The following is a 57,671-nucleotide window of genomic DNA, read 5'->3' as shown; positions in this document are numbered from 1 at the left end:
CGGCATTGAAGCCGAGTGCGGTGTCATCACCCTTGATCTTGACGTTGTTGGAGCCGGTCCCGGCGATTGGCAGGTTGATATCGGACTCAAGCGTACCGGCGATACGGTTGATGGTCGGACCAAAACCAATCGACACCCGGTCGTTGAAGGCATAGCTGACGGTTGGCTGGAAGGTAATGACCTTCACTTCGCTCTTACTGCCGAATGCTTTGCCCTGGAAGCCGCTTTCGTAGTCAGTCACCAGGCCAAAGGGTGCATAGACGCCGAAACCGACAGCCCATTGCTCATTGAGTTTATTGGTGTAGAAACCGAAAGGAACGGCAGTGAAAGGGACCATGTCGCCTTTATTGCTACCGCTGGAGCGACCACTGACATCTTTGATGTTGGTGGAAGCATCAATCGCTGCAACACCACCTGTAACTTGCTGGCCTTCAAGGCGAGCCATACCGGCAGGGTTGCCATAAACAGTGCTTGCGTTTTCGGCAGATGAAGAACGTCCCGCAAAACCGGTACCCATCCCGGCAACGTCTTGTTCGTTGAGGGCGAAGCCGCTCGCGAACACGTGGGAGGATGCCATTGCAACGGCGAGGCTAAGTGTCGTCTTGAGCATTACTTTTTTCATTATTAGAACTCCGTGGTGATCACCGCTGCGGAAAGTAACAATAAATTTATGTTTGCGCTATAGGCTCAAACACAGGAGATAGAGCGGTTTTGTAGGACAATCCGACCAAAATCAACGTTTTTAGCCGAATCTTGCAAATCGCCCGGTCAACAGGCGACGTGATTCATGGGTGAAACACAGGTTTGCCAGGCCTGGGTGAAATCCCGGAGCCGGCCTTGAGGGTGAAATATTTCTTTCCAGATACGCGCCATCGCCAATACGTCGTCGGCCGGTGGCAGGTGTGGGCGGTGTTGTTCCACCAGCAGCCAGGCGATGGCGGTGGCGTAACGCAGGTTGACCGTCAGCTCAAGCTGCGGCCCGCTGAGGAAGGCATGCTGGCTGGCGAGTCCGCGTACCAGGCTGGCGCGCTCGGGGTCCAGCGCCAGATAGTTATCCCACAGCGCGCGATGGCGCGGCTCGGTGATGCTGTAGAGGCCATGGCCGCGGCGGTCGTGCAGGGCTGAGCCGAGCGCCGACTGGCTGGCGGCGATGCCCAGCAGCAGGGATTCAGCCGTCTGGTTATGGCGACCCAGGTAAAGCAGGGTGGGCCGGATCACATAACGACACAATTCGCTGGCGGCGATGCCCATAAATGCCTCAATCCATGAAATTAATCGGCGATACCTGAGCAAGGGCTTGGCAGCGGTGAATCGGATCTCAGGTCCGCCGGAAGCGGATCATGCCGCTTGAGTTGAAGTGTAGTGTCATATTTACGATGTAAAGGACTGTTTTTAAAATATTTTCATCATTTAGTTATATCGTTTATATCAATTTAAACTTAGCGCGCCTGAATTTCAGGCAATAAAAAACCCCGGGTTTTAACCGGGGTTTTTGTGTTTCAGCGATTCGGGTCGATCAGGCAACCAGTGCCTGGCGAGTACGATCGATCACGGCCTGCAGCGGTTCTGCGCTGGAGTATTGATCGGGGTACAGGCGTTCGCTGTGACGAGCGATGCCGTGTTCGTTGACCAGGGTAAAGCTGAAGCAGCCTTTGCGAGCGGCCATGATCAGGCAGTTCATTGGTGCAAAAGCGTTGGTGAGGGTGCGAATGGCATCCTGAGTGTGGATTTGAGTGGACATATTATTGGTGTTCCTACAAATGACACGGTTAAGAACCGTGCAACGTTAAAACGTTCCAGTGACGTTGATCACCATTGATCGAACGAAGAACCCGACTGGAACAAAGCAGCCAGTTTGAAGCGCTATTAAGTTGGCGCGCTTGGGCTGGCAGGTAGGTACTTAGGAGGGCAGGCAACACAACAGGGGCAAAGGTTCTGGGCCCGGGGTGAAGATCCTGATCAATTTGCAGGTTGGTTCTTTCAGAGTATGGAAACTTCGCGACACCCTTTGCATTGTTCAAAGGCCGTGTCGTCGCAAGTGATACCTGGAAACCATCGAGGTGGTCGATCCCTTTTTGTCGGCGGTGCCGTGAGGGAGTTGTTCGACCAGAATTGACTTTCAGCTTGGTACTAACGCCGCGGATAGTAACGGATTGAAACGATGAAAGGAAGTGTGATAGGCAAAAAACTTTTCGGGTCCTGGGCCTGCGGTAACATTCCTTAGCCGCTGCCTGAGCAAAAAACGCGGTTGATATAACCGGCGAGTGGGTAGTTGTGCACATTGGTGGCGCCCTGTGTAACTGAACTGACATACGCCCCGCAAAGCGCCCGGGTGCCTGCAACTAAAATTTAAGTCAATGAAAAATCGAGCTTTTTTTTATTGGTGAAAAAATCGTCAGTTTGACTGCGGCCCCCGTTCCATGGGCCTTTGCGGGACTTACAGAACGGTTGTCCACTGAGTTATCCACAGCTTCTGTGGATTGTCCCAAGCGCTTGCTCTAGAACGGGCGTGCAGGCTTTTTTCAGCTTTACCTGTACGAAAAAAAGAGTAGAGTGGCGCGCCTTCCGTTCTGTCCCACAGTGCTTTATGAAGTTTCGCTCAGTATCACCTTCTGTTACCGACAGCCCTCAGGTTGTTACCGCACCCAAGCGTTTTTCCCTGAAAGTTGCCTTGTGGTTGCTCGACAGCCCGCGCCTGGGCCACAGCCCCAACGTCAAACATTTTGCAGGGCATTTGCTCAAGCAACCGGCTCGTGCTGGCGTGGTGGTGGCGCAAAGCCGTCTGGGCCAGTTGATGTGCCGCGAGTGCGGCAATGCCCGCGACCGCCGTATCGGCCACGAACTGCTGCGCCAGGCCGCCCGCGCCGGCGACCGCATCGCCCAGCGTGAACTGGGCCAGATCGAAGACTGAGCTGTCCTCAATGCGCTGGCTTGGTTAACCTTCTTCTTTTCGGGTGACGGCAGGAATCGCTATGGCTTTTGACTGGACCAGTGTTGTGCTGGGTCTCGCCGCTGCTGGATTGCCGCTGTTGGGCCTGTGCTGGCAGATTCAGCGCCGACTGAGCGCGCGAATGGCCGGCTGGGAATTGCTCGAAGAGCGCCTGGCCACCGCGCAACTGGCCCAGGAAGGGCTCGCCGCGCAGTTGGACGCCAGCCGTGACGAAATCAGCGACCTGAGCCAGGCCAACGCTGCCAAACAGGCTGATCTGGCCGCCGTGCGCCGGGAAGTCGAACTGCTGCAGATCGACCGTGACAACGCCCGCGACGCCGCCCACGCCTGGAACCTCGACCGTTCCGCCAAGGAAACCGAACTACGCCGCCTGGATGCCTTGTCCGCGTCCCTGCGCGCCGAATTGCGCGAGCAACAGGAAAGCCATCAGCAACGCCTCAGTGACCTGCAAGGTTCCCGTGATGAGCTGCGCGCGCAGTTCGCTGAACTCGCCGGGAAGATCTTCGACGAGCGCGAGCAACGCTTCGCCGAAACCAGCCAGCAGCGCCTCGGCCAATTGCTCGACCCGCTCAAGGAGCGCATCCAGTCGTTCGAAAAGCGCGTCGAAGAAAGCTACCAGAGCGAAGCCCGCGAGCGGTTCTCCCTGGCCAAGGAGCTGGAGCGCCTGCAACAGCTGAACCTGCGCCTGTCCGATGAAGCCACCAACCTGACCCGCGCCCTCAAGGGCCAGAAAACCCAGGGCAACTGGGGCGAGTTGATCCTGGAGCGGGTGCTGGAACATGCCGGTCTGGAAAAGGGCCGCGAGTACCAGACCCAGGTCAACCTCAAGGGCCCGGACGGCGAACGCTTCCAGCCCGACGTGTTGATCATGCTGCCGGGGGACAAGCAGGTAGTGGTGGACTCCAAGGTCAGCCTGACCGCCTATCAACAGTACGTCGCCGAGGACGACCAGGCGATCGGCCAGGCAGCCCTGAAGGCGCATGTGCTGTCATTGCGCAACCACGTCAAAGGCCTGGCCGGCAAGGACTACAAACGTCTGGAAGGCCTGCACAGCCTGGATTTCGTGCTGTTGTTCGTGCCCATCGAAGCCGCATTTTCGGCTGCACTCCAAGCCGAGCCGAACCTGTTCCAGGAAGCCTTCGACCGCAACATCGTGATCGTCAGCCCGACCACGCTGTTGGCCACCTTGCGGGTGATCGACAGCCTGTGGAAACAGGAACGGCAAAGCCAGAACGCCCGGGAAATTGCCGAGCGCGCCGGTTGGCTGTACGACAAGTTCGTGCTGTTTATCCAGGACCTGGACGAGGTAGGCAACCGCCTGCAGCAGTTGGACAAAGCCTACAGCGCAGCGCGCAACAAGCTGACCGACGGACGCGGAAACCTGGTGAGCCGTACCGAGCAACTGAAGCTGCTCGGCGCCCGCGCCAGCAAAAGCCTGCCGGCCGACCTGCTGGAACGGGCGATGACCGATGAAGACGGCGTGGCGCAGTTGCCAGAATAGTCACCGGTCTCTGTGGGAGCTGGCTTGCCTGCGATGCAGACACCTCGTTCCTCCCCATACACCGAGGCAACGCCATCGCAGGCAAGCCAGCTCCCACATGGGCTAAAGCGGCAGGTGCCGGCTCAACAATGCCCGCAACGCCGCCGGCTTCACCGGTTTGGCCAGGTAATCCAACCCTGCCGCATGCACCTGGGCCACCATCTCCGGCCGCCCGTCGGCACTGATCACCACACCCGGAATCGGCTCTGCCAATTGCGCCCGCAGCCAACCCATCAACTCGGTGCCCGTTTCCCCGTGGTCGAGGTGGTAATCCACCAGGGCCAGTTGCGGCCGCACACCCTCGGCCAGCAACGCGGCACATTGCGCCTGGTCGCGGGCGGTCCAGACTTCACAGCCCCAGCGCGTGAGCAAACTGCGCATGCCGATCAGGATGCTTTCTTCGTTATCCACACACAGCACCTGTGCACCGCTCAACGGCTGGCCGCTTTCCTGCGCCGGCTTGGCAGGCGCGCTGACCTGAGTGCGCGCCAACGGCACACGCACGCTGAACACGCTGCCTTTGCCCGGCCATGAACGCACGCTCAGGCGGTGCCCGAGCACGCGGCACAGGCCATCGGCAATCGCCAGGCCCAGTCCCAGGCCTTTCTCGGCACGGGTCTGGTGACTGTCCAGGCGTTTGAATTCCTCGAAGATGACTTTTTGCTTGTCCTGGGGAATCCCGGGACCACGGTCCCATACTTCCAGGCACAACTCGCCGCGACGGCGCCGCACACCCAATAGCACCGGCCCGTCGGCGTACCGGAATGCGTTGGTGAGGAAATTCTGCAACACCCGCCGCAGCAACTTGATGTCGCTGTCGACCCGCAAACGGCTGCCCCGCAGGCGGAAGCGCAAACCCTGCTCCTGAGCCAGAGCCTTGAACTCGGCGCCCAGCGTATCGAACAGTTCATTGAGCACGAAGGGCTGGCGCTGCGGATTGATCTTGCCGTTTTCCAGGCGCGAAATATCCAGCAGGTCGCTGATCAGGTCTTCCGCCGAACGCAACGAGCTGTCCAGATGCTGCACCAACTGCCGGGCATCCGGCGACATGCCGTCGTTCTGGTGGGAGAGGGCGGCAGAGAACAGCCTTGCGGCGTTCAACGGTTGCATCAAGTCGTGACTGACCGCTGCGAGGAACCGGGTTTTCGACTGGCTGGCGGTCTCGGCCACGCCCTTGGCATCGGTCAGCGCGACGTTGAGTTGCGACAGTTCGTGGGTTCGCTCGGTCACCCGCTGTTCCAGGCCTTCATTGGCCTCGGTCAACGCCTGCTCGGCTTCGCGGAACGCGGTGATGTCGGTGAAGCTCATCACAAACCCGCCACCCGGCATCGGGTTGCCGATCAGTTCGATCACCCGGCCATTGGGAAACAGCCGCTCGGAGGTATGCGCACGGCCCTGGCGCATCCAGTGCAGGCGGCGCGCCACGTGCACTTCGGCCTCGCCCGGGCCGCACAGCCCGCGCTCGGCGTTGTAGCGAATGATGTCGGCTATCGGCCGGCCCACACTGATCAGGCCTTCGGGGTAATTGAACAGCTCCAGGTACCGCCGGTTCCACGCCACCAGCCGCAGGGACTGGTCGACCACGCTGATGCCCTGGGTGATGTTTTCGATGGCGCCTTGCAGCAGTGCCCGGTTGAACTGCAGTACTTCCGACGCTTCGTCGGCGATGCGAACTACGTCCTCCAACTGCATTTCCCGGCCTTCAATGGCGGCTTTCACCACCGCCCGGGTCGACGACGCACCGAGCACGCCGGCCAACAGGCGTTCGGTGTGGGCAATCCAGTCATTGTCGGCGTTCTGGTTGGGGTTAAACCCTTTGCCTTGGCGATAGGCGAAGCGCACAAAACTCTGGTGAGCCCGTTCTTCACCGACAAACCGCGCTGCCAGACTGAGCAAGTCGTTGATCTGCACCGAAAGCATCGAGCGAGCGCTGGCCCGCTGGCTGATTTCCTGGCCGATAAAACGCCCGGCCTGCCAATGTTCCGACACGCGTGTGCGGGACAGCATTGAGACCCACACAAACAGTGTGAAGTTACCCGCCAGGGAAAATACGGTGCCCAGCGTCAGAGAAGTTACAGACAAGCCCAGCGGATGCGAATGCAGCCACGTCATGCCCGGGAAAAGGCTGAACGACCAGCCCAGGCTTTTCGCGGTGACCGGCAGGACCAAGGTGTAGAACCACAGGAACGTACCCGCCGCCAATCCGGCAAACACGCCGCGCCGGTTGGCCTGTTTCCAGTACAGCGCACCCAGCATCGCCGGTGCCAGTTGGGTCACGGCAGCGAACGCAATCTGGCCAATGGTTGCAAGGCTGGCGGAGGACCCCAGCAGCCGGTAACTGACGTAAGCCAGCAGCAGGATGATGACAATACTCACCCGGCGTACCGACAGCATCCAGTGACGGAACACTTCGAACGGCCGCTCGGCGCTGGAGCGGCGCAGCAGCCAGGGCAGCAGCATGTCGTTGGAGACCATGGTCGACAGGGCGATGCTCGCGACGATCACCATGCCCGTGGCCGCCGAGGCGCCGCCGATAAACGCCAGCACCGCGAGCGCCGGGTGGGCTTCGGCCAACGGCAGGCTGATCACGTAGGAATCCGGCAATACCGAGCCCGGCAGCAGCATCTTTCCGCCGAGGGCAATCGGGATCACAAACAGGGCGGCCAGGATCAGGTAGGCCGGGAATACCCACTTGGCCAGGCGCAGGTCCTGGGGGTCGATATTTTCCACCACGGTGACATGGAATTGCCGGGGCAGGCAGATGATCGCCATCATCGCGACGCCGGTCTGCACCACCATCGAGGGCCAGTTGACGGTCTCTTTCCAGTATTCCTCCAACCGTGGCGCGAGCATCGCCTGGCTGAACAAATCGTCGAAACCGTCGTACAGGCCGTAGGTCACAAACGCACCGACGGCGAGAAACGCGAACAGCTTGACCAAGGATTCAAAGGCAATCGCCAGCACCATGCCGCGGTGGTGTTCCGTGGCGTCCAGGTTGCGGGTACCGAACACAATGGTGAACAACGCCAATACCAGCGACACGATCAGCGCCGTGTCCTGGGAGCGGGTGCCCGTGGTGTCGGCGCTGGCGCCGATCAGCAGGTTCACCCCCAGCACGATGCCTTTGAGTTGCAAGGCTATATAAGGCAGGACGCCCACCAGGCAGATCAGCGCCACCACCACCGCGAGGGATTGGGATTTGCCGTAACGGGCGGCGATAAAGTCGGCGATGGAGGTGATGTTTTCCTGCTTGCTGATCAGCACCATCTTCTGCAGGACCCACGGCGCGAGCACCAGCAGCAGCACCGGTCCCAGGTAGATCGGTAAAAACGCCCACAACTGTTCGGCTGCCTGGCCTACAGCACCAAAGAATGTCCAACTGGTGCAATACACCGCCAGCGACAGGCTGTACACCCAGGCACGCATCCGCGGCGGCAGCGGCGCATGGCGACGGTCACCGTAAAAGGCGATGGCAAACATAATGGCCATATAGGCCAGGGCAACGGCGGCGATCAGCCCGCTGGACAGCGTCATGAGAACTCCAGACATAAGAACGCCCGGGCATTCCCGGCCCGGGCGAACAGTCTCGCATGATGCTTGGCGTTAGTCAGTGTCGACCAAGGTCGGAGCGTGGTGTGATGTCGCAGCGTTGGTTCAGGCGCCGAAACCGCCGTCGATGGTCAGGCTGGCGCCGGTGATGTAGCCGGCCTCAGGGCCTGCCAGATAGGCGACGAAACTGGCGATCTCTTCTACTTGGCCATAACGGCCCACGGCCATGAAGCCGATCAGGCTTTCGGCGAAATCACCGCTTGCCGGGTTCATGTCGGTGTCCACCGGGCCTGGCTGCACGTTATTGATGGTGATGCCCCGTGGGCCCAGGTCGCGGGCCAGGCCTTTGGTCAGGCCGACCAGCGCCGATTTGCTCATGGCGTACGGGCCGCCACCGGCAAACGGCATGCGATCGGCATTGGTGCTGCCGATGTTGATGATGCGGCCACCTTCGCCCATGTGCCGCGCGGCTTCCTGGGTGGCGACAAATACGCTGCGTACGTTGATGGCGAGGGTGCGGTCGAAGTCTTCCAGCTTGAAATCTTCCAGCGGGCCGACGGCCAGCACGCCTGCGTTGTTGACCAGGATATCCAGGCGCCCGAAGGCTTCGACGGTGGCGTTGACGGCGCTGCGGATGGCGGCTGCGTCGGCGCTGTCAGCGTGGATCGCCAGGGCTTTGCCGCCTTCGCTGATCACGCTGTTCTGCAATGCTTCGGCCTTGGCGGCCGAGCTGACATAGGTGAACGCGACGGCTGCGCCTTGGGCGGCCAGGCGCTTGACGATGGCGGCGCCGATACCGCGAGAACCGCCCTGGATCAAGGCGACTTTGCCGCTGAGGTTCTGTGTGGTCATGTCGATCTCCAAAAGGTGTGTTGAGGTTGGAGTCGAGTATCGACCTCACCCGGCGCGCCCGGTAGACCGTGATTGCTATAGTCTGTGTAAACCAAAAGTTTAGAGTGGGGCGATATGGAAAGCTTTGGCAGTATCGAATGCTTCGTGCGCAGCGCCGAAGGCGGCAGTTTTGCCGAAGCTGCCCGGCACCTGAGCCTGACCCCGGCGGCCGTGGGCAAAAGTGTGGCCAAGCTGGAGGCGCGCCTGGGTGTAAGGCTGTTCCAGCGCAGTACCCGGCGCCTGACGCTGACTGAGGCCGGCAAGCTCTTCCTCGAAGAAGTCAGCGGCAGCCTCACCACCATTCAAAACGCCGTGGCTAACCTGGCCAGTGCCGAAGGGCGGCCAGTGGGCACGCTGAAAGTGAGCATGGGCACGGTGTTCGGCAACCGTTATGTGGTGCCATTGCTGGGGGAGTTTCTAAAGCGCTTTCCTGATATCAACCCCGACTGGCATTTTGATAACCGCCAGGTGGACCTGATCGGCCAGGGCTTCGATGCCGCGATCGGCGGTGGTTTTGAGCTGCCCCAGGGCGTGGTCGCGCGCAAGCTGGCGCCGGCGCACCGGATCCTGCTGGCCTCACCGGAATACCTCGCCAAACGCAAGCCGGTGGTCGTGCCCGAGGACTTGTCTGTGTGCAACGGCATCCTGATCCGCTCACCGCAAACCGGCCGCGTGCGTTCGTGGCAACTCACCCACCGCACGCGCGAACAACGCCCGCTGGTGCTCAAGCCGCGCATGACCATGAGCGACTCGGGCGCTGCCTGCTGCGCCAGTGCCCAGGGCCTGGGGATTGCGCTGGTCAGCATGCCGATGGCGGTGCCGTATCTGGACAGCGGCCAACTGGTGCGAGTGCTGCCCGACTGGTACGTCGACGACGGCAACATCTCGCTGTACTACGCCGAACACAAGCTGCTGCCCGGCAAGACCCGGGCGTTTGTGGATTTCATCCTGGAGCAGTTTGTCGAACGCGAGTTGGGGCGGCGGTTCAGCGCCATTTGATCCTTGTGGGGATCAAAGTGTGGGAGCGGGCTTGCTCGCGAAGGCGGTGTGACAGTCACCACATGCATCGACTGATCCACCGCTTTCGCGAGCAAGCCCGCTCCCACATTTTGGATCTTCAATGTCCGAACTTTCCGGGCCAGCCGATCACTTTCTTCGGCCTCGGCGTCGCATACGTGCGTATCTTCGAGGTCGACAGCCCCAACCGCACCAAGCCTTCGGCAATCGTGACAGCCGAGGTCACACCGTCCACCACCGGCACACCCGTGCGGTAGCGAATCTGCTCATCCAGCCCGGCCATGCCGCCGCAGCCCAGGCAGATCACTTCGGCCTTGTCTTCGCTGATCGCCAATTCAGCCTGGCGCACGATGGCCTCCATGGCCCGCAGCGGGTCTTCCTCCAGTTCCAATACCGCCATGCCGCTGGCCCGTACCGACGCGCACCGCTGATATAAGCCGGCCAGTTTCAGCCGGTCCTCGATCAGCGGCACGGTGCGGTCCAGGGTGGTCACCACCGAATAGGCATGCCCGAGGAACATCGCGGTGCTGGCGGCGGCTTCGGTGATGTCCACTACCGGTACGTTGAGCAACTCCTGCAAGCCTTCGCGGCCATGTTCGCCGTAACCCGCCTGAATCACCGCATCGAACGGCTGGTCGTAGGCCATCACCCGGTCCATCACCGCGATGGCCGCCAGGTAGCTTTCGAAATTGCCTTCCACCGATTCGGCACCGAAAAACGGAGTCAGGCCGACGATCTCGGTGCCGGGGGACGCCACCGCCCGTGCCTGTTTGGCGATGGCCTCGGTGATGGACTCGGTGGTGTTGACGTTGACCACAAGGATGCGCATGGAATGTCCTTACTTAATGACTGATGTTATCGACTGCAATGCTTTCGCCGCTCACATCGGCGTAGTACGGCTGGCGCTTGGCGAACAGCAGGTACAGCAGCCCTGCAATACCGGCGCCAATCAGCCAGGAGAAGGGCGAGACGAGGGCGAACCCAGGCAGCAGGGCGAGGAGAATGGCGATCACCGCCGCAGGAATAAACGCCGCCACCGCCCGCAGATTGACTCCGCGGCTGTAGTAATAAGCGCCATTCGGGTCTTCGCTATACAGCTGCGGCACGTCCACCTGGCTTTTGCGGATCAACCAGTAGTCGACCATGATCACCCCGTACAACGGCCCCAGCAGAGCGCCCAGCCCCGAGAGGAAATACACGATCACCAGCGGGCTGTTGTAGAGGTTCCACGGCAGGATCAACACCGCCACGGTGGCGCTGATCAGCCCGGCGCGGCGGAAGTTCAGGTACTTGGGCGCCAGGTTGCTCAGCACAAAGGCCGGCGCGACGAAGTTGGCCATGATGTTCACCGCCACGGTCACAATCAGGAACGCCAGGCAGCCCAGCACCAGGAAGAATGTGTTGGGTATCGCCGCAATGATTTCCGTAGGGCTCTCAATCACCCGGCCATTGAGGTGGAACTGCCCGCCGCACAGCAGCACGGTGATGGCCGCGAACACCAGGATATTCACCGGCAGGCCCCAGAAATTGCCGACCTTGATGGTCTTGCGGCACGGCGAGGAGCGGGCGAAGTCGCAGAAATTCAGGATCAGCGTGCCGTAGATCGCCAGCCACAGCGCGCCGCCGGCAAAGATATTGCGCCACATCTCACCACCGGTCAGCGGCTCGCGGATCGACCAGGCGATCTGGCCGCCGGCCTGGAAATACATCCAGCCGGCCAGGGACGCTACTGTCAGCAGAATCACCGGCCCGGCGAAGGCTTCATAGCGGCGCACCATCTCCATCCCATAGGCGAGGATGGCGAGCTGCACAAACCAGATCGCCACAAAACACGCCCAGCCCAGGGTGGACAGGCCGAGGATCGAGTTGTGGTCGTAGTCGGCAAAACCTGGATGAACCGCCGTCAACAGCACGCGGAAAACCACCGAGGCCAGGTAGGTCTGTATCCCGAACCAGGCAATCGCGATCACCGCACGAATCAGTGCCGGGATCTGCGCACCATGGATGCCAAAACTGATGCGGCTGATCACTGGAAACGGTACGCCGGTCTTCTGCCCCATATAGCCCGACAGGTTCATGAAGAAGTACACCAGCGCCGCGCCGATCCCCAGGGACAGCAGAATCTGCCAGCCACCCAGGCCCAGCGCATACAGGCCGATGGCGAAGGAGTAGTTGGCGATGTTGTGCACATCGTTGGTCCACAAGGCAAAGATGCTGTAGCGGCCCCAGCGCCGGCCTTCGGCCTTGGTAGGCGCCAGGTCCTTGTTGTGCAGGCGCGGGCTGAGGACCAACGGGCCGGGGCTCGTGGCCTCGGGGGTCAGGGTGGAGGAGGGCAGATCCAGTGCGATGTTATTGGAGAGACTTGTACGCATTCCGGCAGGCTCCTGGACATCAGCAGGAGAGCGGCTGATGTCAAAGTGTATGTATCTTTTTTATTAATTGTATACAAAGTGTGTTTTGCCTTAAGCCACATGCGTGCCAGATTTTCGCCGGGTGAAATACACGGCGATTTGGTTTTTAGCGTGATTGGAAATAACAGACTGAATTTAAAGCGATATAAATTGACCGTTTGAACAGCTATTTATTTTGTGGTGCAGAGAGGGGCGGGGATTTAAGAAGAGGTGTGACGAGGGAGGATGTAACTTTTCGGTGCAGGATTTTATAAGTGCACACAAAAATGGCACCGATGGTGACATTTCTGTGTACAGGATTCTGGCTAAGGCGTTACGCCTTGCTGATGATGTTCCCGGCGTGCAACCCGCATTCTTTTTGGGTTGCTTCTTCCCACCACCAACGGCCTTCGCGTTCGTGCTGGTTCGGCAGTACCGGACGGGTGCACGGCTCACAGCCGATGCTGATAAAACCGCGCTCGTGCAGGCTGTTGTACGGCAACTCCAGCATGCGGATGTAACCCCATACTTCCTCACTGGTCATCTGCGCCAGCGGGTTGAACTTGTACAGGGTGCGTTCCGGGGTGGAAAAAGCCGTATCGATTTCCAGCGCGGCCACCTGGCTGCGGGTGCCGGGGCTCTGGTCGCGGCGCTGGCCGGTGGCCCAGGCGCTCACACCGGACAGCTTGCGGCGCAGCGGTTCGATCTTGCGCACGCCACAGCACTCGCCATGGCCGTCCTTGTAGAAACTGAACAGGCCCTTTTCCTTGACGAAGGGTTCCAGCTTGCTCTGGTCCGGCGAGATCAGTTCGATGTCGATCTTGTAGAACTCACGCACCTGCTCGATAAACCGGTAGGTCTCCGGGTGCAGGCGACCGGTGTCGAGGCTGAACACCTTGACGTTCTTGTTCAGCTTCCAGGCCATGTCTACCAGCACCACGTCCTCGGCACCGCTGAAAGAGATCCACAGGTCGTCGCCAAACTGGCTGAAGGCCAGCTTGAGAATGTCCTGGGCGGATTTGTTGGCGTAAGTCGCGGCGAGTTCAGCGACGTCGAAGGCTTGGTTCATCAGGACGGTTCCTACAGGTCAGTGGCGCTGAGCGCTCTATAGGGGGGCGATGGTAACAAAATCCCGCCTGCGTTGCGGCGGCCAGCGTGAATCGCTAGAGTTCGGCAGTCCTTTTGCTCGCTCAACTCAATAACTTTAAATGGGAGTGTCTTGTGGAAATTGCCTGTCTCGACCTGGAAGGGGTGCTGGTTCCGGAAATCTGGATCGCCTTCGCCGAAAAAACCGGTATTGAATCCTTGCGGGCCACCACCCGGGACATCCCCGACTACGACGTGCTGATGAAACAGCGCCTGCGCATTCTTGATGAGCATGGGCTGAAGCTCTCGGACATCCAGGAAGTGATCGCCACCCTCAAGCCGCTGGACGGCGCCATCGAGTTCGTCAATTGGCTGCGCGAGCGCTTCCAGGTGGTGATCCTGTCTGACACCTTCTATGAGTTCTCCCAGCCGCTGATGCGCCAACTGGGTTTTCCGACCTTGCTGTGCCACCGGTTGATCACCGACGAAAATGACCGGGTGGTGAGCTACCAGCTGCGTCAGAAAGATCCCAAGCGTCAGTCGGTGCTGGCCTTCAAGACCCTGTACTACCGCGTGATTGCCGCCGGTGATTCCTACAACGACACCACCATGCTGGGTGAGGCCGACCGTGGGATTCTGTTCCACGCGCCGGAGAACGTGATTCGCGAGTTCCCGCAGTTCCCGGCGGTGCATACGTTTGAGGATTTGAAGAAAGAGTTCATCAAGGCGTCGAATCGGCAGTTGAGCCTGTAAGTTATTTGGCGTGGCTGACGCCTCATCGCAGGCAAGCCAGCTCCCACATGTTGACCGCGCTCCCATGTGGGAGCCGGGCTTGCCCGCGATGGGGCCGGTATGGCCACTGCACAGCCTAGACCCCTGCCAGCAAACTCTCATAAGGAATGCGCAAGCCTTCATGCAGGCGTTTGATCATCGACAAGCTCAGCTTGCGCTTATGATTCAACACTTCGGAAACCCGCCCGCTCGGACCTATGAAAGGCTCCAGGTCACGGGCGGTCAGGCCTAGTTGCTCCATTCGAAATTTAATCGCTTCTACGGGATCCGAAGGCGGCATTGGGAAATGCTCCGCTTCGTACTTTTCGATAAGTATCGCGAGAATTTCCAGCTCGTCACCCTCGGGCGAGCCGATTTCCGCTTCCCATAGCTGTTCGACGCGCGCGAGCGCAGCGGTCAGGTCTTCCTGGGAATGAATGGGTTTGATGTTCATCACACGGTCTCCGCATTGATCTGATCGTATTGCGCGTGGGTCCCCACGAAGCGAATGAACGCAAGCTGTCGCTGATAATTGATCGCCATGATCACTCGATACTTGTTGCCGCCTATGTTGAACACAACCCTGCCCCCTTTGAGAATGCTCGCTGTCCTTAGCTCTGCCTTGAGGGCCTGAGGGGTTGGGTAAACAGCTTTTTCCATATGGCGATACAGCTCGACCAGCGGCGTTTTGGCATCCATGCAACCAGGGTGGTTTTCCCAGAATATTCGTAGGGCAGACAGAGCGATTATCCGCATCGCTGCAACCTCCCAATTTGGGAGATGATAGGTGCGGTTGAGGGCAGATGCAATCTCGGAAATCTTTCCTGACAAGTAGGCAGTCGTTTCATGTGATCCTTCACAGACGGCTGGTGGACGGTTGAAACCGGACGCTATCCTCCGGCTTCGACCCCGTCTACTTCGGTACTGATTCAGGTCTTTTCTGCTGCCTGGCTCCGCGTCGCAGAGCCAGGGAGGGCTGCGTGCTACAGGCTTTCCAAGGTTTGTAACAACACCCGCACCTTGGTCATCGACTCCTGATACTCCGCCTGCCACTCCGAGTCCGCGACAATCCCGCCGCCGCCCCAGCAGCACACCTGACCATCCTTGACCAACAGGCTGCGAATGGCGATGGAGCTGTCCATCTCGCCGCGCACGTCCAGATACACCAGCGAACCGCAATACAACCCGCGCCGGGTCGGCTCCAGCTCGTCGATGATCTGCATCGCGCGAATCTTCGGTGCGCCAGTGATGGAGCCGCCGGGGAAGCTGCCGGCGATCAGGTCGAGGGCGTCTTTATCGTCCGCCAGCTCACCGGTGACGCTGCTCACCAGATGATGCACGTTGGGATAGCTTTCCAGGCTGAACAACTCCGGCACTTTCACCGAGCCGGTACGGCAGGTGCGGCCCAGGTCGTTGCGCAGCAGGTCGACGATCATCAGGTTTTCGGCACGATCCTTGGGGCTGGCCAGCAATTCAGCGGCGTTGGCTGCATCTTCCTCAGGCGTCGCACCCCTTGGCCGGGTGCCCTTGATCGGGCGGGTTTCCACCTGGCGCTGGCTGATTTTGACGAAGCGCTCCGGCGATAAACTCAATACCGCGCCATCATCCGGCAAGCTTTGGAACCCGGAAAACGGTGTTGGGCAGGCTTCGCGCAAGGCGCAGTAGGCCACCCACGGATCGCCACTGCACGGAGCACGGAAACGTTGGGCAAAGTTGACCTGGTAGCAGTCACCGGCCTGGATGTAGTCCTGGATACGGGCGAGGGCGTGCTGGTAGGTGTCGGCTGTCACGTCCGGGGCCATTGGGCCTTGCAGCTTGAAGGTGGCCGATGCGCTGATGGTCGGCTGACCGAACAAGGTAATCAGGCGTTGCCGTTCGCTTTCCGCCAGTTTGGGGTGGAACACCAGTTGGCTGGTCTGCGCCTGGTGATCGCTGATCAAGGCCCAGGCGTACAGGCCAAAGCGTGCATCCGGCAGGTGCAGGTCGTCCACCGCCAGGTGCGGCAGGTGCTCAAGATGACGACCGAAGTCGTAGCTCAGGTAGCCGATGAGGCCGCCGGCAAACGGCAGTTCGTAGGGCGCGGGGATCGTGGCTTCACCCAGCAACGTCAGGTTTTCCCGCAGGCGCTGCAGGAAATCACTGCCGCTTTCGTCGGGCAGTACCGCCAGGGTCGTCTCGGGCCAGGCGCTCAGCAGGTCATAACGGCCGCGCTCGGCCGCCGGTCGGCCACTGTCCAGCAGCACCGCGCCGGGCGCATGGCGGATTGCTGCAAAGTATTCGGCAGGGTTGGCCCGGTAGGGCAGCGGGTGTACGGAGCAGGTCACTGGGTTTATCCCTCGACCGCCGGAATATGCCCAAACATTTCCTGCACAAACTTAACCCGTTCCTCCGGTGTTTCCGTTACGCCCGCCGCCTTCAGCTCTTCCAGTCGAGCCTCCACGGCATGGGTGCGCAAGGTCAGGCCGCAGTCGTTGGCAATCTGGATGTTCAGCCCCGGGCGAGCGTTAAGCTCCAGGATCAACGGACCCTTTTCCTGGTCCAGCACCATGTCCACGCCGATATAGCCCAGGCCGCACAGCTCGTAGCAGCCGGCGGCGAGCTTCATGAAACCGTCCCAGTTGGGCAGTTGCACGCCGTCCACCGCATTGGTGGTGTCGGGGTGCTTGGTGATGATGTTGTTCAGCCAGGTGCCGCGCAGGGTCAGGCCGGTGGCGAGGTCGACACCCACGCCAATCGCGCCCTGGTGCAGGTTGGCCTTGCCGCCGGACTGGCGGGTGGGCAAGCGCAGCATGGCCATCACCGGGTAGCCCATCAGCACAATGATGCGGATGTCCGGTACGCCTTCGTAGCTGATGCTTTTGAAGATCTGGTCAGGCACCACCCGGTATTCGATCAGCGCGCGGTCACGGTGGCCGCCGAGGGAATACAGGCCGGTGAGGATGCTGGAAATCTGATGCTCGATTTCTTCATGGCTGATGATCTTGCCGGAGACGGTCCGGTAGCGCCCTTCAAAACGGTCGGCGATCACCAGGATACCGTCACCACCGGCGCCCTGGGCCGGCTTGATCACGAAGTCGCTGCGCCCGCCGATGATCTCGTCGAGCTTGTCGATTTCCTTCTCGGTGGAAATGACCCCGTACATTTCCGGCACGTGGATGCCGGCGGCCATGGCCCGTTCCTTGGTGATGATCTTGTCATCGACGATCGGATACAGGCTGCGCTTGTTGTACTTGAGCACGTAGTCGGCATTTCGCCGGTTGATGCCCATGATCCCCCGCGCTTCCAGGGCCTTCCAGGTCTTCCAGAAGCCGAACATTACGAGTCAGCCTTGAGGAAGGCCTTGAAACGCACCAGTTCGGTCAGGCGGTAGCCGCGATAACGACCCATGGCCAGCATGAAGCCCACCAGGATCAACAGGATCGCCGGGAAGGTGAACACGAAGTAGATCAGTTCCGGCACGCTCATGATGATGTGCGCCAGGGAAGCGGCGAACAGCGTGCCGATCGCGACTTTCATCGCATGGCCGCCACCGCGTTCTTCCCAGGTGATCGACAGGCGTTCGATGGTCATGGTCAGGATCACCATCGGGAACAGTGCCACCGACAACCCGCGCTCCAGGCCGAGCTTGTGGCTGAACAGACTGATGGCGGCGATCAGCACCACCACGAAGGTCAGCACCACCGAGAGCCTCGGCAGCATCTGCAGCTTCAAGTGTTCCAGGTAAGACCGAAGCGACAGCCCCAGCGCCGTAATAATGGTGAACAGCACAATCCCGAAGCCCAGCTGTGTCTCTCGGAACGCCAGGGCAATCAGCACCGGGGTAAACGTGCCAAGGGTCTGCAGGCCGATCAGGTTGCGCAGGATCAGGATCACCAGCACGCCAATCGGGATCATCACCATGATCATGAAGGTCTGCTGGGTTTGCAGCGGCAGGCCGTACAGCGAGTACTCGAGGAAGTTGGCGTCGGTGTTTTCGTCCGTCAGCTTGGCCAGGCGAATCGCGTTCATTTCGCTGTTGTTGAGGCTGAAGGTCACCATGGCCTTCTTGCCGCCGTCGACGGTGATCAGGTTTTCATCACCGGTCCACCACAGCAGGCGGTCGGCCGGCAGGCCTTGCTCGCCGGTGTCGGGGTTGAAGTACAGCCAGTCGTTGCCATTGAAACTGCGCAGCCAGAGTTCCGGGGTTTGCGGCTGGTCGGCCACCAGGCGGATGGTGTGGACCTTTTCCACCGGCACATGGGCGATGGACAGCAGCAACTCGACGATCTTGGCCTTGTGCGGCGTCGACGGGTCGCCCGCCAGCAGCAGCTTCACGTTGTCGTCGTTGAGGTTGTTGGTGCGCTTGATGGCTTCGCTGATAAAGGTCTCGACGTCGGCCGAGTGCTGGCGGATCGGCGCCAGCAGGGCTTCGGCGGCGATTTTTTCCGGGCCTTCGACGGCGATGCTGTCGCGGAAGGTCGGGCCCTTGACCTTGATCTTTTCACCGCTGTAACGCTTGGTCAGCACCAGGCGGTAGTAGAGGGTCTGGTTGCCCTTGGCCCGGCGTGCCGACCAGGTGACCTTGCGGTTGCCGTCGAGGCGATTGACGCTGACGCCGTAGTTATTCGAGATAAAGCTTTCATTCAGGCTGACGAAGTCGCGGCTCAGGGGCGGCACGAACATCTGGATTTTCACCGGGTCCTTGGCGCTGGCGACGAACTCGACCTTGGCGTCGATGTTCCACAGGTCGTCGGTGGCGTCCTCGGTGACGGGAATCCCCAGCACGAAAATCTGATAGGCGGTGACCGAAATGCCCAAGACCACCAAAACGGCGATCAGGATTTTCAGGTGCAGATTAAGAGAGCGCATTCAAATTACTCAGCGGTATGAGCGTCGGAGGCGCAGGCAGGTTTGCCCGCCGCGTATTTAAGACTGGGGTCGACCAGCGCATCAAAGCGTTTCAGCGCTTCGGAGCCGATCAGCAGCGGGTATTGGAAGGCGCTGCGGTCAGTCAAGTTCACTTCGATACTGCGTAAAGCGGTGCCCATGCAGATGTCCAGGGCGATGACTGGACGGGCGGTGTAGTTCTTGTCTTCATCGGGGTCGTAGTCACCGGCGCGGCGCTTGATCTTGCTCACGCGGGCCAGGGGACGCTCGATGGGGTGGGAGTGTGCGGTGTCGATGGCCAGGTAGAAGCGCACCCAGGACTCGCCGTTGCGCTTGAAGCGCTTGATGTCGCGGGCGCTCAAGGACGCGGTCTTGGCGCCGGTGTCGAGCTTGGCGGCCACTTCCAGGTCAATGCCGGCCAACTTGGCGTATTCATTGAGTCCATAAACGGTCTTCTCGGCAGCAACGCCAAGGCCCGGGATAAACAGTAGAAGCAAAAGGGGGAAGGGCTTGAGTCTCATAAATCCTGACGCGGTGCAGTGCGATGTTCAATTCAAGGCGACTGGCATTGCTGCGCAAGCTCCCTCGTGCGCCTTTTCATCCAGGGATGTGAGGCAAAAGTGGCCGGCATTCTAACATGAAGGTTTTCTGGCGCCAGCGCTGGCAGCCGGCCATGCCCCGATAGAGTGCAAGGCGGGTTATTAGACGATTGTCGACAATGTGTATTTATTCTTTGACTATCCGGGGCTGATTGGCTAGTTTTTGCGGCATTGCTTTTAAAGGTGTCGACAATATGCTGGATCAACTGGAAACCCCAGTGATGGCCCAAGACGATTCCCAGACCATGTCCGAGAACGTCTTCCGGCGTATCCAGGCCGCCATCGTCAAGGGCGAAATCGCCCCCGGCAGCAAGATCTCCGAGCCGGAACTGGCGCGCACCTATGGCATCAGCCGTGGCCCGCTGCGCGAGGCGATTCATCGCCTGGAAGGCCAGCGCCTGCTGGTGCGCATCCCCCATGTGGGCGCGCGAGTGGTCTCGTTGAGCCATGAAGAACTGATCGAACTCTACGAAATCCGCGAATCCCTGGAAGGCATGGCCTGCCGCCTGGCCGCCGAGCGCATGACCGACGCCGAGATCGAAGAGCTGCGCCAGGTGTTGCACACCCACGAGCGCGATGCGGCCTTCCAGGCCGGTGTCGGCTACTACCAGCAGGAAGGCGACTTCGATTTTCATTACCGGATAATTCAAGGCGCCGGTAACCGCACCCTGACCCAAATGTTGTGCGGCGAGCTGTATCAGTTGGTGCGCATGTACCGCATCCAGTTCTCCGCCACCCCCAATCGTCCACGCCAGGCCTTTGCCGAGCATCACCGCATCCTTGACGCGATTGCCGATCGCGACGGTGAACTGGCCGAGTTGTTGATGCGCCGGCATATCGGCGCCTCCAAACGCAACATTGCCCGTCACTTCCCGGACGGCGCTCCCCAATCACGAGGTGAGTCATGAGTTCCAATAACAACACCACTCCAGGCCAGCGTTTCCGTGACGCGGTTGCCAGCGAGCACCCGTTGCAGGTAGTCGGCGCGATCAACGCCAACCATGCGCTGCTGGCCAAGCGCGCCGGCTTCAAGGCGATCTACCTGTCGGGTGGCGGGGTGGCTGCCGGCTCCCTCGGTGTGCCGGACCTGGGCATCACCGGCCTGGATGACGTGCTGACGGACGTGCGCCGCATCACCGACGTGTGCGACCTGCCGCTGCTGGTGGACGTGGACACCGGTTTCGGCTCCTCCGCGTTCAACGTGGCGCGCACCGTCAAGTCGATGATCAAGTTCGGCGCGGCGGCGATCCATATCGAAGACCAGGTGGGCGCCAAGCGTTGTGGCCATCGCCCGAACAAAGAAATCGTGTCCCAGCAGGAAATGGTCGACCGCATCAAGGCTGCGGTGGATGCGCGTACCGATGACAGTTTCGTGATCATGGCCCGCACCGACGCACTGGCCGTGGAAGGTCTGGAATCCGCCCTGGAACGTGCGGCCGCCTGCATTGAGGCCGGTGCCGACATGGTGTTCCCGGAAGCCATCACTGAGCTTGAGATGTACAAGCTGTTCGCCTCTCGCGTGAAAGCGCCGATCCTGGCCAACATCACCGAATTCGGTGCGACACCTCTCTATACCGTCGATCAACTGAAATCTGCGGATGTTTCCATCGTCCTGTACCCGCTCTCGGCCTTCCGCGCCATGAACAAGGCGGCCGAGAACGTCTACACCGCGATCCGTCGCGACGGCACCCAGCAGAACGTGATCGACACCATGCAAACCCGCATGGAGCTTTATGATCGCATCGACTACCACACCTTCGAGCAGAAGCTCGACGCGCTGTTCGCCGCCAAGAAGTAACGCGAGCGCCTCACTAATAACTACAAGATTGGAGATAACCATGGCCGAAGCAAAAGTACTCAGTGGAGCTGGCCTGCGTGGCCAGGTTGCCGGGCAAACCGCACTGTCCACCGTGGGCCAGGCCGGTGCCGGCTTGACCTATCGCGGCTACGACGTGCGCGAACTCGCCGCCGATGCCCAGTTTGAAGAAGTCGCTTACCTGCTGCTCTACGGCGAACTGCCGACCAAAGCCGAACTGGCCGCCTACACCGCCAAGCTCGGCAAACTGCGCGACCTGCCCCAGGCGCTGAAAGAAGTGCTGGAACGCATCCCCGCCGACGCGCACCCGATGGACGTGATGCGCACCGGTTGCTCGTTCCTGGGCAATATCGAGCCGGAGAAAGACTTCTCCGTGCAGCGCGATGTGACCGACCGCCTGCTGGCCGCGTTCCCGGCGATCATGTGCTACTGGTACCGCTTCAGCCACGACGGCCAGCGCATCAACTGCGTGACCGACGAGCCGAGCATCGGCGGGCACTTCCTGCACCTGCTGCACGACAAGAAGCCCAGCGACTTGCACGTCAAGGTGATGAACGTGTCGCTGATTCTCTACGCCGAGCACGAATTCAACGCCTCGACCTTCACCGCCCGCGTGTGTGCGTCGACCCTGTCGGACCTGTATTCCTGCGTCACCGCCGCGATCGGCTCCCTGCGCGGCCCGCTGCACGGCGGCGCCAATGAAGCGGCGATGGAGATGATCGAGCGTTTCTCTTCCGCCCAGGAAGCGGTGGAAGGCACCCTCGGCATGCTGGCGCGCAAGGACAAGATCATGGGCTTTGGCCACGCGATCTATAAAGACAGCGACCCGCGTAACGAGGTGATCAAGGGTTGGTCGAAAAAACTCGCGGACGAAGTGGGCGACACCGTGTTGTTCCCGGTTTCCGAAGCCATCGACAAGACCATGTGGGAGCAGAAGAAACTGTTCCCCAACGCCGACTTCTACCATGCCTCGGCGTACCACTTCATGGGCATCCCGACCAAGCTGTTCACCCCGATTTTCGTCTGCTCGCGGCTTACAGGGTGGGCCGCGCATGTATTTGAACAGCGTGCCAACAACCGCATCATCCGTCCGAGCGCCGAGTACATCGGCGTTGAGCAGCGCAAGTTCGTGCCAATCGAACGTCGCTGAGTGGAGAAACCGCTGATCTTGGGGTGAAACCGGATCAAAAATGTGGGAGCGGGCTTGCTCGCGAAGGCGGTGTGACAGTCGCCATGTGTGTTGCATGACACACCGCTTTCGCGAGCAAGCCCGCTCCCACATTTTGATCGCATTCCACCTTGGATCAGCACCGGTTCTTCCTTTTGCAACTACCGTGACCGAGTCCTGACGATGAACACTGAACACCGCAAAGCGCTCCCCGGCAGCCGCCTCGATTTCTTTGACGCCCGCGCGGCAGTCGATGCAATCACCCCCGGCGCCTACGCCACACTGCCGTACACCTCCCGCGTGCTCGCGGAAAACCTGGTGCGTCGCTGTGACCCCGCAACCCTCAATGCCTCCTTGAGCCAACTGATCGAGCGCAAACGCGACCTCGACTTCCCGTGGTTCCCGGCCCGCGTGGTGTGCCACGACATCCTCGGCCAGACCGCCCTGGTGGACCTTGCCGGCCTGCGCGACGCCATCGCCCTGCAAGGCGGTGACCCGGCCCAGGTCAACCCGGTGGTGCCGACCCAACTGATCGTCGACCACTCCCTGGCCGTCGAAGCCGGTGGTTCTGACCCGCAGGCGTTCGAGAAAAATCGCGCCATCGAAGACCGTCGCAACGAAGACCGTTTCCACTTTATCGAGTGGACCAAAAAGGCCTTCAAGAACGTCGACGTGATCCCGCCGGGCAACGGCATCATGCACCAGATCAACCTGGAGAAAATGTCTCCGGTGATCCAGGTACGTGACGGCGTGGCCTTCCCGGATACCTGCGTCGGCACCGACAGCCACACGCCTCACGTTGATGCCTTGGGCGTGATCGCCATCGGCGTTGGCGGCCTTGAAGCAGAGAGCGTGATGCTCGGCCGCGCCTCGTGGATGCGCCTGCCGGAAAGTGTTGGCGTGGAGCTGACGGGCAAGCTGCAACCGGGCATCACCGCCACCGACATGGTGCTGGCGCTGACCGAGTTCCTGCGCAAGCAGAAGGTCGTCGGTGCGTGGCTGGAGTTCTTCGGTGAAGGTGCTTCGGCGCTGACCCTGGGCGACCGTGCCACCATTTCCAACATGGCCCCGGAATACGGCGCCACCGCCGCGATGTTTTACATCGACCAACAGACCATCGCCTACCTGAAGCTCACCGGCCGTGAAGACGAGCAAGTCACCCTGGTGGAGCAGTACGCTCGCCACACCGGCCTGTGGGCGGACGACCTCAAGGGCGCGCAATACGAGCGTGGCCTGAGCTTCGATTTGTCCTCGGTGGTGCGCAACATGGCCGGCCCGAGCAACCCCCACGCCCGCGTCGCCACCAGCGATCTGGCGGCCAAGGGCATCTCCGGCCAGTGGGATGACGTGCCGGGGCAAATGCCCGACGGCGCGGTGATCATCGCCGCCATCACCAGTTGCACCAACACCAGCAACCCGCGCAACGTGATTGCCGCCGGCCTGCTGGCACGCAATGCCAACAAGCTCGGCCTGGCCCGCAAGCCGTGGGTCAAGTCGTCCCTGGCACCGGGTTCGAAAACCGTCGCGATGTACCTCGACGAAGCCGGGCTGACCACCGAGCTGGAGCAGTTGGGTTTCGGCGTGGTGGCGTTCGCCTGCACCACCTGCAACGGCATGTCCGGCGCACTCGATCCGGTGATCCAGCAAGAGATCATCGACCGCGACCTGTACGCCACCGCCGTGCTTTCGGGTAACCGCAACTTCGACGGCCGTATCCACCCGTACGCCAAGCAAGCGTTCCTCGCGTCGCCGCCGCTGGTGGTGGCCTATGCGATTGCCGGCACCATCCGTTTCGACATCGAAAAAGACGTGCTGGGCCTGGACGCCAATGGCAAGGAAATCCGCCTCAAGGACATCTGGCCAAGCGACGAAGAAATCGACGCGGTGGTCAAGGCGTCGGTCAAGCCGGAGCAGTTTCGCCAGGTGTACATCCCGATGTTCGCGATCCACGAAGACACCGGCCCGAAGGTCACGCCGCTGTACGACTGGCGCCCGCAGAGCACCTACATCCGTCGCCCGCCGTACTGGGAAGGTGCCCTGGCCGGTGCACGTCCGCTCAAGGGCATGCGCCCGCTGGCGGTGCTGCCGGACAACATCACTACCGATCACCTGTCGCCGTCCAACGCGATCATGCCGGGCAGCGCCGCCGGCGAATACCTGGCGAAAATGGGCCTGCCGGAAGTCGACTTCAACTCTTACGCGACCCATCGTGGCGACCACTTGACCGCGCAGCGCGCCACCTTCGCCAACCCGAAACTGTTCAATGAAATGGTGGTTGAAGACGGTAAGGTCAAACAGGGTTCGCTGGCGCGCCTGGAGCCGGAAGGCAAGGTCACGCGCATGTGGGAAGCCATCGAAACCTACATGGAGCGCAAGCAGCCGCTGATCATCATTGCCGGCGCCGACTACGGCCAGGGTTCGTCCCGTGACTGGGCGGCCAAGGGCGTACGCCTGGCCGGTGTTGAAGCGATTGCCGCCGAAGGTTTCGAGCGCATCCACCGCACCAACCTGGTGGGCATGGGCGTGCTGCCGCTGGAGTTCCTGCCGGGCACCGACCGCAAGACCCTGAAAATCGACGGCACGGAAACCTACGACGTGATCGGTGAACGCACCCCGCGTGCGCAACTGACGTTGCTGATCAACCGCAAGAACGGCGAGCGTGTCGAGGTGCCGGTGACCTGCCGGCTGGACACGGCTGAAGAAGTGTCGATCTACGAGGCGGGCGGCGTGTTGCAACGTTTTGCCCAGGACTTCCTGGAATCGGCTGTAACTGCCTGATAACTGCGGCCGGGGTCAACGCCCCGGCCCATGAGGACCACCATGGCACACGTACCGCAGATCAAGATTCCCGCCACCTACATGCGTGGCGGCACCAGTAAAGGCGTGTTTTTCAGCCTCAAGGATTTGCCCGAGTCGGCCCAGGTGCCGGGCGCGGCGCGGGATGCGTTGTTGTTGCGGGTGATCGGCAGCCCCGACCCGTATGACAAGCAAATCGACGGCATGGGCGGCGCGACTTCCAGCACCAGCAAAACCGTGATCCTGGCCAAAAGCACCCGCGCCGATCACGACGTGGACTACCTGTTCGGCCAGGTGTCCATCGACAAACCGTTCGTGGACTGGAGTGGCAACTGCGGCAACCTGTCGGCGGCGGTGGGTTCGTTCGCCATCAGCGCCGGCCTGGTAGATGCCGCGCGCATTCCGCACAACGGCTTGGCCGTGGTGCGGGTGTGGCAGGCGAATATCGCCAAGACCATCATCGCTCACGTACCGATCACCGACGGTGCGGTGCAGGAAACCGGCGACTTCGAACTCGACGGCGTGACCTTCCCGGCCGCCGAGGTGCAGTTGGAATTCATGGACCCGGCGGCGGAAGAAGAGGGCGGCGGTGGCTCAATGTTCCCTACCGGCAACCTGGTGGATGACCTGGAAGTGCCGGGTGTCGGCACGTTCAAGGCGACGCTGATCAATGCCGGGATTCCCACCATCTTCATCAACGCCCAGGACCTGGGCTACACCGGCACCGAGTTGCAGGGCGCGATCAATGGCGACCCCAAAGCCCTGGCGATGTTTGAAACCATCCGCGCCCATGGTGCGCTGCGCATGGGCTTGATCAAACACCTGGACGAAGCGGCCCAGCGTCAGCACACGCCGAAGGTGGCGTTTGTGGCGCGGCCTGCGGACTACGTGGCGTCCAGCGGCAAGGCGATCAGGGCGGGTGATGTCGACCTGCTGGTGCGGGCGCTGTCCATGGGCAAGTTGCACCACGCGATGATGGGCACGGCGGCGGTGGCGATTGGCACGGCGGCGGCGATTTCCGGCACGCTGGTGAATTTGGCGGCGGGCGGCGTGGAGCGCAATGCGGTGCGGTTCGGGCATCCCTCCGGGACGTTGCGCGTAGGCGCCGAGGCCAGCCAGATCGACGGTGAATGGGTCGTGAAAAAAGCCATCATGAGCCGCAGTGCGCGAGTGTTGATGGAAGGGTTCGTACGCGTCCCCGGCGACTCTTTCTAACCGATCGTTCCCACGCAGAGCGTGGGAACGAACACCCTGACCCTGAGGATGGACCACACCTAACCCACTTTGGAGTACTGCCATGAGCGCCAACGTCGACCAGAACAACCGCCCCGACTACGACCAGGTCCTGCAGGACATCGCCGACTACGTACTGAATTTCAGGATCGAATCCCGCGATGCCCTCGACACCGCCCGCAACTGCCTGATGGACACCCTCGGTTGCGGCCTGCTGGCCCTGCGTTTCCCGGAGTGCACCAAGCACCTGGGGCCGATCGTCGAAGGCACGGTGGTGCCGTTCGGCGCACGGGTGCCGGGCACCTCGTTCCGCCTGGACCCGGTCAAGGCCGCATGGGACATCGGCTGCATCGTGCGCTGGCTCGACTACAACGACACCTGGCTTGCCGCCGAATGGGGTCACCCTTCCGATAACCTCGGTGGCATCCTCGCGGTCGCCGACCATCTCTCGCAAAAACGCCTGGCCAACGGCGACGCACCGCTGACCGTGCGGGCAGTGCTTGAGGCGATGATCATGGCCCACGAAATCCAGGGTGTGATTGCCCTGGAAAACTCCTTCAACCGTGTCGGCCTTGACCACGTGCTGCTGGTGAAAGTCGCCTCCACCGCCGTCACCGCCAAGCTGATGGGCGCCAACCGTGAGCAACTGCTGTCGGCCCTGTCCCAGGCGTTTGTCGATGGCCAGGCATTGCGTACTTACCGTCATGCGCCGAACGCCGGCTCGCGCAAGTCGTGGGCGGCGGGGGATGCGTCGAGTCGCGGGGTGCGCCTGGCGGATATCGCCATGCGCGGCGAGATGGGCATTCCCGGTGTGTTGAGCGCGCCGCAGTGGGGCTTCTATGACGTGCTGTTCAGCCACACCAACAAGGACCTGGCGCTCAAGCCCGAAGACAAGCGCGCCTTCAGCCTGTCGCAGCCCTACGGCACGTATGTGATGGAGAACGTGCTGTTCAAGATCAGCTTCCCCGCCGAGTTCCACGCACAAACCGCCTGCGAGGCAGCAGTCACCCTGCACCCACAGGTGAAGCACCGCCTGCATGAGATCGACAAGATTGTGATCACCACCCACGAATCGGCGATCCGGATCATCTCCAAGGTCGGGCAGTTGGCCAACGCGGCGGACCGCGATCATTGCCTCCAGTACATGACCGCCGTACCGCTGGCGTTTGGCAACCTGGTGGCCGAGCAATACGAAGATGAATTCCACGCGGCCCATCCGATCATCGATGAGCTGCGCGAAAAGATGGTCATCGTCGAGGAGCCGCGCTACAGCCGCGAATACCTGGAGGCCGACAAGCGCTCCATCGCCAATGCGGTGCAGGTGTTCTTCAAGGATGGTTCCAGCACCGAACAGGTGGCCGTGGAATACCCGATTGGCCACCGTCGCCGTCGGGTGGATGGCATTCCGTTGCTGGAAGACAAGTTCAAGGCCAATCTGGCGACCCGGTTTACCGCGCAGCGCAGTGCCGAGATTTTTGCGCTGTGCAAGGATCAGGCACGGCTTGAGGCCACTGCGGTAAACCGGTTTGTGGACCTGTTCGTCATCTGAAGAACACCACTGGTCAAATGTGGGAGCGGGCTTGCTCGCGAATGCGGAGTGTCAGCCAATACATATATGGCTGATCCACCGCATTCGCGAGCAAGCCCGCTCCCACATTAAAGCTACATGCTGCCTTCCACATCATCCAGGCTGAACGTCTCGGTATGGTCGTCATAGGAGAAGATCTCCGCATACCGCCCCCAGGCCACCACGCTTTCCAGGGTTTTCTCCACAAAGGCTTCCGTCATCGAGTCTTCCAGCTCCTGCTCGAAGCGCACCCGTGGCGCCCGGTGGCCGCTGCGCTCAAGCAACACCTGGTGAATGCGCGCGGCCAATGGCACGTGGCGGATCAAGTGTTCGGCGAACAGGGTTTTACGCTCCTGGGTGCCGTAGTCGGCGAACAGTTTGCCGGCATCGGTCAGGGTGATATCGGCACCCTTGAGTTCGGCGAAACCCAAATGCTCAAGCATCTCCGCCACCGGGAACAGATCGTCGACTTCCAGCAAACGCCGTTCAGCCACGGTCGGCAGGCCGGCGTGGCCATTGTAGGGCTCGGCGGCCAGGGTTTCGATCAGGCCAGCCATCAGGTTGGTGGAGACTTCCGGCAACAGGCTGCCCATTTTCAGCTCAGGCAAACCTCTGCTCGCGTCGGCGCTGCGGCGGTCGGTCATCAGGGCGTAGATGTCGTCGACCATTTGCCGGAAGGTCGGGTCCAGGCGGTTGCGCGGGTGGGCAAACGGCACCTTGATCTCGGCCACCACCCGGCCAGGGTTGGACGACAGCACCAGGATACGGTCGCACATCAGCACCGCTTCTTCGATGTTGTGGGTCACGATCAGGATCGACTTGATCGGCAGTTGCTTGCCGCTCCACAGATCCAGCAGGTCGGTGCGCAGGGTTTCGGCGGTGAGTACGTCCAGCGCCGAGAACGGTTCGTCCATCAGCAGCAGGGTCGGGTTCACCACCAGCCCGCGGGCGAAACCCACGCGTTGGCGCATGCCGCCGGACAGTTCGCGCGGGTAGGCGTTTTCAAAACCGTCCAGGCCGATCAGGTCGATGGCCGCCAGGGCGCGCCTGCGGGATTCCTTGCGCTCGACCTGCAAGGCTTGCAGGCCGGCCTCGACGTTTTCCAGCACGGTCAGCCACGGGAACAGCGCGAAGGTCTGGAACACCATGGCCACGCCTTCGGCCGGGCCGGTGAGTGGCGCGCCGTTGTAGCGCACTTCGCCCGACGACGGCTGAATCAGCCCGGCGATGATGCGCAGCAAGGTCGACTTGCCCGAGCCGGACCGGCCGAGCATGCCGACAATCTCGCCTTCGTGCAGGCTCAGGTCCACGCCGCTGAGGACTTGCAGCTCGTCTTTACCTTTGCCGAACACCCGGTTCACGTTTTTCAACGAGTAGATTTCCGGAGTGTCGGCGGCATGCTCGGTATAGGTAGTCATCACAGCGAGTCCCATCAATTCAGACGAAGTTTGTTTTCAGCCATGGCGTACATCGGCCGCCACACAGCGCGGTTGAACGCCACCACGAAGATCGACATCACCACCACGCCCAGGGCGATCTTCGGGAAGTCGCCGGCCGCGGTGGTCTGGGCGATGTAGGCGCCCAGCCCGTGGGCGACCACGTTGTCGTGGCCCCAGGACACGTACTCGGACACGATACTGGCGTTCCAGGCCCCCCCCGAGGCGGTAATCGCGCCGGTGACGTAGTACGGGAAAATCCCCGGCAGCATCACCTTGCGCCACCACAACCAGCCGCGAATGCGGAAGTTGGCGGCGGCTTCCTTGAAGTCATTCGGGAACGCGCTGGCTCCGGCGATCACGTTGAACAGGATGTACCACTGGGTGCCCAGCACAATCAGCGGGCTCAGCCAGATATCCGGGTTGAGGTTGTAGTGCAGGATCACGATGACGAACACCGGGAACAGCAGGTTCGCCGGGAAGGCCGCAAGGAACTGCGCCAGCGGCTGGATTTTTTCCGCAAGCGCAGGGCGCAAGCCGATCATCACGCCCAGCGGCACCCAGATCAGCGAGGCGATCAGGATCAGGCCGACCACCCGCAACAACGTGATCAGCCCTAGCACGAATACATGGCCGACTTCGGCCAGGGTCACTTCGGTGCCGACGTACTGCACGATGTGGTACAGCGCATAAGCGGCCAGCAGCGCGATGAGTGCGCCCCATACCCAGTCGATCACTTTTGACGCTTTCGGGGTTTCTGCCGGCAGCGCCTTGAGTGCACCGCCCGCGAGGCTGAAGCGCTTGTTGCCAATGCGGCTGATGGCGCGGGTGACAGGCCGCAGGATGCGCTGGACGATGCGCGTGCGCTGGATCAGGTTCAGCAGCCAGGATTGCGGCGCGGCACCCTGGGAGGCGGTGGTTTCCATGCGGAACTTGTCGGCCCAGGCCACCAGTGGGCGGAACAGGAACTGGTCGTACATCAGGATGACCACAATCATCGCCAGGATCACGTAGCCCACGGCGTGCAGGTCTTTCTGGGCAATCGCCAGGGCCAGGTATGAGCCCACGCCCGGCAAGGTGATGGTCTTGTCACCGACGGTAATGGCCTCGGAGGCGACCACGAAAAACCAGCCGCCGGACATGCTCATCATCATGTTCCACACCAGCCCGGGCATGGCGAAGGGCACGTCGAGCTTCCAGAACCGCTGCCAACCGGAAAGTCGCAGGTTGGTCGACACTTCCACCAGGTCATGGGGCAGCATGCGCAGCGACTGGTAGAAGCTGAACGTCATGTTCCAGGCCTGGCTGGTGAAAATCGCAAAGATGGCCGCGAACTCCGCGCCGAGCACACGCCCGGGGAACAGCAGCAGGAAGAACGTCACTGTGAACGAGATGTAACCCAGCACTGGTACTGATTGCAGGATGTCGAGCACGGGCACCAGCAGTTTCTCGGCGCGCCGGCTTTTGGCGGCCAGGGTGCCGTACAACAGGGTGAACACCAGCGCTGCAACCATCGCCGCCAGCATGCGCATCGTGGTGCGCATCGCGTATTCCGGCAGGTTGGCCGGGTCCAGCGAGATCACTTCACTCTGCAGGGTGGCGATAGGCGCCCAGGTTTCCCGCGCAGTGATGGAGAAAAACAGTAAAAAGCCGATCACCAGGGGCAGGGCGACCAAATCCCAGCGGTTGGGTAGCAAGCGCAATGTGGATGCAGGGATGTAGTGACGGAACACTCTTTTCATAGGCAGTCATTCCTGCAGCGTTCAGGTTCAGGGGCGTGATGGGAGTGAGCTTAGCTGCTGCACGAATGACCCACCGAGAAGGGCGGGCGCTGTTTTCGCGAGTCAGGGGCAACGAGGCGTTGCTGGCGGGATTGTACGTTTCTGAATGTTACAAGCGCATAAATTTGCTGTCAGTTTCCTGTACGAACGGCGACTAGGGCGTCGGCGCCCCGGTCGTCGCTCGGCGGTTATTCAAACCGCAGGATCACCCTGCGATTGTGTTTGCTCTTCTTCTCGATTTTTTCGCAGAACACCCGGCCGATTTCCTCGGTATTGGTCACATGGGTGCCGCCGCAGGGCTGGATATCGATCCCGGCGATTTCAATCACCCGTACTGCCCCCTGGATGACCGGTGGCGCCACCGCCTGGGTGCGAGTGATCTGCAGCAGGGTTGAATACTCCGAGGCGGGCATGGACAGGGTTTTCACCCCATGAGCCTGTTCGATCAAGGCATTGAGGTCACGGGTGATGGTCTCTTTGTCGAGGGTCATTTCCGGCAGGTCGAAATCCAGGCGGCCCTTGTCGGCGCCGATGCTGCAACCGGTCACCGGAGCGTCGATGATCGAGCACAGGAGGTGCAGGCAGGTGTGCATTTTCATGTGCTGGTAGCGACGTTCCCAGTCCAGGCTGGCGTCTACCTGCATCCCGGCGGCCAGTTGCTCGGGGCAGTGTTCTACCTGGTGCCAGATGATCGAGCGCAGCACCGGGTCACGCACGGTGCCGGTGATGTCGACGCGGCTGCCGTCGGGCAGGATGAAATGACCGGTGTCCCCCGGTTGGCCGCCGCCGGTGGGGTAGAACAGCGTGTGCTCCAGGGCGATTCCCTGTTCGCTGACGGCAATCACCCGCGCACTGAAGGCATTCTGGTAAGGCGCGCTGTCGAACAGCGCGAGGGTTTCCATGGTGTGCACGGACATGTTCAACCTCCGACGATCAGTGGGCTGGCTTGCAGCAGGCGACGAACCATCGCGCTCAAGCCAGGAGGAGATAGCAGGGTGATTTCAAATTCGGGCCCGGTCACTTTCAGGTTCAGCGGCAGGCGCGGCGGGTAGGCGTTGGTTTCGATGTGCCGCAGGCGGAATTGCAGGTGATGACGTTCCTTGACTGTCGGCTCCAGCAGCAGGCCGGGCAGGGGATGAAAGTCAGCGTCCAATACCGTCACCTTGTGGCTGGCGTTGACTTCGCCCACCACGTGCAGGCGTTCGTCGAGGGCAAATGCGCCGAGGTAATTGCTGTGGTCCGACTCATCGTTTTTCTGCAGCTGGATCTGGTTGACCACCTTGACCTTGGTGCCGGCCGGCACGTCCTGGGTGATCACGCAGGACGGACTGATGAACACGTTGTCACCGATCAGCACGTAACCGAGCACCCGCGCGCCGGAGCCGACTTCCACGTTGTTGCCCAGCCGCGGGTGGCGCTTGCCGTCCGGGTTGTTGGCGATGCCCCGGGCGCCGAGAGTCACGCCGCAGAGGATGTAGCAGTCGTTGCCGATCTCGCAGGTTTCACCGATGACCGTGCCGTAACCGTGGTCCAGCACAAAGCGCCGGCCGATCCGCGCTGCGGGGTGAATTTCGGCGCCGGACAGGATCTTGCCCTGGTTGCTCAGCTTCAGGGCGATGGCGGAAAACACGCCGTTGTTCTTGTCCGGGAAATTCCACACCAGGTGGGCCAGGCGGTAATACAGCACGGCCTTGAACGAGGCGTAGGACTCCAGGATCAGCTCTCCGCGCCCACGGGACGCCGGGTCGCGCCAGGCATAGGCGATCAGGTCTTCGGCCACCGCCTGGGCCGCCGCCTGGATCAGCGGCGCGAGATGCGCCTCCAGCTGCTTCAACTGCGCAGGCGTAAGCGTGGTGATGAGGTGGGTGAGCAACTCATCGTGCAGTTGTTGCATGTCGATAAAGCCCCCCATGGAGGCACCCCCGCAATAGTTGTTATTCAAAACAGGGCAGATAGCTGTCGGCACTGTCGTAGACCATGGTCAGCACGACGGTGTCGGTGGGCAGCTCCGGCGCCAGCTTGGCGATGGCTACCATGTTGGCGGCCGACGACAGCCCGAGGCTGATGGCGTCGGTGCGCATGATGCGTTTGATCATGTCGAGGCATTCCTGGCGCGACACCTTGAGCATTCCGTCAATGATCGCGACGTTGAGAATGCTCGGGATCAAGCCGATCGACAGGCCCTGGATATGGTGCGGCGCATGGCGGTCGCTGAGCAGGTCGCACTCTTCCGGCTCCACCCCCATCACGCGGATCGCCGGCCAGGTGCTCTTGAGGGTTTCGCCGATGCCGGTGATATGGCCCCCGGTGCCGATGCCGCTGACGAAGTAGTCCACACGCAGCTCGCCGAAGGCGCGGATGATTTCCCGGGCGGTGGTGTCACGGTGGGTCTGCGGGTTGGCGCCGTTGCGCTGCTGGTTGAGCATCACGTAGCTGGGGTTTTCCAGCTGCAGCTCCATGCACTTTTCGCCGTGGGAATTGTTGCCCAGGCGGCTGTCCGACAGCACCACCCTGGCGCCGTACAGGCGCAGCAGTTTCTGCTTCTCGGGGCTGTAGTTGTCGGGGATCACCAGCACCACTTTATAGCCCAGCACGTTACCGGCCATCACCAGGCCGATGCCGGTGTTGCCGCCGCTGGGCTCAATGATGGTTTGCCCTGAGCCACGAATCAGAATGCCCCGGCGCTCGGCGTCGAGGATCATGCCCAGGGCGATGCGTGCCTTGTGGCTTCCGCCGGGGTTGAGGGATTCCAGCTTGGCGTAGACCTCGATGCCGAGGTCTTCGGAAAACTGTTCCAGGCGCACGATGGGCGTTTGGCCAATGGCGTCGAGTATCGAGTTATGCAACATCAAGTAAGAGCCCATGGCCGCTGATCAGTACAAAGGCATGTCGGGTTCGACGTCGCGAACCCAGTGTTTCATGCCACCTTGCAGTACTTTGGTGTTGGCGAATCCGGCGGCCAGCAAGGTGCTGGCGGCTTGCTCCGCGCGGGTCCCGGCGTAGCAGATGAGGTAGTGCGTGTTGTCGCGGCTGAGGTTGGCGAGTTGCCCGTCGAGCTCGGCCAGCGGGATGTGCACCACCCCCGGCAACTTGCACACTTCCAGCTCGCTGGCGTCCCGCACATCCAGCAGTACGTCGGCCTTGCTGTGTTGCTCGAGCAGTTGCTTGAGCACCCGCGGCTTGATGTAGCGTTCTTCGGCCAGGGAAGGTTGGCTTGGCAGGGCGTCGGCGCAGACGGCGGGGGCGATGGTTTGGCTGTGGCGCAGTTCCGAGCAGCAAGGGCAGTCGGCGCGGCGCTTGAAGCGGATCTCGCTGAACTTCATCGCCAGCGCATCAAAGCGCATCAGCCGGCCCGAGAGTGGTTCGCCAATGCCGATCAGCAGCTTGATCGCCTCGGTGGCCTGGATCATCCCGACCACCCCGGGTAATACGCCGATGACCCCGCCGGCGCTGCAGTTGGGCGCCAGTTCCGCCGGTGGTGCCTGGGGAAACAGGCAGCGATAGCACGGCCCGCCTTTATAGTTGAGCACGCTGATCTGCCCGTCGAAGCGGTAGATGGCGCCGTACACCAACGGCTTGCCCAACTGCACGCAAGCGTCGTTGACCAGGTAGCGGGTTTCGAAATTGTCGGTGCCGTCGATCACCAGGTCATAGGCGCCCACCAGTTCCAGGGCGTTGTCGGTGTTGAAGGCGGTGTCGTAGGTGTTGATCTGGATGTGGCTGTTGAGGTCCTGCAAGCGCTGCTTGGCGGACTCGACCTTGGGCAGGCCCAGGGTGCTGTTGCCGTGGACGATCTGGCGTTGCAGGTTGCTGCTTTCCACCACGTCGAAATCCACCAGCCCCAGGGTGCCGATGCCGGCTGCCGCCAGGTACAGGCTGATGGGCGAACCGAGGCCGCCGGTGCCGATGATCAGCACGCGGGCTTTCTTCAGGTTCAACTGGCCTTCGCGGCCGACGCCGGGCAGGGTGATGTGGCGCACGTAGCGCTGCACTTCTTCGTTGCTCAGTTGGTCGACGTCCATGCCGCCGGAGGTGGCCAGCAGTACTTCGATTTTGGCTTCTTCCGGTAACCTGTCATCGGCGTTGATCAGTTCTTCTTCGGCGATAAAGAGGAAGTGCTCCTTGATCTGGTTGTTATTTTCGTGAAACAGGTGCGCACGTAAATTCGGATGGTTATCGCACAGGTTTTCAATGACTTCGCGCAATGTCGATCCGGCACCCTCGAGGGTCGATGCTGGCAGCTTGGCCACGCGGACCAGGATGTCGGGGAAAGAGACAGCGTTCATGCACAACTCCGTTTGCAGGTCGTTGAAGGGGTTTTGGGCGAAACGTTTGCCATCCCAGGCAAACAGCTTGGAACCTTGGGTCTTGCCCTGGCGAACATCCACCACCAGGTAACTTACGGGGTAGATCGGCTCGCCCATGAAGAGGGCCTTGTCCTGGTCTTCGTCGCTGAAATACGCGCCGACGTCAGGGTGGGAGTGGTAGATCACCACCACCGGGTTATCACCGCGAAACGCCTTGTTCATCATCAGCGTGTCGGCCACCGAAAAGGTGTAGCCGTTGGCGGCGCTGCGTGGATACATCTCGGGGTTCTTGCGGTGCAGCTCGTTCTGGATGTTGCTGCCCAGGTACACGCTGCCATCGGCGAAAACGAAGCCGCAGCATTCCTCGGGGTAGCTGCGGTCGGCGTGGGCGTAGATCTGCTCCAGTGCGCTTGGGCTCAGGACCTTCATCTCAGTTTTTCTTCGCCAGGAGCTTTTCGATGGGCAGCTTGGTGATGGCAAAGCCGGCCAGCAGGATCGCCGAATACATCATCAGGTCCCTGGAAATCTGCACGCCCTCGTACCAGGCCCCGATGATCACCGCGAACACCGGGAAGATGATGAACACGAAGGACAAAATGATCGGGCTCAGGCGCTTGAGCAGCATGAAATACACGATAAAGCCGCCCACCGAGGCCACCAGCCCGAGGTAGAACAGCGCACTCCAGGAACGCAGGGTGATGTCTTCAAAGGTCGGGGTTTCAAACCACAGCCCGGCGACAAACAGCATCAACCCGGCGATGCCGATGGGCAGGGTGTTGTAGGTGATCACGCTGATGGCACTGCCTTGTTTCTTGGTAATCACGTAGCACAAGGCATGCATGATCGCGGCGGCGAGGATCGCCAGCACGCCGAAGAACTCGGCATGGTCCAGGTGCAGGCCCTGGCTCTTGATGATCATGTACAGGCTGCCGAAACCGATGGCGATACCGATCACCTGGGAAAAGTAGATGCGCTCGCGCAGGAACAGCGCGGAGAAAATCAGGATAAACACCGGCATGCAGCTGAACAGCAGCGCGGTAAGGCCGGACGAAACATGCATCTCGCCGTAGTTGAGCAGGTAATACGGAACGCTGAAGTAGGACAGCGTCACAAACACGAAAAACCAGCGGCTTTCCCGGGGAAACAGGATCGGCTCGCGGCGCACCCAGGCGAAACACAGGAACAGCGGAAACGCGATCAGGAACCGCAGCCCGGCGGAGGTCAGCGGTGGCACGCTTTCCACAGCGATCTTGATGCCCAGCCAGGTAGTGCCCCAGCTGAGACACACGATCAGGAACATCACACTGGTAATCAGCCCGGCCAACCACTGCTTGTGAGTTTTTGTTTTTTCAGCATTTTCGAGAACGGCGGACATTGGCATCGTGACATTGCTTCCATGAGACCGAATTGACCTCTATATTGAGTGCCATGATTCGGTGATTGAACCCGTAAAAGCACACTATTAGGGCGAATGATGGCTGTCAAAACAAATATTGACATGGTGTCAATTATGCGAGAAGGACTCTCCAACGGGCAGGGCGTGAAGTACAAGCGCCTGTCCGATGTCATGGAGCGAGGCATCCTTGAAGGCTTGATTGAACCGGGAAGAAAACTGCCGCCTCATCGGGTGCTTTCCGACAATCTGGGGGTCACCATTGGCACCATCAGCCGCGCCTACGGTGAGCTGGAACGCCTGGGGCTGGTAGTGGCGCGGGTCGGCGACGGCACTTTCGTACGCAAGCGTGGGATGGAGCGCCAGCGGGATGAAGGCTTTCGCAACTTCAGCGACGAGCCGCGGCAATACTTTGATATGAGCCGCAACATGCACATCCCCGGGCAGGAGACCACGTTCCTGGCCCAGAGCTTCCAGACGCTGGCGAACAACGCCAAGTTCTTGCAGGACATCAGTGCCTACACCCCGGATGCCGGGCTGCCGCGTTACCGGGCGGCGGGTGCGCAGTGGCTGGTGCAGCGGGATTTCCACCCGATTCCCGAGCAGGTGATTTGCGTGAACGGCGGCCAGCATGGGTTGCTCTGCGCAATGATGGCGCTGTTGCGAGCCGGCGATACGGTGGTGACCGAACAGTTGACCTATCCGGGGCTGATCACCGCCGCGCGCATGCTGGGCATCCGCCTGATCGGCCTGGAAATGGATGAAGAAGGGCTGCTGCCGGGGGCGCTGGATGAAGTCTGCCGCAATCACCGGGTGTCGGCGTTGTACTGCACGCCGACCATCCAGAATCCTACGACGGCGGTGCTGTCGGTCCCGCGCCGTGAGGCATTGGTGAAGGTCTGTCGGGAACACAACCTGCTGATTCTTGAGGACGAGGCCCACGGTGTGCTGGTGGAAGACCGTCCGCCGCCCCTGAGTCATTTTGCTCCGGAGCGTACGATTCTGATCAGCAGCCTGAGCAAGGCGGTATCGGCAGGCTTGCGGGTTGGGTACGTGCATGCACCGCCGGCGCTGGTCAGCCGGATTTCTGCGGCCCTGCGTTCCACCTGCTGGATGGCCACGCCGGTCACCCTGGAACTGGCGACCCAGTGGATCGAAAACGGCACGGCGGAACACCTGTTGCACCAGCAGATCCAGGAAATCAGCCGCCGCAAGGCACTGGTGGAAGGTTTGTTGATCGGGCTGGAGTACCGCACTCACCTGAACAGCCCGCACTTCTGGATCGAAGTCCCGGAGCCATGGCGCGCGTCGGAAATCGAGGCGGAGTTAAAGCAGAACAATTACCTGATTGCGACAGCCGAAGCGTTTGCCGTGGGGCAGACGGCGGTGCCGCAATTCATTCGGGCGAGCATCTGCAATACGTCGGGGGATGATCAGTTGCTGCTGGATGGGTTCGATGCGCTGGCGACGGCGCTGGGGCAGGGCGGGGGGCGGTTTCACCTGTGAACCCAACAGCTTGTTGTGAGCATGACCCCTGTGGCGAGGGAGCTTGCTCCCGCTGGGCTGCGAAGCAGCCCCAAAGCCATTCACTAAATACCAGTCGTCTGGTTTACGACTGCTGCGCAGTCGAGCGGGAGCAAGCTGCCTTGCCACAGAAGCTCCCTCGCCACACAAGCACCTTGGCCAGCGCGCGGAGTTACTTGAACCGCCGCTCCACCCCTTTCTCCACCAGTATCTTCGCCGAAATCTCTTCCACCGAAAAATGCGTGGAATTGATGTGCGCAATATTTTCCCGGCGGAACAGATTTTCCACCTCCCGCACTTCAAATTCGCACTGCGCATAGCTGGAGTAACGGCTATTGGGCTTGCGCTCGTTGCGAATCGCCGTCAGGCGGTCCGGGTCGATGGTCAGCCCGAACAGCTTGTGCTGGTGCGCGCGCAGGGCGCTCGGCAGCGTCAGGTGCTCCATGTCGTCTTCGGTCAGCGGGTAGTTGGCCGCGCGAATCCCGAACTGCATGGCCATATAAAGGCAGGTCGGCGTCTTGCCGCAGCGGGACACGCCCACCAGGATCAAATCAGCCTTGTCGTAGTAGTGGGTGCGGGCGCCGTCGTCGTTGTCGAGGGCGAAGTTCACCGCCTCGATCCGCTCCATATAGTTGGAGTTATGGCCAATGGAGTGAGATTTTCCGACAGAGTATGACGAATGTTCACTTAACTCTTGTTCCAGCGGCGCCAGGAAGGTAGAGAAGATGTCGATCATGAAACCATTGGAGGTGGCGAGGATCTCACGAATGTCCTGATTGACGATGGTGTCGAAAATGATCGGACGAAATCCGTCTTTTTCGGCCGCCAGATTGATTTGTTGTACCATGGCTCGCGCTTTATCCACGCTATCGATATAGGGTCGCGTGAATTTGCTGAAGGTAATGTTTTCGAACTGCGCCAGCAGGCTTTGACCCAGGGTTTCGGCTGTAATGCCGGTGCCGTCGGAGATAAAGAAAGCAGATCGTTTCATTTGAGCCTTGGGCCTTAAGCTGATGACGAATCTTGGATATGATAGGCGCGATTTTGCCGTCCCGCAGTGGGCCGCATTCTCACTTATTTTCCAGGTCCAGGCCACAAACGCCGGTAACCGCTCCTACTGAGCCGCCGGCGTCCTGAGCTTTTCCAACACAGAAAGTGGAGAGATCACCTTGGTAGAGTACGTAGTTTCCCTCGATAAGCTCGGCGTCCATGATGTAGAGCACGTAGGGGGCAAGAACGCATCCCTGGGCGAGATGATCAGTAATCTTGCGGGTGCCGGTGTATCGGTGCCAGGTGGTTTTGCCACCACTGCCCAGGCTTACCGTGATTTCCTCGAGTTGAGCGGCCTCAACGATCAGATCCATGCCGCCCTCGATGCGCTGGACGTCGATGACGTCAACGCCCTGGCCAAGACTGGTGCCCAGATCCGTCAATGGATCATGGAAGCCGAATTCCCCGAGAAGCTCAACGCCGAGATCCGCACCGCGTTTGCCACGCTGTCGGCCGGTAACCCGGACATGGCCGTCGCCGTGCGCTCCTCGGCCACCGCCGAAGACCTGCCAGACGCTTCCTTTGCCGGTCAGCAGGAAACCTTCCTGAACATCCGCGGCGTGGAAAACGTGATCCGCGCAGCCAAGGAAGTGTTTGCCTCCCTCTTTAACGACCGTGCTATTTCCTACCGCGTACACCAGGGTTTCGACCACAAGCTGGTGGCCCTGTCTGCCGGTGTGCAGCGCATGGTGCGTTCGGAAACCGGCACCGCCGGCGTGATGTTCACCCTGGACACCGAATCGGGCTTCCGCGACGTGGTGTTCATCACCGGCGCCTACGGCCTCGGCGAAACCGTCGTACAAGGCGCGGTGAACCCGGACGAATTCTACGTCCACAAACACACCCTTGAAGCCGGCCGCCCGGCCATCCTGCGCCGCAACCTGGGCAGCAAGGCGATCAAGATGATCTACGGCGACGAGGCCAAGGCCGGTCGCTCGGTGAAAACCGTTGATGTCGACAAGGCCGAACGCGCGCGTTTCTGCCTGACCGACGCCGAAGTCAGCGAACTGGCCAAACAAGCGATGATCATCGAGAAGCACTACAAGTGCCCGATGGACATCGAATGGGCCAAGGACGGCGACGACGGCAAGCTATACATCGTCCAGGCCCGCCCTGAGACCGTGAAGAGCCGCACCTCGGCCAACGTCATGGAACGCTACCTGTTGAAAGAAACCGGCACCGTGCTGGTGGAAGGCCGTGCCATCGGCCAGCGCATCGGCGCCGGCAAGGTGCGGATCATCAAGGACGTGTCCGAGATGGACAAGGTCCAGCCAGGCGACGTGCTGGTCTCCGACATGACCGACCCGGACTGGGAACCGGTGATGAAGCGCGCCAGCGCCATCGTCACCAACCGTGGCGGGCGTACCTGCCACGCGGCGATCATCGCCCGCGAGCTGGGGATTCCGGCAGTGGTCGGTTGCGGTAACGCCACCCAACTGTTGAAAGACGGCCAGGGCGTAACCGTGTCCTGCGCTGAAGGCGACACCGGCTTCATCTTCGAAGGTGAGCTGGGCTTCGATATCAAGCAAAACTCCATCGACGCCATGCCCGACCTGCCGTTCAAGATCATGATGAACGTCGGCAACCCGGACCGCGCCTTCGATTTCGCGCAATTGCCGAACGCCGGTGTGGGCCTGGCCCGCCTGGAGTTCATCATCAACCGCATGATCGGTGTGCACCCCAAGGCCCTGCTGAACTACGACGGCCTGCCGCCGGACATCAAGGAAAGCGTCGACAAGCGCATCGCCGGCTACAACGACCCGGTGGGCTTCTACGTCGAGAAGCTGGTGGAAGGCATCAGCACCCTGGCAGCGGCGTTCTACCCGAAAAAGGTCATCGTGCGCCTGTCGGACTTCAAGTCCAACGAGTACGCCAACCTGATCGGCGGCAAGCTTTACGAGCCGGAAGAAGAAAACCCGATGCTCGGCTTCCGTGGCGCCTCGCGCTACATCAGCGAAGCCTTCCGCGACTGCTTCGAGCTGGAATGCCGTGCCCTCAAGCGCGTGCGCAACGAGATGGGCCTGACCAACGTCGAAATCATGGTGCCGTTCGTGCGCACCCTGGGTGAAGCGAGTCAGGTGGTGGACCTGTTGGCTGAAAACGGCCTGTCCCGTGGCGAGAACGGCCTGCGCGTCATCATGATGTGCGAGCTGCCATCCAATGCCATCCTGGCTGAAGAGTTCCTGGAGTTCTTCGACGGCTTCTCCATCGGTTCCAACGACCTGACACAGCTGACCCTGGGCCTGGACCGCGACTCCGGGATCATCGCCCACCTGTTCGACGAGCGTAACCCTGCGGTCAAGAAGCTGCTGGCCAACGCCATCCAGGCGTGCAACAAGGCCGGCAAGTACATCGGGATCTGCGGCCAAGGCCCTTCCGATCACCCGGACCTGGCCAAGTGGCTGATGGAGCAGGGCATCGAAAGCGTCTCGCTGAACCCCGATTCCGTACTGGAAACCTGGTTCTTCCTGGCTGAAGGTCAAGCCCAGGCGTAATACGCAACACCCAAAAGTGCCGGTCAACCTTGCGGTTGGCCGGCATTTCTCATTCTGTACAGGGCGGAACTCCTTCCGGACGCCGCCCTTTTTTGTGCAAGAGCATTATGCAAAGCAGCAGCAACCTGTTTCCCGTCGCCTTGATCAGCGCTGAGCGTCGTGGCGACCTGAGTGAAGATGTGTATCGGCTGAAACCCGGCAACAGCCCTGACGGTACCGTCGAGCTGGCCGTGACCCGCCTGGGCCTGGCTGACGTCCCGGAAAACCGGGGCGTGCCGGTGGTTTTGTTGCATGGCAGTTTTTCCAACCGCCGCTTCTGGTACTCGCCCAAGGGGATCGGCCTGGGCGCCTACCTGGCGCGCGAAGGGTTTGACGTCTGGATCCCGGAAATGCGCGGTCACGGGCTGTCCCGGCGCAATCAGGACTACGCCACGAATCGTGTCGCCGACTATGCTCGCTACGACTTGCCGGCCATTGCCGCCTTCGTGCGTGAGCAAAGCGGGCAGATTCCCCACTGGATCGGGCATTCCCTGGGTGGCACAACCCTGGCTGCGGCCCTGGGTGGGCAGCACCTTGGCGCGCCGGCAGTGGCCTCGGTGGCGCTGTTTGGCTGCCAGGTCAGTCGCACGCATTGGCCGTTGAAGTTGCCACCGGTGGAGTGGACCGGTCGCCTGCTCTTGAAACGTTTCGGCCAATTGTCCGGCGCTCGGTGGAAACGCGGCCCGGAGGACGAGCCGGCGGGCGTATTGATTGAAGCCATGCGCTGGAATGGGCTGTTCGGCCGCTTTGGCGAAGGTAAGCAGGATTGGTGGAAAGGCCTGGCCGAGGTTGACGTGCCGCTGTTGGCGGTGAGCGCCGCCGGCGATCACCAGGACCCGGACTGGGCCTGTCGCAAGCTCTTTGAGCAGGTCGGCTCCGAGCATCGCCAATACCTGTGCCTGGGGCGCCAGCAAGGGTTCAGCGGGGATTTCGGGCATGTCGAGATGCTCGTCAGCAAGGCCGCCCAGGCTGAAGTGTGGCCGCTGGTGACGCGCTGGTTGAAAAATCCGCTTACACCTTTGCTGGGGGCACAGGCGCAGGAACTGGCAGCGGTTTGAGCGCAAGGCTCTATCAGGGGCGTTTCGCTTGTTTGCCGTAGAGGCTAAGATATGACGCGCTGGGTGGTTCTGGTCATATTCAGTCGCGCAGTGGGTCTTGCGTTGCTATCCGATGGGCCCGACTATTCGGCTCGGATTAAAGAACCTTCACGGCAAAGCGTTTCCAGATGTAAGTAAACAGTGGGATGTTTGACACCTTCTTTCACCTACAGGAGTTTCTCGATGAACCATTACCTTACCCCCGACCTGTGTGACGCCTATCCGGAGCTGGTGCAGGTGGTTGAGCCGATGTTCAGCAATTTCGGCGGCCGGGACTCCTTTGGTGGCGAGATCGTGACCATCAAGTGCTTTGAAGACAATTCCCTGGTCAAGGAACAAGCCGAGCTCAATGGGGCCGGCAAGGTGCTGGTGGTCGATGGTGGGGGTTCCCTGCGCCGCGCGTTGCTGGGCGACATGATCGCCGAGAAAGCCGCGAAAAACGGCTGGGAAGGGCTGGTGATCTACGGCTGCATCCGCGATGTCGACGTAATCGCCCAGACCGACCTGGGCGTGCAGGCCCTGGCCAGCCACCCGATGAAGACTGATAAGCGCGGTATTGGCGATTTGAACGTGGCGGTGACATTCGCCGGCGTGACCTTCCGCCCGGGCGAGTACGTGTACGCCGACAATAACGGTGTGATCGTCTCCCCCAGCCCGCTGAAGATGCCTGAATAAACAGCAGTAGCCGACAGGGGTGAGGATGTTCGAGGAAGAAAACGCGCAGTGGGGGCTGGTGCATGCCCTGGTGCTGGACGGTAAAGGTGGTGCGCGTTCGATTGCCCGGACAGAGCTTGATGAGCTGCAACTGCAGCCTCAGGAAAGCCTGTGGCTGCATTGGGACCGTAGCCATCCCCAGACCCAGACCTGGTTGCGCAAATCCAGCGGCCTCAGCGAATTCGCCTGTGACCTGCTGCTGGAGGAGAACACTCGCCCACGCCTGTTGCCGCTGCCGGATGCCGAACTGCTGCTGTTTTTGCGCGGGGTCAACCTCAATCCCGGCGCCGAACCGGAAGACATGGTCTCGGTGCGGATCTTTGCCTCGGCAGCGCGGGTGATTTCCCTGCGTTTGCGCCCATTGCGCGCCACCGACGAGTTGCTGGTGCAACTGGCAGACGGCAAGGGGCCGAAGACTTCCTCGGAACTGGTCCTGTATATGGCGCAGTACCTGACCAACAAGGTTCAGGATCTGGTCAGCGACTTGTCCGAAATCGTCGATATCGAAGAAGAAAAACTGGATGCCGACGAACGGTATACTCCGGAGCATGGCAGCGTTTTGCAGATCCGTCGGCGCGCCGCCGGGCTTAAACGTTTCCTGTCGCCGCAGCGGGATATTTTCGCGCAGTTGACCCGGATCAAATTGCCCTGGTTCTGTGACGACGATGCTGACTACTGGAACGAATTGAACAACAGCCTGACCCGCTACCTGGAAGAGCTTGAGCTGGCCCGGGAGCGCGTGGGGCTTGTGCTGGAGACCGAAGACCGGCGTTTGAGCCTGCGCATGAACCGCACCATGTACCGCTTCGGGATCATCACCGGGATCTTCCTGCCGATGAGTTTCCTGACCGGTTTGCTGGGCATCAATGTAGGCGGAATTCCGTTCTCTTCCAGCCCTTACGGGTTCCTGATTGCCTGCCTGATGATGGTCACGGTGGCGGTCGGGCAATGGTGGTTGTTTCGACGGTTACGTTGGGTTTGAGCTGAATGTGACCTGAACGTGGAAAGAGGTCATGTGACCCGAAGAATTTTACCCTCGTCTTTTAAATCACTTGCGAGAGGTTTTTTATGCACGATCCGTTCGAACAGTCTTTGCGTGACATGCTCAATGCCTCGCCGTCCAACCGGGACGACGATGCTTGCCTGGGTCGCGTCTTGAAAACCGCCAACCGCCAGGTCGGGGCGGGGGATCTGTTCGGTCTGCTTGGCCGCTGGTTGCCGGCGTTGATGATGGCCTTGAACAATGGTTCGGCCCATGTCTCACCGGTTTCCCGTCGTAAACCTCTTGCTCGCACTGCTGATAAGGCTGAATGAATATGGAACTCGATCTCTGGACCCAGAGTCTGGTAACTGCAATGACTGCGTTGTGGACCAAGGTGGCGAATTTCATTCCCAACCTGTTTGGTGCACTGGTGGTGGTACTGCTGGGTTTTGTCGTGGCCAAGCTGCTTGACACCCTGCTTTCCAAGTTGCTGGCCAAGCTGGGTCTTGATCGATTGATGGGGGGCACCGGCCTGACCAAGATTTTGGGGCGTGCCGGGTTGCAAGTGCCGATCTCGACACTGATCGGCAAGATCGTTTATTGGTTTGTTTTGCTGATTTTTCTGGTTTCTGCGGCTGAATCCCTTGGACTTGAGCGAGTTTCAGCTACGCTCGACATGCTGGCGCTGTATTTGCCGAAAGTATTCGGTGGCGCGCTGGTGTTGCTGGTAGGGGTTTTGCTGGCGCAACTGGCCAATGGCCTGGTGCGTGGCGCGGCTGAAGGCGTGGGTCTGGATTACGCCAGCGGCCTGGGGCGAATCGCCCAGGGTCTGGTGATTATCATCAGTATTTCGGTCGCGATCAGCCAGCTGGAGGTCAAGACCGACCTGCTGAACCATGTGATTGTGATTGTTTTGATTACCGTTGGTCTGGCCGTTGCGCTGGCCATGGGACTGGGAAGCCGGGAAATTGCCGGGCAGATTCTTGCGGGAATCTATGTGCGTGAGCTATATCAGGTTGGGCAACAAGTGCGTGTGGGCGAGGTCGAAGGGCAGATCGAGGAGATCGGCACGGTCAAGACGACAGTGCTGACGGACGATGGCGAACTGGTGTCGCTTTCGAACCGGATCCTGCTGGAACAGCATGTGACTAGCCGCTAACCCGGCGAATCCTGCTAATGTACGCCGCCGCAAACCTGGGTATCCAGGCCATGGCGGACATTGACCTGACTGTCGGCACGACTTGTTTTGAATAAAGCCCAAACGCTGTCCACGCGCTATGACCCCCGTGAGCTCTCTGATGAGGAGTTGGTCGCGCGCTCGCACACGGAGCTGTTTCACGTAACACGCGCGTACGAAGAATTGATGCGCAGGTATCAACGCACTCTGTTCAACGTTTGTTCAAGGTATTTAGGGAACGATAGAGATGCGGATGATGTCTGTCAGGAAGTGATGCTCAAGGTGCTATACGGCCTGAAGAACTTCGAGGGAAAATCGAAGTTCAAGACATGGCTCTATAGCATCACGTACAACGAGTGCATCACGCAGTATCGGAAGGAACGGCGAAAGCGTCGCTTGATGGATGCTTTGAGTCTGGACCCCCTTGAGGAAGCGTCTGAGGAAAAGGCGCCTACCCCGGAAGAAAAGGGCGGACTCGATCGCTGGTTGGTGCATGTGAATCCGATTGACCGGGAAATTCTGGTGCTACGATTTGTCGCAGAGCTGGAGTTTCAGGAGATCGCTGACATCATGCATATGGGTTTGAGTGCTACAAAAATGCGTTACAAACGCGCTCTTGATAAATTACGTGAGAAATTTGCGGGCAGCACTGAAACTTAGTGCGTGGCAAATATCTCTTACGTGTAGGCAAGTTCTGTTAGACTTGTCGCCGAGTTGTCCCCCGGTATGTGGGACTGCTTTACAATCACCAGATGGGGATTTAACGGATGAAACTGAAAAACACCTTGGGCTTGGCCATTGGTACTCTTATTGCTGCCACTTCTGTCGGCGCTCTGGCACAAGGCCAAGGCGCAGTTGAAGGCCAGCTGTTTTACAAAAAGCAGTTCAACGATAGCGTCAAACATATCGAAGACGGCTTCAATCCTGGCGCCAGCATCGGTTACTTCCTGACCGACGACGTGTCGATCAACCTGAACTACGACACTACCAACCACACCCGTTCGAACGACGGTACTGGCAACCAGAAGATCAAAGGTGATACCGGCAGCGTTACTGCCCAGTACCACTTCGGTCAAGCTGGCGTCGACTCCCTGCGTCCATACGTAGAGGGCGGTTTCGGCCACCAGAGCCGTACCAACGTTGAAGCTGATGGTCACAAAGGTCGCGATCAATCGACCCTGGCTATCGCTGGCGCTGGTGTGAAGTACTACTTCACCGACAACCTGTTCGCACGTGCTGGTGTTGAAGCTGACTACGCTATCGACAACGGCAAGTGGGACTACTCCGCACTGGTTGGCCTGGGCGTAAACTTCGGCGGCAACGCTGGCAAAACTGCTCCAGCTCCTACCCCAGCACCAGCTCCAGAGCCAACCCCAGAGCCAGAAGCTCCGGTTGCTCAGGTTGTCCGTGTTGAGCTGGACGTGAAGTTCGACTTCGACAAGTCGGTTGTTAAGCCTAACAGCTACGGCGACGTGAAAAACCTCGCTGACTTCATGAAACAGTACCCACAAACCACCACCGTTGTTGAAGGTCACACTGACTCCGTCGGTCCTGACGCTTACAACCAGAAGCTGTCCCAGCGTCGTGCTGACGCTGTTAAGCAAGTCCTGGTCAAAGACGGTATCGCTCCTAACCGTGTAAGCTCGGTTGGTTATGGCAAATCCCGCCCAGTTGCTGACAACGCAACTGAAGCTGGCCGTGCTATCAACCGTCGTGTAGAAGCCTCGGTAGAAGCACAAGCAGCTCAGTAATTACTGAGTTGTAGAAAAAAGCCCGGCTTAGGCCGGGCTTTTTTTCGCCTGCAATTTGCCTCAGGCCGTGGCGCTGGCCAGGGCCGCAAGCGCCTGCGTCGCTTGCGCAACCCGGCCAATCACCAGGATAGCCGGGCTCTTGAGCGCGAATTCGTGCGCATCATCCTGCATCCGGGCGAGGCTGCTGCGGCATTCGCGCTGTTGTGGCAGTGAAGCGTTTTCAATCATCGCCACCGGCATGTCATCGCTCATGCCACCTTCCAGCAATTGCCGGCGGATTTCCCCCAGTTTCGCCACCCCCATATAGATCACCAGCGTCGTGCCGCCCTCGGCCAGGGCCCGCCAATTGAGGCTGCTGTCGTCCTGGGTATGGGCCGTGACCAACGTGACGCCACGGCTGACACCGCGCAACGTCAGCGAGATATCGCAGTTTGTTGCCCCGGCCAGCCCTGCCGTAATGCCGTTGACCAACTCCACTTCCACCCCTTGCTGCCTGAGCCACGCCGCCTCTTCGCCGCCGCGACCAAAAATGCACGGGTCTCCGCCCTTGAGCCGCACCACGCATTTACCCTGCCGGGCATAACGCAACATCAGGCGATGGATAAACGCCTGTGGGGTGGAACGGCAGCCACCGCGTTTGCCCACGGTGATCAGCCGTGCAGCGGGGCAATGCTCCAGCAGCGCCGGGTTGACCAGATCATCGATCAGCACCACATCGGCTTCCCGCAGCGCTCTCACCGCCTTGAGTGTCAGCAGTTCCGGATCGCCGGGGCCTGCGCCCACCAGCCAGACTTTTGCGCTCATATGCTTGCCTCACACTCTGATCGCGATTGGCTGCTTGCCGCTCGCCAATAACCGTTTGATTTCCGGCACACAGGAGCCGCATTGCGTGCCGCAACCTAGTTCCTGCTTCAGCCCGTTCAGGTCCAGGCCCCGGGCAATGCCGGCGCAGACCGCGCTTTCGCTGACGTTCTTGCAGTTGCACAGCGTCTTGTTGCTGCTCGAGCCGCCCCCCGGTGGCGCACTCAATGGTGCCAACAACCAGCGGCGTAACTGCTCATCGGTGCGACCTTCCAGCCACAGGCTTTGCAGCCAGTGGCGAGCCAGGGTTTCGCCAGCCAGGCGGATCGCGGTGATACGGCCTTTTTCAATCTTTACCCGCTTGCCAATGGAGCGCCGCGGGTCGTCGTACGCCATCACGGGGCCGTCGTTGAGGCCCAGCAGTTGGTCGATCTGCTTGAGCAGTTCAAGGGCGGGCGCCTCGTGATGCGCCGCACGAATCAGCAGGGCAGGCCGCTCGCGTCCGGTCAGGCTCAGGCTGACGTAGGCAAAGCCGTCACACAGCGGTCGCAACGCTTCGAAGTGTTGCTGCACATCGCCTTCAATCAGCGCAAACAAGTGCCAGGGCAGTCGCACCGCCTCCAGGCGCACGCCGCTGTGCTTGAGTTCCGGCTGTTTGGACAGCGGGTCGAATGCCGGCTGGGTCAGCGCATTTACGCCGCCTTTAAGAAAACGGTCGCCCCAGTGCATCGGCAGGAAAGCCTGGCCGGGACGCACGCTGTCATCGCTGCCGACGGCCACAATCACGCTGCCGCGCCGGCTTTTCAGGCTGACCAGATCCCCTTCCTTCAAGCGATGGCGACGCAGTTCGTCCGGGTGCAGGCTGAGCACTGCTTCACTGACATGGCCGAACAGCTGCGCAGCGGTGCCGGTGCGGCTCATGCCATGCCATTGGTCCCGCAGGCGGCCGGTGATCAGGGTGAGTGGGAAGCGCGCGTCACGCTGCTCCTTGGCGGCGCGATAAGGGTCGGCGACAAAGTGCGCGCGGCCAGTCTCCGTAGGGAAAAATCCGTCGGTGTACAGCCTTGGTGTTCCGCCCACCGCATCGGCCGGGAATGGCCATTGCTGCGGGCCTATCCGGTCCAGCAGCGCGTGGCTGATACCCGACAGGTCCAGGTCCCGCCCACGGGTCAGCAGCTTGTATTCATCAAAGATCTGTGCCGGTTGCTCAAAGGCAAAAAGCCCCGGTTTTCCGGGACAAAGACGCTGCTCCAGGCGTCGGGCAAAATCCACGGTGATTGCCCAGTCCGGCCGCGCTTCCCCGGGTGGGGCGATAGCTCGGCGAACGTGGGAAATGCGCCGCTCAGAGTTGGTCACTGTGCCTTCCTTCTCGCCCCAGCTCGCGGCTGGCAGCAACAGGTCGGCGTAACGCGCCGTCTCGGTTGTACGAAAGGCTTCCTGTAGCACCACGAACGGACACGCTTCCAGGGCCTGGCGCACGGTGTTCTGGTCGGGCAGGGATTGGGCGGGGTTGGTGCACGCGATCCACAAGGCCTTGATCTTGCCGGCCTGCATCTGTTCAAACAATTCGATGGCGGTCAGCCCGGTGCTGGCCGGCAGTTGGTCGACCCCCCAATACGCGGCTACTTCTGCCCGATGTTCGGGGTTGGCAGCCTCACGATGGCCAGGCAGTAAATTCGACAAACTGCCGGTTTCCCGCCCACCCATGGCATTCGGCTGACCCGTCAGGGAGAAAGGTCCGCAGCCAGGGCGGCCGATGGTGCCGGTCGCCAAATGCAGGTTAATCAAGGCGCTGTTCTTCGCGCTGCCGGCGGTGGACTGATTGAGCCCCATGCACCACAACGACAGAAAACTCGCCGAGGTGCCGACCCATTCCGCACACAGACGCAGTTGCTCGACACTGATCCCGCACAACTGCGTGACCATTTGCGGTGTGTAGTCGTGAACCAGGCGTTTGAGTTCGACCAGGCCGTCGGTATGGGCCTGGATAAAGTCGCGGTCGATCCAGTCTTCCCACAACAACAAGTGCAGGATCCCATGGAACAATGCGACATCCGTACCCGGCAAAATCGCCAGATGCAGGTCCGCCAAGTCGCAGGTGTCGGTGCGCCGGGGATCAATTACCAGCACTTTCATCTGTGGCCGGCGGGCCTTGGCTTCCTCCAGGCGTCGGAACAACACCGGATGCGCGTAGGCCATATTGCTGCCGACGATCATCACGCAGTCGCTCGACTCCAGGTCCTCGTAGCTGCACGGTGGCGCGTCGGCCCCCAGGCTGCGCTTGTAGCCGACCACCGCCGAAGACATGCACAGCCGCGAGTTGCTGTCGATGTTGTTGGTGCCCACCAGCGCCCGCGCCAGTTTGTTGAAGCTGTAGTAATCCTCGGTCAGCAACTGCCCGGAAATATAGAACGCGACGCTGTCCGGCCCGTGTTCAGCGATGGTTTCGGCAAACACGTTCGCCGCGTGCTCCAGGGCGGTATCCCAGTCGGTGCGGCTGCGGGCCAGGCCTTTGCCCAGCCGCAGTTCCGGGTACAACGCGCGGGCCGCGAGGTCTCCGGTGAGGTGCAGGCTGGAGCCCTTGCTGCACAATTTTCCGAAGTTGGCCGGATGACTCGGATCGCCACTGACGCCGAGGATCTGCGAGCCATCATGCTCGATCAGTACGCCGCAACCGACCCCGCAGTAGCAGCAGGTGGACGCGGTGGTCTGGCGGTTCATCAACCGGCGTCCCGCAGCGCCAACATCACCCGGCCGTTTTCCACACGGGCCGGGTGGTGATGGGCGCAGCCGACGTCCGGTGCCTGGGCCTCCCCGGACTCCAGGTCGATCTGCCAGTTGTGCAGCGGGCAGGCCACGCGCTTGCCGTAGATCAAGCCTTGGGACAGCGGGCCACCCTTGTGCGGGCAGCGGTCGTCGAGGGCGAAAACCTCGTCGTCACTGGTACGAAAAATCGCGATGTCGCCTTTTGGCCCGCTGATGATGCGCGAGCCCAGGGCGTTGATTTCTTCGAGGGCGCAGATATCCAGCCAGTTCATGCCGGCACCTCCAGCAGTTTGACGGGGATGGTGTCGAATTCCTTTTTCAGCAGCGGCTGTTCCAGGCGTTCTTTCCACGGGTCCTGCTCGAACGACAGGGAGAATTGCAGGCGTTCATTCAGTGCCTGGCGCCGCGCCGGGTCTTCCAGTACAGCCTTCTTGATGTGCTCCATGCCGACCCGTTGCAGGTAGTGCACGGTGCGCTCCAGGTAGAAGGCTTCTTCCCGGTAGAGCTGTAGGAAAGCGCCGTTGTATTCGCGCACTTCTTCGGCGGTTTTCAGCTTGACGAAGAACTCGGCGACCTCGGTCTTGATCCCGCCGTTACCGCCGATGTACATCTCCCAGCCGGAATCGACGCCGATGATTCCCACGTCCTTGATCCCCGCTTCCGAGCAGTTGCGCGGGCAGCCGGACACTGCCAGCTTGACCTTGTGGGGCGACCACATATTGAACAGGTCATGTTCCAGCTCAATCCCCAGTTGCGTCGAGTTCTGCGTACCAAAGCGGCAGAACTCGCTGCCGACGCAGGTCTTCACGGTGCGGATGGATTTGCCGTAGGCGTGGCCGGATGGCATATCGAGGTCTTTCCATACGCCGGGCAAGTCCTGCTTCTTGATGCCGAGCAAATCGATGCGCTGCCCGCCGGTAACCTTGACCATCGGCACGTTGTACTTGTCGGCCACATCAGCGATGCGCCGCAGTTCCGACGGATTGGTCACACCACCCCACATCCGCGGGACTACCGAATAGGTGCCGTCTTTCTGAATATTGGCGTGGGCGCGTTCGTTGATCAGGCGCGATTGCGGATCGTCTTTTGCCTCGCCGGGCCAAGTGGAGATCAGGTAGTAGTTGAGTGCCGGGCGGCAGGTGGCACAGCCGTTCGGGGTGCGCCAGTTCAGGTAGCTCATGGTGCCGGCGATGGTCAGCAGGTGCTGGTCGCGGATGGCCTGGCGGATTTGCCCGTGGTTGAGGTCGCTGCAGCCGCAGATGGCTTTTTCGCTTTTCGGTTTGACGTCCGCCGCGCCGCCCACGGTGTTGATCAGGATCTGTTCCACCAGCCCGGCGCAGGAACCGCAGGAACTCGCAGCCTTGGTGTGCTTCTTCACATCGTCGACGCTGAACAGCCCGTGTTCCTGAATCGCCTTGACGATGGTGCCCTTGCACACGCCGTTGCAGCCGCAGACTTCGGCGGTGTCGGCCATGCTCATGGCTTTGTCCTGGCCTTGGTGGCCTACATCGCCCAAAGCGTTTTCACCGAACATCAGGTGATCGCGGATCTCGCCAATGGCATGGTTCTCACGGATCTGCCGGAAATACCAGCCGCCGTCAGCCGTATCGCCGTACAGGCAGGCGCCGACGAGGATGTCGTCCTTGATCACCAGCTTCTTGTAGACGCCGCCAATCGGGTCGGAAAGGGTGATGGTTTCGGTGCCTTCGCCACCCATGAAATCCCCGGCGGAGAACAGGTCGATGCCCGTGACTTTCAATTTGGTGGAGGTCACCGAACCCTGGTAACGCGCGAAACCCAGCTGGGCGAGGTGGTTGGCGCAGACCTTGGCCTGTTCGAACAGCGGCGCCACCAGGCCATAGGCGATCCCGCGATGGCTGGCGCATTCGCCGATGGCATAGATGCGCGGGTCGTAGGTTTGCAGGGTGTCGTTGACCAGAATCCCACGGTTGCACGGGATGCCGGATTTTTCCGCGAGTTCGGTGTTGGGGCGGATGCCCGCAGCCATCACCACCAGGTCGGCGGGGATCACATCGCCATTCTTGAATTGCACCGAGCCGACGCGGCCGTTGCCGGCGTCATGCAGCGCCTCGGTCTGCTCCTTCAAGCGAAACACCAGGCCACGGCTTTCCAGTTCGGTTTGCAGCAACTGGCCGCTGGTCTTGTCCAGTTGCCGTTCCAGCAGCCATTCGCCGATATGCACCACGGTCACGTGCATGCCACGCAGCATCAGGCCGTTGGCGGCCTCCAGGCCCAGCAGGCCGCCGCCGATGACGACCGCGTGCTTGTGGGTCTTGGCGGTGTCGATCATGGCCTGGGTGTCGGCGATGTCGCGGTAGCCGATCACACCCTGCAACGTATTGCCCGGGATCGGCAGGATAAACGGCGTGGAGCCGGTGGCGATCAGCAGGCGATCGTACTCGGCCTCGCTGCCGTCTTCGGCGATGACTTTGCGTTTGACCCGGTCGATCTGCACCACTTTGCGGTTAAGCAACAGCTTGATGTTGTTATCGAGGTACCAGCTCAAATCATTGAGCACGATCTCTTCGAAGGTCTGCTCACCGGCCAGCACCGGCGACAGCAAAATGCGGTTGTAATTGGTGTGGGGCTCGGCGCCGAAAACGGTGATGTCGTACAGGTCGCTGCTCAGCTTGAGCAATTCTTCAAGGGTGCGAACCCCGGCCATGCCGTTGCCGATCATCACCAGTTTGAGTTTCTTCATGTCGTTCTCCGCAGTGGCTCGACAAATCGTGCGCAACAAAAAAAGGCGTCCCCGCTACGTAAGTAGCGAGGACGCCTTTGTCCTGGTCCCGTTCTCTCGGGAAGCCCGACCTTCGACGTTGAAGGTGCGGCTATATGTGTGTTGATGGGAAAGCTAATGCAGCGGTTGTGCCAAGTAGGATTTTGGCCGGTTTTGTTAAGTGGCGCGGCGATGTATCGAGAAATTTCGCCTCTTAGTGGTGCAACAGCCAGTACAACAGCACCAGATTGATCAGCAACGACAGCACGGCCAACGTTTGCCAGACCTTCAGCGGTTCGCGCTCCAGCAGAGGTTTTGGTCGCGTGCTCAACTCGCGGCGATCCGCCTGCTCCAGTACCAGCAACCATTCCTCGGCAGTTTCATAACGTTGCTCGGGTTGCGCGGCGACTGCGCGCTCCAGGCTCTGTTGCAGCCAGTCGGGCAGGTCGGGGCGGTAGCGGCTGGCGCCGACAGGCGTAATGAACCTGGGACGCTGGAAAGCTTCGATTTCGCCGTAGGGGTAATGCCCGGTGAGCAGGTAATACAAGGTCACACCGACGCTATACAGGTCCTGTTGCGGGGTAGGGCGTTCGCCGTTGAAGGCTTCCGGGGCGATAAAGCTTGGCGTGCCAGGCAACAGGTGCGCGCGATCCTCCGAGAGCCCGGGGCAGTAGGCCAGGCCGAAGTCCAGCACACGCAATTCGCCATCCTCGCCCAGCAGCAGGTTTTCCGGCTTGATGTCGCGGTGCAGGATCTGCCGGCGGTGCAGCAGCCCGACGGCACGCAACAGGCGCTCGGCCAGGGTTTGCCACTGCGCCAGGGGCAATGGGCCCTGGTGCTTGAACAGTTCGGCCAGGGTTTGGCCGGAGTATTCACGCATCACGTAGTACAAATGCTGACGGCCACTGGCTGGATGGACTTCAGGAAACGCGCGGCCGGCGACCCGGCGCAGGAACCATTCCTCTGACAGCAATGCCTGGGCGGCGAACACGTCATCGTCGTGGCTGAGCGGCAAGGTCTTCAGCAGCCACGCCTGTTGATGGGCATCGCGCACCCGATAGAGCAAGGATTGGCGGCTTTGCCCCAACAGCGACTCTACGTGCCAGCCTTCGAAGCGCTGGCCGGGTTTCAGGGGGGGCGGCAGGGGCCATTGCTGCAACTGCACCAGCGCATCGCCGAGGGTGGCGGCGCCAAGCTGGTCGACGCGGACCAGCAGGGCGCTGGCGTTGTCCTGGCTACCGGCCAGGTGCGCGGCGCTGACCAGGGTGTTTACCGCGAGGTCCAGGTCCGACTGTTCCCGCAGGATTGCGCTGATGTTGTTGTCATCCAGGGTCGCCCACACGCCGTCGCTGAGCAGCAGGAAACACTCGCCTGCCCGCAACTCGCCGTCGAGGAAATCCAGCACCAGATGCTGATCCAGGCCCATGGCGCGCTTGAGCACATGCTGCATGCCCGGTTGCTCCCACACATGCTCCTGGCTCAGGCGCTGCAACTGGCCATCGAGCCAGCGATACACCCGGCAATCACCCACATGAGCCAGGGTAAAACGCTGGCCGCGAAACACCAGGGCGCTGAGGGTGGTCAGCAACGGCTGGCCGCCGCCGTTGGCTTGCAGCCAGCGATTCTGGGCCACCAGCAAGCGTTCCAGGGCCTGGGCCACGCCCCAGGTTTGCGGCGTGGCGTAATAGTCCAGGGCCAGCGCTTGCAAGGTCGAGCGTGCAGCCAGTCCGCCATCGGCGCATTGGCTGACGCCATCGGCGATGGCACACAGGTAGCCTTTGCTGGCGGCCAGCTCCGGGGCGGGAGTGACCAGGCGCAAGGCGTCCTGGTTTTCCTGCCGTGGGCCGGTGGCGCTGGCCTGCGCGAAGCTCAGTTGCAGGCTCATCAGACCCGTGCAGCCGTCACCGCAGCCGAGCCCCAGGTGGTTCTCCAGCGACGCTTGACGCCGTACAGGCCGAACCAGGCCAGCACGCCCAGGCTGGCGAACAACCACAGCGCCAACTGATAGCTGCCGGTGCTTTGCTTGATCGCGCCCATGCCCGCCGCCAGGGCGAAACCGCCGATGCCGCCGGCCATGCCGATCAGGCCGGTCATCACACCAATCTCGCGGTGAAAGCGTTGGGGCACCAGTTGGAAGACTGCACCGTTACCGGCACCCAAACCGAGCATGGTGCACACAAAAAGCGCCAGTGCTGCGTAGGAGCTTGGCAGGTTGAACCCCACCGCCGCGATGCAGATCGCTGCCACGCCGTACATGCCGAGCAGGGTGCGAATCCCGCCGAAACGGTCGGCCAGGGCGCCGCCCAAAGGCCGCATCAGGCTGCCGCCGAATACGCAGGCGGCGGTGTAGTAGCCGGCGGTGACCGGGCTCAGGCCGTATTGGTCGTTGAAATAGCCGGGCAGGGCGCTGGCCAGGCCGATGAAACCACCGAAGGTCACACTGTAGAAGAACATGAACCACCAACTGTCGCGGTCGCCCAGGGCTTTGAAGTAGTCGGCCATGGACTTGGCCTTGGGTCGTTGCGGGGCGTTGCGGGCGAGCCAGGCGAAGACGATCAGCGTCAGGATCAGCGGGATCAGTGCGAAGCCGAACACATTGCTCCAGCCAAACGCGGCGGCGAGCACCGGTGCCAGCAGGGCCGCAAACACCGTCCCGGAGTTGCCGGCGCCGGCGATGCCCATGGCCTTGCCCTGGTGCTCGGCGGGGTACCACTGGGACGCCAGTGGCAACGCGACGGCGAACGAGGCTCCCGCCATACCGAGGAACATGCCCAGCAGCAGGGCTTGCTCGTAGCTGTGGATTCCGAGTTTCCAGGCGACGAACAAGGCGCCGATGACAATCACCTGGCCGATCAGGCCGGCGGTCTTGGGGGAGAGTTTGTCGGCGAGCATGCCCATCAGGAACCGCAGCACTGCGCCGGCCAGGATGGGGGTGGCGACCACCAGGCCGCGTTGTTGGGTGGTGAGGTGCAGGTCGGCGGCGATTTGTACCGCCAATGGGCCCAACAGGTACCAGACCATGAAGCTCAGGTCGAAATACAGGAACGCGGCGAACAGGGTCGGGGTGTGACCGGATTTCCAGAAGCTTGATTTCATCACGCACCTCAGCGGTAAGGGGTCTTATGAGAAGGCCTGGTGATGGAACGGCTGGGGCCGCCCCATCGGCCCCGGGCTATGGGGCCAAAACGAAAAAACGCCGCCACCGGGTTCGCTGGGGCAAACCGGGTGTGCGACGTCTTTGTCGTGGAGGGGGCAACCGCCGTTGGCTACCTGTGGGGATTCTTTAGCAAGAGGTGGGCCAACAGGGGGTGGGGGCGTTGTGGTGTGGTGTGGTGTGGTGTACATATCCGTTGCTGCGGTAACGGCGGCTTAGGGTTCC

General features: G+C 61.0%; 47 protein-coding genes (1 of these 47 only partly in view). 19 read left to right on the top strand and 28 right to left on the bottom strand.

Annotation, left to right across the window (positions count from 1 at the left end; genetic code table 11):
• The 3 genes from HX821_RS21340 to HX821_RS21330 form a co-directional block, all read right to left on the bottom strand.
• Nucleotides 1-622 carry the beginning of an OmpP1/FadL family transporter gene (locus HX821_RS21340; RefSeq protein WP_177008960.1) on the bottom strand. The gene continues 668 nt to the left of window position 1, outside the view, so 622 of the gene's 1,290 nt are visible here — the first part of the coding sequence; its start codon is at nucleotides 620-622; its stop codon lies beyond the left edge, outside the window.
• Between the two features lie 146 nt (nucleotides 623-768).
• Entirely contained in the window at nucleotides 769-1,251 is a 483-nt protein-coding gene (locus HX821_RS21335) for a hypothetical protein (protein ID WP_177036358.1), read from the bottom strand.
• A gap of 265 nt (nucleotides 1,252-1,516) precedes the next feature.
• Complete coding sequence (locus HX821_RS21330) at nucleotides 1,517-1,741, bottom strand: hypothetical protein (RefSeq protein WP_003214941.1); 225 nt, start codon at nucleotides 1,739-1,741, stop codon at nucleotides 1,517-1,519.
• Nucleotides 1,742-2,587: 846 nt separating this feature from the next.
• Here HX821_RS21330 and HX821_RS21325 point away from each other — a divergent pair.
• Both HX821_RS21325 and rmuC read left to right on the top strand, forming a co-directional pair.
• Nucleotides 2,588-2,911, top strand: a complete 324-nt coding sequence (locus tag HX821_RS21325) for a sel1 repeat family protein (protein WP_023659092.1) — start codon at nucleotides 2,588-2,590, stop codon at nucleotides 2,909-2,911.
• Nucleotides 2,912-3,086: 175 nt separating this feature from the next.
• Nucleotides 3,087-4,451 carry a DNA recombination protein RmuC gene (gene rmuC / locus HX821_RS21320; protein ID WP_177036364.1) on the top strand — a complete coding sequence of 455 codons (1,365 nt, stop codon included), beginning with the start codon at nucleotides 3,087-3,089 and terminating at the stop codon, nucleotides 4,449-4,451.
• A 102-nt stretch (nucleotides 4,452-4,553) separates the two neighbouring features.
• Here rmuC and HX821_RS21315 read toward each other — a convergent pair whose 3' ends face one another.
• Complete coding sequence (locus tag HX821_RS21315; protein ID WP_003214948.1) at nucleotides 4,554-8,024, bottom strand: PAS domain-containing hybrid sensor histidine kinase/response regulator; 3,471 nt, start codon at nucleotides 8,022-8,024, stop codon at nucleotides 4,554-4,556.
• Nucleotides 8,025-8,144: 120 nt separating this feature from the next.
• Complete coding sequence (locus tag HX821_RS21310; protein ID WP_177036357.1) at nucleotides 8,145-8,891, bottom strand: 3-oxoacyl-ACP reductase family protein; 747 nt, start codon at nucleotides 8,889-8,891, stop codon at nucleotides 8,145-8,147.
• Between the two features lie 114 nt (nucleotides 8,892-9,005).
• On the opposite strand from HX821_RS21310, the gene HX821_RS21305 reads away from it, so the two are divergent.
• Nucleotides 9,006-9,929 (top strand): LysR family transcriptional regulator, encoded by a 924-nt coding sequence (locus HX821_RS21305; RefSeq protein ID WP_008432691.1) that lies wholly within the window; start codon nucleotides 9,006-9,008, stop codon nucleotides 9,927-9,929.
• Nucleotides 9,930-10,047: 118 nt separating this feature from the next.
• Here the strand turns inward: HX821_RS21305 and HX821_RS21300 are convergent, their stop codons facing one another.
• The 3 genes from HX821_RS21300 to HX821_RS21290 form a co-directional block, all read right to left on the bottom strand.
• Nucleotides 10,048-10,776: an aspartate/glutamate racemase family protein gene (locus HX821_RS21300; protein ID WP_003214954.1), complete on the bottom strand. Its 729-nt coding sequence runs from the start codon at nucleotides 10,774-10,776 to the stop codon at nucleotides 10,048-10,050.
• Between the two features lie 13 nt (nucleotides 10,777-10,789).
• Nucleotides 10,790-12,319 (bottom strand): NCS1 family nucleobase:cation symporter-1, encoded by a 1,530-nt coding sequence (locus tag HX821_RS21295; RefSeq protein WP_177036356.1) that lies wholly within the window; start codon nucleotides 12,317-12,319, stop codon nucleotides 10,790-10,792.
• 352 nt (nucleotides 12,320-12,671) lie between these two features.
• Nucleotides 12,672-13,406, bottom strand: coding sequence for a phosphoadenylyl-sulfate reductase (locus tag HX821_RS21290; RefSeq protein WP_003214958.1), 735 nt, complete (start codon nucleotides 13,404-13,406; stop codon nucleotides 12,672-12,674).
• 152 nt (nucleotides 13,407-13,558) lie between these two features.
• Between HX821_RS21290 and thrH the strand changes: the two genes are divergently transcribed.
• Entirely contained in the window at nucleotides 13,559-14,176 is a 618-nt protein-coding gene (gene thrH / locus HX821_RS21285) for a bifunctional phosphoserine phosphatase/homoserine phosphotransferase ThrH (protein WP_010176441.1), read from the top strand.
• Between the two features lie 115 nt (nucleotides 14,177-14,291).
• On the opposite strand, the gene HX821_RS21280 is transcribed toward thrH, so the two are convergent.
• The 6 genes from HX821_RS21280 to HX821_RS21255 form a co-directional block, all read right to left on the bottom strand.
• On the bottom strand, nucleotides 14,292-14,648 hold the full coding sequence (locus tag HX821_RS21280; protein WP_087695204.1) for a type II toxin-antitoxin system HigA family antitoxin: 357 nt from the start codon (nucleotides 14,646-14,648) through the stop codon (nucleotides 14,292-14,294).
• A complete protein-coding gene (locus tag HX821_RS21275; protein WP_003214964.1) occupies nucleotides 14,648-14,950 on the bottom strand; it encodes a type II toxin-antitoxin system HigB family toxin in 303 nt (100 codons plus the stop codon). Before HX821_RS21275 ends, HX821_RS21280 begins: the two co-directional genes overlap by 1 nt.
• Before the next feature lie 227 nt (nucleotides 14,951-15,177).
• Nucleotides 15,178-16,518 carry an aminodeoxychorismate synthase component I gene (gene pabB / locus HX821_RS21270; RefSeq protein WP_087695202.1) on the bottom strand — a complete coding sequence of 447 codons (1,341 nt, stop codon included), beginning with the start codon at nucleotides 16,516-16,518 and terminating at the stop codon, nucleotides 15,178-15,180.
• 5 nt (nucleotides 16,519-16,523) lie between these two features.
• Entirely contained in the window at nucleotides 16,524-17,510 is a 987-nt protein-coding gene (locus HX821_RS21265; RefSeq protein WP_003214969.1) for an alpha-L-glutamate ligase-like protein, read from the bottom strand.
• On the bottom strand, nucleotides 17,510-19,042 hold the full coding sequence (locus HX821_RS21260) for an inactive transglutaminase family protein (RefSeq protein WP_008432680.1): 1,533 nt from the start codon (nucleotides 19,040-19,042) through the stop codon (nucleotides 17,510-17,512). The genes HX821_RS21265 and HX821_RS21260 overlap by 1 nt, the downstream gene beginning before the upstream one ends.
• Nucleotides 19,043-19,047: 5 nt before the next feature.
• On the bottom strand, nucleotides 19,048-19,581 hold the full coding sequence (locus HX821_RS21255) for an ATP-dependent zinc protease (protein ID WP_023659091.1): 534 nt from the start codon (nucleotides 19,579-19,581) through the stop codon (nucleotides 19,048-19,050).
• A gap of 272 nt (nucleotides 19,582-19,853) precedes the next feature.
• Between HX821_RS21255 and HX821_RS21250 the strand changes: the two genes are divergently transcribed.
• The 6 genes from HX821_RS21250 to prpD all read left to right on the top strand — a co-directional run bounded on the left by HX821_RS21250 (nucleotide 19,854) and on the right by prpD (nucleotide 28,221).
• Nucleotides 19,854-20,567, top strand: a complete 714-nt coding sequence (locus tag HX821_RS21250; RefSeq protein ID WP_008432676.1) for a GntR family transcriptional regulator — start codon at nucleotides 19,854-19,856, stop codon at nucleotides 20,565-20,567.
• Complete coding sequence (gene prpB, locus HX821_RS21245; RefSeq protein ID WP_003214976.1) at nucleotides 20,564-21,457, top strand: methylisocitrate lyase; 894 nt, start codon at nucleotides 20,564-20,566, stop codon at nucleotides 21,455-21,457. Before HX821_RS21250 ends, prpB begins: the two co-directional genes overlap by 4 nt.
• A gap of 40 nt (nucleotides 21,458-21,497) precedes the next feature.
• Nucleotides 21,498-22,625, top strand: a complete 1,128-nt coding sequence (gene prpC / locus HX821_RS21240) for a 2-methylcitrate synthase (protein ID WP_134325934.1) — start codon at nucleotides 21,498-21,500, stop codon at nucleotides 22,623-22,625.
• 201 nt (nucleotides 22,626-22,826) lie between these two features.
• Nucleotides 22,827-25,421 carry a Fe/S-dependent 2-methylisocitrate dehydratase AcnD gene (gene acnD / locus HX821_RS21235; RefSeq protein WP_177036355.1) on the top strand — a complete coding sequence of 865 codons (2,595 nt, stop codon included), beginning with the start codon at nucleotides 22,827-22,829 and terminating at the stop codon, nucleotides 25,419-25,421.
• Nucleotides 25,422-25,463: 42 nt separating this feature from the next.
• Complete coding sequence (gene prpF / locus HX821_RS21230; RefSeq protein WP_177036354.1) at nucleotides 25,464-26,654, top strand: 2-methylaconitate cis-trans isomerase PrpF; 1,191 nt, start codon at nucleotides 25,464-25,466, stop codon at nucleotides 26,652-26,654.
• 82 nt (nucleotides 26,655-26,736) lie between these two features.
• Entirely contained in the window at nucleotides 26,737-28,221 is a 1,485-nt protein-coding gene (prpD, locus tag HX821_RS21225; protein ID WP_177036353.1) for a 2-methylcitrate dehydratase, read from the top strand.
• 113 nt (nucleotides 28,222-28,334) lie between these two features.
• Here the strand turns inward: prpD and HX821_RS21220 are convergent, their stop codons facing one another.
• From HX821_RS21220 to HX821_RS21190, 7 genes are all read right to left on the bottom strand, one after another.
• Nucleotides 28,335-29,657: an AAA-associated domain-containing protein gene (locus HX821_RS21220; RefSeq protein WP_076017164.1), complete on the bottom strand. Its 1,323-nt coding sequence runs from the start codon at nucleotides 29,655-29,657 to the stop codon at nucleotides 28,335-28,337.
• Between the two features lie 14 nt (nucleotides 29,658-29,671).
• Nucleotides 29,672-31,417: an ABC transporter permease subunit gene (locus HX821_RS21215; RefSeq protein WP_003214988.1), complete on the bottom strand. Its 1,746-nt coding sequence runs from the start codon at nucleotides 31,415-31,417 to the stop codon at nucleotides 29,672-29,674.
• 227 nt (nucleotides 31,418-31,644) lie between these two features.
• A complete protein-coding gene (locus HX821_RS21210; RefSeq protein ID WP_003214990.1) occupies nucleotides 31,645-32,373 on the bottom strand; it encodes an alanyl-tRNA editing protein in 729 nt (242 codons plus the stop codon).
• Between the two features lie 2 nt (nucleotides 32,374-32,375).
• A complete protein-coding gene (locus tag HX821_RS21205) occupies nucleotides 32,376-33,368 on the bottom strand; it encodes a serine O-acetyltransferase (protein WP_003214992.1) in 993 nt (330 codons plus the stop codon).
• 22 nt (nucleotides 33,369-33,390) lie between these two features.
• Entirely contained in the window at nucleotides 33,391-34,305 is a 915-nt protein-coding gene (locus tag HX821_RS21200; RefSeq protein ID WP_043225528.1) for a PLP-dependent cysteine synthase family protein, read from the bottom strand.
• Between the two features lie 24 nt (nucleotides 34,306-34,329).
• Complete coding sequence (gene moeB, locus HX821_RS21195) at nucleotides 34,330-36,192, bottom strand: molybdopterin-synthase adenylyltransferase MoeB (RefSeq protein WP_177036352.1); 1,863 nt, start codon at nucleotides 36,190-36,192, stop codon at nucleotides 34,330-34,332.
• Between the two features lies 1 nt (nucleotide 36,193).
• Entirely contained in the window at nucleotides 36,194-37,087 is an 894-nt protein-coding gene (locus HX821_RS21190) for a DMT family transporter (protein WP_166742189.1), read from the bottom strand.
• Nucleotides 37,088-37,237: 150 nt separating this feature from the next.
• On the opposite strand from HX821_RS21190, the gene HX821_RS21185 reads away from it, so the two are divergent.
• Nucleotides 37,238-38,662 carry a PLP-dependent aminotransferase family protein gene (locus HX821_RS21185; RefSeq protein WP_102370226.1) on the top strand — a complete coding sequence of 475 codons (1,425 nt, stop codon included), beginning with the start codon at nucleotides 37,238-37,240 and terminating at the stop codon, nucleotides 38,660-38,662.
• 190 nt (nucleotides 38,663-38,852) lie between these two features.
• On the opposite strand, the gene HX821_RS21180 is transcribed toward HX821_RS21185, so the two are convergent.
• Nucleotides 38,853-39,671 (bottom strand): pyruvate, water dikinase regulatory protein, encoded by an 819-nt coding sequence (locus tag HX821_RS21180; protein WP_003215001.1) that lies wholly within the window; start codon nucleotides 39,669-39,671, stop codon nucleotides 38,853-38,855.
• Nucleotides 39,672-39,849: 178 nt separating this feature from the next.
• Between HX821_RS21180 and ppsA the strand changes: the two genes are divergently transcribed.
• From ppsA to HX821_RS21140, 8 genes are all read left to right on the top strand, one after another.
• On the top strand, nucleotides 39,850-42,225 hold the full coding sequence (gene ppsA, locus HX821_RS21175; protein ID WP_003215003.1) for a phosphoenolpyruvate synthase: 2,376 nt from the start codon (nucleotides 39,850-39,852) through the stop codon (nucleotides 42,223-42,225).
• A gap of 107 nt (nucleotides 42,226-42,332) precedes the next feature.
• The gene (locus HX821_RS21170) at nucleotides 42,333-43,322 is read left to right on the top strand and encodes an alpha/beta fold hydrolase (protein WP_177036351.1); all 990 of its coding nucleotides are present in this window, start codon (nucleotides 42,333-42,335) and stop codon (nucleotides 43,320-43,322) included.
• A gap of 222 nt (nucleotides 43,323-43,544) precedes the next feature.
• Nucleotides 43,545-44,036, top strand: coding sequence for a ribonuclease E activity regulator RraA (gene rraA / locus HX821_RS21165; protein WP_003215007.1), 492 nt, complete (start codon nucleotides 43,545-43,547; stop codon nucleotides 44,034-44,036).
• Nucleotides 44,037-44,061: 25 nt separating this feature from the next.
• Entirely contained in the window at nucleotides 44,062-45,057 is a 996-nt protein-coding gene (locus HX821_RS21160) for a zinc transporter ZntB (RefSeq protein WP_003215009.1), read from the top strand.
• An 86-nt stretch (nucleotides 45,058-45,143) separates the two neighbouring features.
• The gene (locus tag HX821_RS21155; protein WP_003215011.1) at nucleotides 45,144-45,389 is read left to right on the top strand and encodes a hypothetical protein; all 246 of its coding nucleotides are present in this window, start codon (nucleotides 45,144-45,146) and stop codon (nucleotides 45,387-45,389) included.
• 2 nt (nucleotides 45,390-45,391) lie between these two features.
• A complete protein-coding gene (locus HX821_RS21150) occupies nucleotides 45,392-46,216 on the top strand; it encodes a mechanosensitive ion channel domain-containing protein (RefSeq protein WP_008432650.1) in 825 nt (274 codons plus the stop codon).
• 87 nt (nucleotides 46,217-46,303) lie between these two features.
• Nucleotides 46,304-46,894, top strand: coding sequence for an RNA polymerase sigma factor SigX (gene sigX, locus HX821_RS21145; protein ID WP_003215014.1), 591 nt, complete (start codon nucleotides 46,304-46,306; stop codon nucleotides 46,892-46,894).
• A gap of 107 nt (nucleotides 46,895-47,001) precedes the next feature.
• Nucleotides 47,002-47,985: an OmpA family protein gene (locus HX821_RS21140; RefSeq protein WP_003215016.1), complete on the top strand. Its 984-nt coding sequence runs from the start codon at nucleotides 47,002-47,004 to the stop codon at nucleotides 47,983-47,985.
• Nucleotides 47,986-48,045: 60 nt separating this feature from the next.
• Here HX821_RS21140 and cobA read toward each other — a convergent pair whose 3' ends face one another.
• The 6 genes from cobA to HX821_RS21110 form a co-directional block, all read right to left on the bottom strand.
• The gene (gene cobA / locus HX821_RS21135; protein ID WP_003215019.1) at nucleotides 48,046-48,789 is read right to left on the bottom strand and encodes a uroporphyrinogen-III C-methyltransferase; all 744 of its coding nucleotides are present in this window, start codon (nucleotides 48,787-48,789) and stop codon (nucleotides 48,046-48,048) included.
• A 9-nt stretch (nucleotides 48,790-48,798) separates the two neighbouring features.
• Nucleotides 48,799-51,507: a nitrate reductase gene (locus tag HX821_RS21130; RefSeq protein ID WP_102605097.1), complete on the bottom strand. Its 2,709-nt coding sequence runs from the start codon at nucleotides 51,505-51,507 to the stop codon at nucleotides 48,799-48,801.
• Entirely contained in the window at nucleotides 51,507-51,824 is a 318-nt protein-coding gene (gene nirD, locus HX821_RS21125; protein ID WP_003215022.1) for a nitrite reductase small subunit NirD, read from the bottom strand. The genes HX821_RS21130 and nirD overlap by 1 nt, the downstream gene beginning before the upstream one ends.
• The gene (nirB, locus tag HX821_RS21120; protein ID WP_003215025.1) at nucleotides 51,821-54,274 is read right to left on the bottom strand and encodes a nitrite reductase large subunit NirB; all 2,454 of its coding nucleotides are present in this window, start codon (nucleotides 54,272-54,274) and stop codon (nucleotides 51,821-51,823) included. The genes nirD and nirB overlap by 4 nt, the downstream gene beginning before the upstream one ends.
• Before the next feature lie 232 nt (nucleotides 54,275-54,506).
• Entirely contained in the window at nucleotides 54,507-56,177 is a 1,671-nt protein-coding gene (locus HX821_RS21115) for a bifunctional protein-serine/threonine kinase/phosphatase (RefSeq protein ID WP_177036350.1), read from the bottom strand.
• On the bottom strand, nucleotides 56,177-57,388 hold the full coding sequence (locus HX821_RS21110) for a NarK/NasA family nitrate transporter (protein WP_003215029.1): 1,212 nt from the start codon (nucleotides 57,386-57,388) through the stop codon (nucleotides 56,177-56,179). The genes HX821_RS21115 and HX821_RS21110 overlap by 1 nt, the downstream gene beginning before the upstream one ends.
• Nucleotides 57,389-57,671: the final 283 nt, after the last annotated feature.

The organism is Pseudomonas sp. B6001 (assembly GCF_013386015.1).
Lineage (GTDB): Bacteria > Pseudomonadota > Gammaproteobacteria > Pseudomonadales > Pseudomonadaceae > Aquipseudomonas.
This window is presented reverse-complemented; position numbering and strand designations above follow the sequence as displayed.

What these genes read in the sequence shown, in the direction of transcription:
- HX821_RS21335 (WP_177036358.1), bottom strand. Translation starts at nt 1,251, where the DNA reads ATGGGCATCGCCGCCAGCGAATTGTGTCGTTATGTGATCCGGCCCACC.
- HX821_RS21330 (WP_003214941.1), bottom strand. Translation starts at nt 1,741, where the DNA reads ATGTCCACTCAAATCCACACTCAGGATGCCATTCGCACCCTCACCAAC.
- HX821_RS21325 (WP_023659092.1), top strand. Translation starts at nt 2,588, where the DNA reads ATGAAGTTTCGCTCAGTATCACCTTCTGTTACCGACAGCCCTCAGGTT.
- HX821_RS21315 (WP_003214948.1), bottom strand. Translation starts at nt 8,024, where the DNA reads ATGACGCTGTCCAGCGGGCTGATCGCCGCCGTTGCCCTGGCCTATATG.
- HX821_RS21310 (WP_177036357.1), bottom strand. Translation starts at nt 8,891, where the DNA reads ATGACCACACAGAACCTCAGCGGCAAAGTCGCCTTGATCCAGGGCGGT.
- HX821_RS21305 (WP_008432691.1), top strand. Translation starts at nt 9,006, where the DNA reads ATGGAAAGCTTTGGCAGTATCGAATGCTTCGTGCGCAGCGCCGAAGGC.
- HX821_RS21300 (WP_003214954.1), bottom strand. Translation starts at nt 10,776, where the DNA reads ATGCGCATCCTTGTGGTCAACGTCAACACCACCGAGTCCATCACCGAG.
- HX821_RS21295 (WP_177036356.1), bottom strand. Translation starts at nt 12,319, where the DNA reads ATGCGTACAAGTCTCTCCAATAACATCGCACTGGATCTGCCCTCCTCC.
- HX821_RS21290 (WP_003214958.1), bottom strand. Translation starts at nt 13,406, where the DNA reads ATGAACCAAGCCTTCGACGTCGCTGAACTCGCCGCGACTTACGCCAAC.
- HX821_RS21280 (WP_087695204.1), bottom strand. Translation starts at nt 14,648, where the DNA reads ATGAACATCAAACCCATTCATTCCCAGGAAGACCTGACCGCTGCGCTC.
- HX821_RS21275 (WP_003214964.1), bottom strand. Translation starts at nt 14,950, where the DNA reads ATGCGGATAATCGCTCTGTCTGCCCTACGAATATTCTGGGAAAACCAC.
- HX821_RS21265 (WP_003214969.1), bottom strand. Translation starts at nt 17,510, where the DNA reads ATGTTCGGCTTCTGGAAGACCTGGAAGGCCCTGGAAGCGCGGGGGATC.
- HX821_RS21260 (WP_008432680.1), bottom strand. Translation starts at nt 19,042, where the DNA reads ATGCGCTCTCTTAATCTGCACCTGAAAATCCTGATCGCCGTTTTGGTG.
- HX821_RS21255 (WP_023659091.1), bottom strand. Translation starts at nt 19,581, where the DNA reads ATGAGACTCAAGCCCTTCCCCCTTTTGCTTCTACTGTTTATCCCGGGC.
- HX821_RS21250 (WP_008432676.1), top strand. Translation starts at nt 19,854, where the DNA reads ATGCTGGATCAACTGGAAACCCCAGTGATGGCCCAAGACGATTCCCAG.
- prpB (WP_003214976.1), top strand. Translation starts at nt 20,564, where the DNA reads ATGAGTTCCAATAACAACACCACTCCAGGCCAGCGTTTCCGTGACGCG.
- prpC (WP_134325934.1), top strand. Translation starts at nt 21,498, where the DNA reads ATGGCCGAAGCAAAAGTACTCAGTGGAGCTGGCCTGCGTGGCCAGGTT.
- acnD (WP_177036355.1), top strand. Translation starts at nt 22,827, where the DNA reads ATGAACACTGAACACCGCAAAGCGCTCCCCGGCAGCCGCCTCGATTTC.
- prpF (WP_177036354.1), top strand. Translation starts at nt 25,464, where the DNA reads ATGGCACACGTACCGCAGATCAAGATTCCCGCCACCTACATGCGTGGC.
- prpD (WP_177036353.1), top strand. Translation starts at nt 26,737, where the DNA reads ATGAGCGCCAACGTCGACCAGAACAACCGCCCCGACTACGACCAGGTC.
- HX821_RS21220 (WP_076017164.1), bottom strand. Translation starts at nt 29,657, where the DNA reads ATGACTACCTATACCGAGCATGCCGCCGACACTCCGGAAATCTACTCG.
- HX821_RS21215 (WP_003214988.1), bottom strand. Translation starts at nt 31,417, where the DNA reads ATGAAAAGAGTGTTCCGTCACTACATCCCTGCATCCACATTGCGCTTG.
- HX821_RS21210 (WP_003214990.1), bottom strand. Translation starts at nt 32,373, where the DNA reads ATGTCCGTGCACACCATGGAAACCCTCGCGCTGTTCGACAGCGCGCCT.
- HX821_RS21205 (WP_003214992.1), bottom strand. Translation starts at nt 33,368, where the DNA reads ATGGGGGGCTTTATCGACATGCAACAACTGCACGATGAGTTGCTCACC.
- HX821_RS21200 (WP_043225528.1), bottom strand. Translation starts at nt 34,305, where the DNA reads ATGTTGCATAACTCGATACTCGACGCCATTGGCCAAACGCCCATCGTG.
- moeB (WP_177036352.1), bottom strand. Translation starts at nt 36,192, where the DNA reads ATGAAGGTCCTGAGCCCAAGCGCACTGGAGCAGATCTACGCCCACGCC.
- HX821_RS21185 (WP_102370226.1), top strand. Translation starts at nt 37,238, where the DNA reads ATGGCTGTCAAAACAAATATTGACATGGTGTCAATTATGCGAGAAGGA.
- HX821_RS21180 (WP_003215001.1), bottom strand. Translation starts at nt 39,671, where the DNA reads ATGAAACGATCTGCTTTCTTTATCTCCGACGGCACCGGCATTACAGCC.
- HX821_RS21170 (WP_177036351.1), top strand. Translation starts at nt 42,333, where the DNA reads ATGCAAAGCAGCAGCAACCTGTTTCCCGTCGCCTTGATCAGCGCTGAG.
- rraA (WP_003215007.1), top strand. Translation starts at nt 43,545, where the DNA reads ATGAACCATTACCTTACCCCCGACCTGTGTGACGCCTATCCGGAGCTG.
- HX821_RS21160 (WP_003215009.1), top strand. Translation starts at nt 44,062, where the DNA reads ATGTTCGAGGAAGAAAACGCGCAGTGGGGGCTGGTGCATGCCCTGGTG.
- HX821_RS21155 (WP_003215011.1), top strand. Translation starts at nt 45,144, where the DNA reads ATGCACGATCCGTTCGAACAGTCTTTGCGTGACATGCTCAATGCCTCG.
- HX821_RS21150 (WP_008432650.1), top strand. Translation starts at nt 45,392, where the DNA reads ATGGAACTCGATCTCTGGACCCAGAGTCTGGTAACTGCAATGACTGCG.
- HX821_RS21140 (WP_003215016.1), top strand. Translation starts at nt 47,002, where the DNA reads ATGAAACTGAAAAACACCTTGGGCTTGGCCATTGGTACTCTTATTGCT.
- cobA (WP_003215019.1), bottom strand. Translation starts at nt 48,789, where the DNA reads ATGAGCGCAAAAGTCTGGCTGGTGGGCGCAGGCCCCGGCGATCCGGAA.
- HX821_RS21130 (WP_102605097.1), bottom strand. Translation starts at nt 51,507, where the DNA reads ATGAACCGCCAGACCACCGCGTCCACCTGCTGCTACTGCGGGGTCGGT.
- nirD (WP_003215022.1), bottom strand. Translation starts at nt 51,824, where the DNA reads ATGAACTGGCTGGATATCTGCGCCCTCGAAGAAATCAACGCCCTGGGC.
- nirB (WP_003215025.1), bottom strand. Translation starts at nt 54,274, where the DNA reads ATGAAGAAACTCAAACTGGTGATGATCGGCAACGGCATGGCCGGGGTT.
- HX821_RS21115 (WP_177036350.1), bottom strand. Translation starts at nt 56,177, where the DNA reads ATGAGCCTGCAACTGAGCTTCGCGCAGGCCAGCGCCACCGGCCCACGG.
- HX821_RS21110 (WP_003215029.1), bottom strand. Translation starts at nt 57,388, where the DNA reads ATGAAATCAAGCTTCTGGAAATCCGGTCACACCCCGACCCTGTTCGCC.